The organism is Vibrio sp. PNB23_22_6 (genome assembly GCF_052877535.1).
Map to the genome: position 1 here is coordinate 230,686 of NZ_JBNFXP010000001.1, position 57,671 is coordinate 288,356.

Annotated in this window: 36 protein-coding genes and 1 pseudogene (2 of these 37 only partly in view); 6 read left to right on the forward strand and 31 right to left on the reverse strand. The window is 43.7% G+C overall.

Features of this window, described 5'->3' with window-relative positions; translation table 11 throughout:
- The 19 genes and pseudogenes from ACVA54_RS01065 to ACVA54_RS01155 form a co-directional block, all read right to left on the reverse strand.
- Positions 1–5,298: the 5' portion of a DEAD/DEAH box helicase gene (locus tag ACVA54_RS01065; RefSeq protein WP_446649327.1), read on the reverse strand. It extends 903 nt beyond the left edge of the window; only the first 5,298 of its 6,201 coding nucleotides appear in the window; the start codon lies at positions 5,296–5,298; its stop codon lies off the left edge, out of view.
- A 14-nt stretch (positions 5,299–5,312) separates the two neighbouring features.
- A complete protein-coding gene (locus tag ACVA54_RS01070) occupies positions 5,313–8,678 on the reverse strand; it encodes an STY4851/ECs_5259 family protein (RefSeq protein ID WP_446649328.1) in 3,366 nt (1,121 codons plus the stop codon).
- 103 nt (positions 8,679–8,781) lie between these two features.
- Positions 8,782–10,086: an McrC family protein gene (locus tag ACVA54_RS01075; protein ID WP_446649329.1), complete on the reverse strand. Its 1,305-nt coding sequence runs from the start codon at positions 10,084–10,086 to the stop codon at positions 8,782–8,784.
- Between the two features lie 5 nt (positions 10,087–10,091).
- Complete coding sequence (locus ACVA54_RS01080) at positions 10,092–12,743, reverse strand: AAA family ATPase (RefSeq protein ID WP_446649330.1); 2,652 nt, start codon at positions 12,741–12,743, stop codon at positions 10,092–10,094.
- A gap of 212 nt (positions 12,744–12,955) precedes the next feature.
- Positions 12,956–13,240, reverse strand: a complete 285-nt coding sequence (locus tag ACVA54_RS01085) for a ParE family toxin-like protein (protein WP_446617101.1) — start codon at positions 13,238–13,240, stop codon at positions 12,956–12,958.
- Positions 13,241–13,248: 8 nt separating this feature from the next.
- A complete protein-coding gene (locus ACVA54_RS01090) occupies positions 13,249–14,118 on the reverse strand; it encodes a viperin family antiviral radical SAM protein (protein ID WP_446649331.1) in 870 nt (289 codons plus the stop codon).
- Positions 14,119–14,181: 63 nt separating this feature from the next.
- A complete protein-coding gene (locus tag ACVA54_RS01095) occupies positions 14,182–14,880 on the reverse strand; it encodes a hypothetical protein (RefSeq protein ID WP_446617103.1) in 699 nt (232 codons plus the stop codon).
- Positions 14,871–15,227 carry a hypothetical protein gene (locus ACVA54_RS01100; protein ID WP_446617104.1) on the reverse strand — a complete coding sequence of 119 codons (357 nt, stop codon included), beginning with the start codon at positions 15,225–15,227 and terminating at the stop codon, positions 14,871–14,873. The genes ACVA54_RS01095 and ACVA54_RS01100 overlap by 10 nt, the downstream gene beginning before the upstream one ends.
- Positions 15,224–15,706, reverse strand: coding sequence for a hypothetical protein (locus ACVA54_RS01105; RefSeq protein ID WP_446649332.1), 483 nt, complete (start codon positions 15,704–15,706; stop codon positions 15,224–15,226). Before ACVA54_RS01105 ends, ACVA54_RS01100 begins: the two co-directional genes overlap by 4 nt.
- A gap of 91 nt (positions 15,707–15,797) precedes the next feature.
- A complete protein-coding gene (locus ACVA54_RS01110; RefSeq protein WP_446649361.1) occupies positions 15,798–16,370 on the reverse strand; it encodes a hypothetical protein in 573 nt (190 codons plus the stop codon).
- A 748-nt stretch (positions 16,371–17,118) separates the two neighbouring features.
- The gene (locus ACVA54_RS01115) at positions 17,119–19,149 is read right to left on the reverse strand and encodes an EH signature domain-containing protein (protein ID WP_446649333.1); all 2,031 of its coding nucleotides are present in this window, start codon (positions 19,147–19,149) and stop codon (positions 17,119–17,121) included.
- On the reverse strand, positions 19,142–19,798 hold the full coding sequence (locus ACVA54_RS01120) for an OmpA/MotB family protein (protein WP_446617109.1): 657 nt from the start codon (positions 19,796–19,798) through the stop codon (positions 19,142–19,144). Before ACVA54_RS01120 ends, ACVA54_RS01115 begins: the two co-directional genes overlap by 8 nt.
- On the reverse strand, positions 19,798–21,879 hold the full coding sequence (locus ACVA54_RS01125) for a chemotaxis protein (RefSeq protein ID WP_446649334.1): 2,082 nt from the start codon (positions 21,877–21,879) through the stop codon (positions 19,798–19,800). Before ACVA54_RS01125 ends, ACVA54_RS01120 begins: the two co-directional genes overlap by 1 nt.
- Before the next feature lie 7 nt (positions 21,880–21,886).
- Positions 21,887–22,225 (reverse strand): hypothetical protein, encoded by a 339-nt coding sequence (locus ACVA54_RS01130; RefSeq protein ID WP_029843280.1) that lies wholly within the window; start codon positions 22,223–22,225, stop codon positions 21,887–21,889.
- A 16-nt stretch (positions 22,226–22,241) separates the two neighbouring features.
- On the reverse strand, positions 22,242–23,327 hold the full coding sequence (locus tag ACVA54_RS01135) for an HNH endonuclease (RefSeq protein WP_053317271.1): 1,086 nt from the start codon (positions 23,325–23,327) through the stop codon (positions 22,242–22,244).
- Positions 23,324–24,031: an OmpA family protein gene (locus ACVA54_RS01140; RefSeq protein ID WP_446617112.1), complete on the reverse strand. Its 708-nt coding sequence runs from the start codon at positions 24,029–24,031 to the stop codon at positions 23,324–23,326. Before ACVA54_RS01140 ends, ACVA54_RS01135 begins: the two co-directional genes overlap by 4 nt.
- 2 nt (positions 24,032–24,033) lie before the next feature.
- Positions 24,034–25,785, reverse strand: a complete 1,752-nt coding sequence (locus ACVA54_RS01145) for a hypothetical protein (RefSeq protein ID WP_446649335.1) — start codon at positions 25,783–25,785, stop codon at positions 24,034–24,036.
- A gap of 90 nt (positions 25,786–25,875) precedes the next feature.
- Positions 25,876–26,154, reverse strand: a pseudogene (locus tag ACVA54_RS01150) (transposase); the annotation flags it as partial.
- Between the two features lie 357 nt (positions 26,155–26,511).
- On the reverse strand, positions 26,512–27,249 hold the full coding sequence (locus ACVA54_RS01155) for an IS110 family transposase (RefSeq protein WP_446649336.1): 738 nt from the start codon (positions 27,247–27,249) through the stop codon (positions 26,512–26,514).
- Between the two features lie 169 nt (positions 27,250–27,418).
- Here ACVA54_RS01155 and ACVA54_RS01160 point away from each other — a divergent pair, with 169 nt between their 5' ends.
- Entirely contained in the window at positions 27,419–28,183 is a 765-nt protein-coding gene (locus tag ACVA54_RS01160; RefSeq protein ID WP_446649337.1) for a hypothetical protein, read from the forward strand.
- Positions 28,184–28,916: 733 nt separating this feature from the next.
- Here the strand turns inward: ACVA54_RS01160 and ACVA54_RS01165 are convergent.
- From ACVA54_RS01165 to ACVA54_RS01175, 3 genes are all read right to left on the reverse strand, one after another.
- Positions 28,917–38,975, reverse strand: coding sequence for a hypothetical protein (locus ACVA54_RS01165; RefSeq protein ID WP_446649338.1), 10,059 nt, complete (start codon positions 38,973–38,975; stop codon positions 28,917–28,919).
- Positions 38,963–40,648 (reverse strand): hypothetical protein, encoded by a 1,686-nt coding sequence (locus tag ACVA54_RS01170; RefSeq protein WP_446649339.1) that lies wholly within the window; start codon positions 40,646–40,648, stop codon positions 38,963–38,965. Before ACVA54_RS01170 ends, ACVA54_RS01165 begins: the two co-directional genes overlap by 13 nt.
- 514 nt (positions 40,649–41,162) lie before the next feature.
- Positions 41,163–41,297: a hypothetical protein gene (locus ACVA54_RS01175; protein WP_446649340.1), complete on the reverse strand. Its 135-nt coding sequence runs from the start codon at positions 41,295–41,297 to the stop codon at positions 41,163–41,165.
- 674 nt (positions 41,298–41,971) lie between these two features.
- On the opposite strand from ACVA54_RS01175, the gene tnpA reads away from it, so the two are divergent.
- Positions 41,972–42,265 (forward strand): IS200/IS605 family transposase, encoded by a 294-nt coding sequence (tnpA, locus tag ACVA54_RS01180; RefSeq protein ID WP_446649341.1) that lies wholly within the window; start codon positions 41,972–41,974, stop codon positions 42,263–42,265.
- 745 nt (positions 42,266–43,010) lie between these two features.
- Here the strand turns inward: tnpA and yciH are convergent.
- The 4 genes from yciH to ACVA54_RS01200 form a co-directional block, all read right to left on the reverse strand.
- Complete coding sequence (yciH, locus tag ACVA54_RS01185) at positions 43,011–43,322, reverse strand: stress response translation initiation inhibitor YciH (protein ID WP_099077755.1); 312 nt, start codon at positions 43,320–43,322, stop codon at positions 43,011–43,013.
- Between the two features lie 4 nt (positions 43,323–43,326).
- Positions 43,327–43,710, reverse strand: a complete 384-nt coding sequence (locus ACVA54_RS01190; protein ID WP_099077754.1) for a DUF3319 domain-containing protein — start codon at positions 43,708–43,710, stop codon at positions 43,327–43,329.
- Between the two features lie 140 nt (positions 43,711–43,850).
- Complete coding sequence (locus ACVA54_RS01195; protein ID WP_099077753.1) at positions 43,851–44,840, reverse strand: D-alanine--D-alanine ligase; 990 nt, start codon at positions 44,838–44,840, stop codon at positions 43,851–43,853.
- Positions 44,841–45,014: 174 nt separating this feature from the next.
- Complete coding sequence (locus ACVA54_RS01200; RefSeq protein WP_446649342.1) at positions 45,015–45,584, reverse strand: SPOR domain-containing protein; 570 nt, start codon at positions 45,582–45,584, stop codon at positions 45,015–45,017.
- A gap of 226 nt (positions 45,585–45,810) precedes the next feature.
- On the opposite strand from ACVA54_RS01200, the gene ACVA54_RS01205 reads away from it, so the two are divergent.
- Positions 45,811–48,444 carry a bifunctional acetate--CoA ligase family protein/GNAT family N-acetyltransferase gene (locus ACVA54_RS01205; protein WP_099077751.1) on the forward strand — a complete coding sequence of 878 codons (2,634 nt, stop codon included), beginning with the start codon at positions 45,811–45,813 and terminating at the stop codon, positions 48,442–48,444.
- A gap of 65 nt (positions 48,445–48,509) precedes the next feature.
- Here ACVA54_RS01205 and ACVA54_RS01210 read toward each other — a convergent pair whose 3' ends face one another.
- The 3 genes from ACVA54_RS01210 to ACVA54_RS01220 form a co-directional block, all read right to left on the reverse strand.
- Positions 48,510–49,397 (reverse strand): LysR family transcriptional regulator, encoded by an 888-nt coding sequence (locus ACVA54_RS01210; protein WP_446617121.1) that lies wholly within the window; start codon positions 49,395–49,397, stop codon positions 48,510–48,512.
- Positions 49,398–49,841: 444 nt separating this feature from the next.
- Positions 49,842–50,858: a UDP-glucose 4-epimerase GalE gene (galE, locus tag ACVA54_RS01215; RefSeq protein ID WP_099077748.1), complete on the reverse strand. Its 1,017-nt coding sequence runs from the start codon at positions 50,856–50,858 to the stop codon at positions 49,842–49,844.
- A 66-nt stretch (positions 50,859–50,924) separates the two neighbouring features.
- Complete coding sequence (locus ACVA54_RS01220; protein WP_446649343.1) at positions 50,925–52,892, reverse strand: diguanylate cyclase domain-containing protein; 1,968 nt, start codon at positions 52,890–52,892, stop codon at positions 50,925–50,927.
- 178 nt (positions 52,893–53,070) lie between these two features.
- On the opposite strand from ACVA54_RS01220, the gene ACVA54_RS01225 reads away from it, so the two are divergent.
- Genes ACVA54_RS01225 through ACVA54_RS01235 form a run of 3 tightly spaced genes read left to right on the forward strand, consistent with a single transcriptional unit; the run spans position 53,071 to position 55,441 of the window.
- Positions 53,071–53,826: a 5-oxoprolinase subunit PxpA gene (locus ACVA54_RS01225; protein ID WP_099077746.1), complete on the forward strand. Its 756-nt coding sequence runs from the start codon at positions 53,071–53,073 to the stop codon at positions 53,824–53,826.
- Positions 53,826–54,509: a 5-oxoprolinase subunit B family protein gene (locus ACVA54_RS01230; RefSeq protein WP_099077745.1), complete on the forward strand. Its 684-nt coding sequence runs from the start codon at positions 53,826–53,828 to the stop codon at positions 54,507–54,509. Before ACVA54_RS01225 ends, ACVA54_RS01230 begins: the two co-directional genes overlap by 1 nt.
- On the forward strand, positions 54,506–55,441 hold the full coding sequence (locus tag ACVA54_RS01235; RefSeq protein ID WP_099077744.1) for a 5-oxoprolinase subunit C family protein: 936 nt from the start codon (positions 54,506–54,508) through the stop codon (positions 55,439–55,441). The genes ACVA54_RS01230 and ACVA54_RS01235 overlap by 4 nt, the downstream gene beginning before the upstream one ends.
- A 23-nt stretch (positions 55,442–55,464) precedes the next feature.
- On the opposite strand, the gene ACVA54_RS01240 is transcribed toward ACVA54_RS01235, so the two are convergent.
- Both ACVA54_RS01240 and ACVA54_RS01245 read right to left on the reverse strand, forming a co-directional pair.
- Entirely contained in the window at positions 55,465–56,898 is a 1,434-nt protein-coding gene (locus tag ACVA54_RS01240; RefSeq protein ID WP_099077743.1) for an FAD-dependent oxidoreductase, read from the reverse strand.
- A gap of 398 nt (positions 56,899–57,296) precedes the next feature.
- Positions 57,297–57,671, reverse strand: the final stretch of a protein-coding gene (locus ACVA54_RS01245; protein ID WP_446649344.1) for an ABC transporter permease. The gene runs 2,082 nt beyond the window's last position; only the last 375 of its 2,457 coding nucleotides appear in the window; the start codon falls outside the window, past its right edge; the stop codon is at positions 57,297–57,299.

Genomic DNA, 57,671 nt, shown 5'->3' on the forward strand with positions numbered 1-57,671 from the left:
TTGATATAACTGCCAACCTCCTAAATCGCTCAATTGACTGATAGGTAACTCAACATAGAGGTCAAAGTCATCGTCCTTGGCAAGTGTTTTTTCTATTGCGATCATTAGGGGGCGTAGCTCGCGCCTATTATGGTGATCGAATAATTCATATTCCGTAGGAAGGCTGAGATTGTTGAAAAAACCATTATTCAAATATGCAGTAACTTTATGTCGGTCTAGTAGATCAAGGACATGCTGAGTCGAATAATCAACTAAACAGCGATGACATGCCTTATCGCAGTGACAACTTGAAGCTATCTTTTTTGCCCCTTTTAATAGCTCGACAACATAGTCCGAAGCTTGAATTGAGAAACCTGCACCGCCAGCTGCATTATCAAATAGGACGATCGCTTGCACTTCACGTCCCTCATAATTCACTGGCTTAGTTGTACAGCCAATTTCATCATTATTGATACCGAGTTTCTCTGCTAACTGATTTCGCATCAATACGGCGACTGAACGAGCGATACTTCTGTCTACTAGTGGTTTCCCCAACTCATTAAATAACAATAATTCGAATACGTCTGTATAAGTACTATGTCCGAGCTTCAAAGGCCCCTTAGCAGTAAACTCCCTATCGTTACCACCACATAATACTTCGCTCGAACTAGTTAAATGTCCTTTACCTCCTCGTAAACGAGTGTGCCCCATTAATACGTCTTTCGGCGATTTATCTTCACTTTCTGGCATTGCCTCCATGCGACCACACTCAAGGCAAAGCGCATAACCTTTGTTCACAGGCCCAGCACTGTAGTAATACACATGCCCATTATGACTAGAACGATAAGATGCGCCGGGGTTCACACTCACTTCTCGCCACTCTGAACTATCTACCGTTACCCAAGGGTCATTGAAAGGTACGTGGTTCAGCCGAGAAATGTCATTGTGGGGCTCATCTCTAATATCCACTGCGAAGCTTGCGGGTTGAATATATGGATGGATATTCTCTTTCGTGTTGCCATCAGTCAAATCAAATTCATTACCACAACATTCACATTTATCAGGTCTTAAAGAAGAAGTATTGCTTGCTCCGCACTTGTCGCATCGCCATGCCCATCTCAACGCTTGAATCTCTTTGACTTGATCAACGGATGCGGGGTTATGCCAATTCAACAAGACCCCCTTAGACTGATAAACACGCCCATCAATAACAACATCATTACCCGGCGCATAATCACGAATTGCGACAGACAAATCGCGAGATGGGAAACCTTTTGCGCTGTAAAGATTGTCTTTACGGGATGTTTTGTCACTAATTTGATCTTGCTTCATCTTGATGTTGCGCTTACGCCTTTCGATCACTTTGACGTGGTCTGTATTTAAAGAAACAACATCCGTTGGGAAACCGTAGCCAGGTAAGAAGCCTTTCCGAGCTAGCTCGGACAGTAAAAACTCACCTTCTAAGCGTTGAATTTGACTTTCAACTGCAGCTTGCGCAGTCGAGAGGGAATTAGGATTATCTTCCAAGCTATTAGATTGATCTTTTAACAATTGATGCTCTACTACCCAACATTCAACAATTTGCTTCATGTGTGTAGCAGAGGCATCAAGTATTTCGATACGTGATGTCGCATCGAGAGATGTACGACGAAGCAAAGTATCAAGGCCTTCTTGGACAGACTCTAATGCACCATTCACACACCAGTCAACAAACTGCTCAGCTTGAGAAGCCGCTGAGCCATGATCAGGTTTAAAGAAGTTCCCGCAATTCAGCTTCAGCGAATTCTCTGACTTTAAGACTCGATTTAAAAATGTTGAAAGCAACAACGAATTCACATGTCGACGAACAATGTAATCACTGGATAAGGATACATTCGGAACTTTAATCTCCGTATCGAATGCCCAACGTGTATTCGAAAAGATATGTTCGCCATGTGGGGTCGACTTACATAACGTAAGAGCAATCGATTTACTCTCACCACGGCGACCAGCCCGCCCTGCACGTTGTAAATAGTTTGCAGGGTTCGGCGGAGCATTGTTCATCGCGACTACCGATATACCACCAATATCTACCCCCATCTCCATGGTTGTAGAACAGCTTAAAACGTTGATTCTCCCTGCTTTGAATTCTTTTTCATACTCTCGTAACTGACTTGCTTTGAGCTGTGCTGAATGTTCTGCAACCCTAAAGTAAGGTGTACGCTCGACAACGCGGTCAGCAATATCAGACCAAGCATTTTCTTTACGTACATTCATCAATGCAGGCTGCTCTTGCCAATCCCGAACTTTGGTTAGATCAACGGTTTCTCCACTGTCTGGATCTCGTCCAAATGGGTATGGATAACTTGGTGTAGAAATTGACTTACACAAGTGCTCGTTGCGGTCTCCAGATACATTCAAATACGGAGTAACCCCTAGCAATGGCTTATCAATAATTTTCTGGGTGTGAGGACATTGATGCTTGTCCGCTAATAAAGAAAAGCTGACTTGCTGTTCAAGCTCTAAACGATAGCCATCACCACTTGGTGTCAATACGGAAGACTGAAGAGCCATCCAAGCTTGGCGTAGAATTTCATTGATATCAGCCCGAGAATTAGCATCATCCAACTCCATATTTAGAGCTGTTGCAACCAACCTTGCTAATCTCGGTTGTCGTGAACCATTACGCCTAATTTTTGGCCATGCCTCTACATTCCAAATATGGGTAGGTTCATCTTGCCCTACTAAGAAAGCTGGAGAATATTTAGCACCGATCCAGTTGATCTGCTCTTCGGTCAACCTCACAGCTTTCACGCTTCTCACATGAAAATTCACTGCGACAGTCAAGAAGTTTACCCACTCTGCACGCGCTTCATCTGCACTGTCAAAATGCCTCAACCATTCACTTGGAGCCGAATTCGCCTTTTTATCCAGCACTGGGTACTTCATACAGACTAATCCCATGGTTTCTAGCGTATTCTGTCTTTTCGGTCGACTATTAAACTCTCTTAAAAGCAATAAACGAGCAAGTAACTTAGGATTCGCAACCATGTCCATTCGGTCATCAAAATGCTCATAGAACTTTTTGATCCACAACTGCACTTCTTTTTGTTCCGCTAAGAAGTCTTCCACTTCTAGCCAACTGACCGTAACTGGCTTTGAGGTGCTACCAACGAGGTCCGAAATTTTACCTTCAACGAACTCAATCATACCTTCATTGCCATTCTCGATTGCCATTTTGAGCATCGCTTGGTATTGCTCCAGCTCTGGACTAGAAGCCGCCCCCGCCCCGCTTTCTCGGATCGCTTTATCCAAAATCAAGTGATAAATCGTTGAACGTAAAAACTGCCTTTCAGAGTCTTGCTGTGCTTTGGCAGAAAAGCGAGCAGTACCCTGACGACTATCGGTAAATGTGAGCATTCGACGACCGTTCCAAGGGCCTTTTAATTGTTCTTTCTTACCATCTTGGCAATATTCTAATAACGTAGGGATAACCGTCGACAGCATGAACGGAGCACCATTTATAAAATGGCGATAAAACTCAAAATTCTTAATTTTCGTGTGTTGGCAACACGGACAACGGAGAGATAAAGCACCATCGCTTTTACGATACCCTTCTACTCGATGAATCAAGTGCGAACCGGGCATTTTAGCTGCTTTCACTTCTCTCTGGTTATTAATCCAATATTCACCTGTTTCTTCAAAACTTAATGGGGAGATGAGACCAAAGCGGTCATATTCATTAGAAACCTCTTCGTCATCTTCGTTAGTTAAGTCTTCTTCTCCTATGAGATCCAGAGCGAAGTCATCTATAGATGAGTCTGGTTTCGTCAAATGAAGCTGGGTATGACTCGTCTCTGAGTCAATTATTTCAGTCGCAGCCAATAAGCTTGTACCACAACCATTACAGCTGACCATTTCAAACACTGGCGAGCCGCATGAGCATTTATCTCGTCTCGACATGTAGACGATACCAAATCGCCAGTCGACAGATTCTAAAGGTGTACCTACTTTGGACGAGCAGTCAGGGTTTGAACAAGCCCAGAGGCCACCGGCCACACGATGAAAAAGATGGAGTCTAAACGGGATGAATGCATCGCCATTCGCATTCTTCGTCGAAGCACATATATCGAGCCATTGTAGAGAAACTTGTTCAGATAGAGGCTCTTCTGTTGCAGATAATAGTTTGCTTATTTCGTTAAGAGTCATTCTATTATCTGTTGCACTGAGGCGCTGTCTTAACGTTCGCAGCGGCGGTATGTTTTGTAAAACATCGTAGCGTTGTTGCTCGTTTTCAATACTCGCTACATGATCAAGACTCATCGCTTTGATCTGCTCTAATTCCATTAGAGGCTTAATTTCGCGCTTACCTTTCACCAAGTGAACCTGTGTGATATCGACACCAGCCACATCGGCCAAGAATGCCTTTAGATCATCGTCAGAATCCGCACCACCAATAGTTGCAGATGTTGCTACAAACCGGACTTGGTCTGGTGTTACGCCAAATCCATGCATCACACGTCTTAACAATAACGATAGTTCAGCAGCCTGAGAACCAATATAGGTGTGCGCTTCATCCAATACGATCCAACGTAGCTTACCCTGGGAACGGTTCAAGATATTGGCATCTTTTTGACGAACTAACATGTATTCCAACATCGTCGAGTTCGTCACCAAAATCTGAGCTGGGCTTTCCCTTAGTTCTCTGCGAGATAATTGCTCATTCGGATGTTTTTTGCGCTCTGCGGCACTGACGGACTCCGGCGTATCGCCGTTAAAGAGTGAGAACTTAACCTGATCCCCCAACTGGTGAGTCCATGCTGTCAGACGCTCTCTTTGGCTGTTAATTAGCGCATTGAGTGGATATAGAAACAGAGCCTCAACACCATCTGGTTTGCTGTTTCTGTCGACAATGTCATTAAGAATCGGAACCAAGAAACACTCTGTTTTACCCGAACCCGTGCCACTACTTACAATCACAGACTTAGGTGAGGTCTCTAATAAGTGTGACCAAGCCTCATACTGGTGAGAATATGGGTACCAACTACTATCAAATAGGTAATCTTCTTCAAGCTCTTTAGGTGGGTTTGCCATCGCCTTTACAATTGCGCGGTTTAGAAGCCCCCCTGAAAGATCTCGCATACTTTCTGTATGTGGTTTCCAGCCGAATGTTGCCTCAAAGACAGGATCGGCAAGAAAAGCTCCGTCTTTACCCGGAGGTTGGGAAAACGACTGCCACAAAAATTCACGTAACGGCTTAGATCGCAGACCAAATTGCCCTAAAGTAGCTCGTGCCGCACGTTTGGTAAGTTGGTCAACTAAAGACTCAAAATATTGCATGGTTGGGTTACCTTTTAGCTATTCACTAGGCCGAAAATCATTTGGTGTGTAAGAGCGAATGCTTGTTCAAAATAGTCGGGATCGAAGCTTTTATACTGTCTCATTGCATGCACAACTTCTGGAGTCACGCGGAGTGAAGCAGAACCACAAGTCGATAATGCGAGTAATACAGGCGCATTCATGACATTATTGCGATAGAGGTTTTTAGTGGTGAAGCAGACTCCGGATAGTTGCTCATTTACCGAGTTAATGACATTGTTCAAAATGTGATCTGCAAATGCGCAAGGCCAATGAGATTCATCATATTGATTGTTCAACGCATTTCGTAGGTCAAATAACTGCTGTTTATAGGCTGCGGGATTAAGAGATGGCTTATCTCGGCTAGAGTCAATTTTATACATCAATAGATTTTTAAGGCTTTGTAAGCCGTGATATCTGGTGACTAAGTCGTCCAATTTTGATTCTATTTGATCACAAATGATGCCTGAAAAGTCTGTTCCATACTCTTCGATACGCGAATCATAGAACGCATTAATCACCGCGATAGCATCTCGGGCTTTAAGTGAGTGCCATAAGAAAGGAAACTGCTTACTAAATTGCCAAATACGCTCGGCTTCTTTCTTATTCGCGCTTAACAACATTGCAAGCATAAACTCAGGTTTAGTGATTGCACCGCGCCATAAGTCAAATGTGGTTAATGGAACGCTATCAAAAGCCAACAGCCCTTTGATATATGCCCACTCAGGAGCATTAAACTCAACCGCTAGCTGACCACAAACGACTGAGAATTTATCTAAACGATCTTTACGTGAGCCAATCGCTGCTGCTTCTTCCAGCCTGTTGCCTGGCGACGATAAGAGTTCGAGATCTTTACTCCACATCAACGGTCGCACTCCCTGCTCTGCCTCATCGGCATAAATAAGCCAAGCTCCTGGCGCTGCATCTTCATCAGGGAAATGCCATTGTTCATCATTCTTGGCTAAAGTGATCGGAGCAAAGGTTGGGTTATCCAGTGGCACCATAGAAAGTGCCCCGATAAAGTGGTCGTTATCAATTTCAACCGTGCATAGTTCCCGGTTAGGCGTGAGCGTGTTGCCATACGCGTTAACATTAAAATTGAATATCGTATGTGCATTATCGAGTACGGAAACTTTAACGATCGCGTCTAATGAAGTTGATAAAGCAAACAGATATTCAATATCTTCTTTGAATGTCGCTAATGAAAGGCCAGCAGACAAGGCGTCGCCTTTTGGCAGAGAACGTTTAACGTATGCTGATTTAGAAAGTGCACCGTGAATATCTCTAGCTTGTAGTTTAAATTCCACATCTAGTGAATCATTTACACCATAACTGAACAACTCATAGCGATTGAGCCTATCAACTAAGATGGCGTCTGCATTGCGAACTGCTTCACCTTGAGTACCAATCAAACAGATGCCTTTCGCAGGAAATGGCAAAGTCATCGACAAAGACTTTGCTTGATCATGCCACCATAAACGGACATTAATCTGTGCAGGTGGGTGGGCTTGGCTGCTTAACATATCCAAACTACGCTTTGCTTCATTCTGGTCTTCTTGAGCATGAGATAGAACAGAACTCGGCAATACATCGAGCTGCTCATTATCCTCTAATGCTATAGAAGGCAATGGATTCGCTGAGGAAAAACCAATTTGGCCGATTTGTACCGAATGGCTTGGCTGAAAATCAATTACAAAATCATCCGGTAATAAACCCACTGTAAAGCGCTTAACGGGTTTATTATTTTCGAATAAAGCAATATCGACCTTACCAAAAGGTACAGTGCTCATGGTTTGCCATTGTTCCAAGATCGTATTACGCCAACGAAGCTGGGTGTTCGCTATAGGCGTTTGTTGACCAGCTTCATCAATAGCAACAAGACTAGGCAAGCCAATAAAGCACTTACTTGGGTTTGTTTGATAAGAAACCGATTGACCGACTAAGTTGTATTCTAGGGAATGTGTATCCTCTTGCTGCAGAGACACACAATACTCTCCAAAGTAAAACTCGGAGCTAGTTTGAGTATTAGCTTCATAAAGAATTCGATTTTTGATACTGCCGACACTGCCCAGTTCAAGATGTGATAATGGTTCAGGCACTGAAACTAAAGCGTTTGATTCCTCACACGTGACATTCCCAGCACCTTTAAACAGCCATTCATCATTGTGTTGGGTGAATACCCAAGGTTCATTCACATCTAATCCAGCACCACCCAGCACCGGGGCATACCATGTATTTCCAAGGTCATCCGTTGCTTTTAACTGTATGTCGCAGTCGACCCAATCTTCTGGAAGTGACGTTGTATAAACATCAAGTAAATAGTGCTCAGAGTCAGTACCGCGTTTAATTGCCTTTGCCAATAACAAACTCTTTTGACCGACTGCAAACAGATTTATCCGCTCAGATAGATTCACACTACCAAACAGCTGCTGTAAGAATTGAGCGTTAAGACGAGACTTGAGCGTGATATCAACTTGTGTCTTCCACTGGTACACTTCTTCAGTGCCCAGCTCGAACTCATCCAACATAGAAGCGTAATGAGGATAGGATTTACGTAAAGAACGCAAAACCTTAATTGAATTTGGTAAACGGCGTTGAACTTCGACAGCAAGGCCAAGCGCGTTACCTAATAAGGTCCGAGCAGCCTCAGGCTCCATATTCAACGGTAAACTCTGTGACCAATTCGCGTCGACCGTATTCAAGTAATGTAGCGGATCACTCTGATCTTCTAAGCCATGCTTATCAACCAAAGAGTAAATAGACTCAGCGACTTGCGCGACAATACTATAAACCGTTTCATCACGATAAGATGCAGCAATGTAATGCGCATGTGCTTTCGCAATTGAGGCTGCACTTAAACGAGAATTAGCAAACTGGCCATAATCTTGGATAACTTGTTCGAAGTAATGGGCGAGCTTGCTATGAGGGTCTTGGATTAGCGTTTGCGGTAAACCACCTTCGACAGCAACAGTGCCAAGTAACATGCGTCCCTTCGTGTTGCTTAAAACCTTTCTTCCCCAAAAGTTTAAGCCCTTTACAACTATCTCACTTCTTTGTGTCGGCGAAATTGCGTTGGCTGGTAAATCTAAAGATTCCAACACCGGTTCCCAAGCCCATACTCCACCTTGAAATGAAGTGCGCCACCACTCTGCTGCATACAATACAAAACATCCTGACCACTCTCTTACTGGTTTATTCGAATAGGTGTGGATTCCATTACTCGCAACACTAGCAATCAACGACTGTTTGAGTGATTCAAACTCCTCAGCCGTGACTTTGTAACTATAAAGAGGTTGAGCGTTTGGCTTGTTCAATTCTCTCTGGTTGAGAAATGAAGTAAGAATGTGTTTGTATGTTTGCATAATAAGCCTTGACGTAGTGTTATATCCTTTGGTGAAACCGCTTAAAATCTATTTTTATATTAAGTAATTTACGTTATTTAAAAGATGAGTGATGTTTGTAAGCTTACGAAATTGAGCCATCGTACGAAAAAGTCTCAGGCCAAATGAGACGACTTTTTCCCTGTAAATCAGAAATAAACGGCACGACCCAAAGCTTTAAGGAGTTACTAAAATTAAAGCAGTGTGCTATCGGCTTAGTAAAATCCTCATGTGCAGGGTAGATCAAGAATAGGTCCCCTTGCCCACCTAAATACTTTTGCCCATAGGCGAACATTTGGTACAAATCAGCTTGCGAAATACCATAATGATATTCTTCCAGGTCAATGAGTTTCCATTTGGTATCGAGCACAATTTTAGAACCACCCGGCGAGGTGATTAGCAAATCGGGCTTAAGCTGAAACTGACTTCGTTCGTTGTGTTTCACTAAATACTCAGAGCAAGCTTGGGATGTAAGTTCCACTCCATCAGGCAGCTCACTTCTCAAAACCGAAACTACGTAGCTTTCAAATACCGCTTCCATTGGGAACAACAAAGATATAGCGCCATGCTCTCCTTTCATGCTCAGAGGGGAAAACCCCTCTAGGATTAATTTCGCCCATGCTAGAGGAACGTGGTAATCACGCATACCACGGTCCAATTTGACTGCATTTAAATCTTGTTTAACGAATATGCTCTCTGGTACGTCATGAAAGGCAAACTGCAATTCTCTTAATAGTTTTTGATTGGATGCTAACATGGCATAGCGTGTGAGTTTATGTAGAGCCGTCTTTATTAAACGGTTAACCGGACGGTTAATCAGATACTCATCGTATTCAACGTAGAACTTATGCTTATTGACCAGATTGTGTTTTACCTGTTGAGCAGTCAGCAGCTTACCCTTTTTATAATTGAGGTTTTCAACCTGCGTGACATAGTCACTTTTTAGCCCCTTCTTCACTAAAGAATTTACGGCTTGTAAGAACTGGTTGATAAACACCTCTAGCAGAGGCATTTTCTTGCTCGCAATATTCGCTTGGTTGGTCGACACATGACGGAAAGAACCCAAATGTTGAAGCATCATCAAGAGCATTTCCCGTGATTCTTCTACTGATAGTTTTGAGTTCTTTTGTTTTCTACCAACCTTAGGTAGCACTTCGATATGTTCGCCAGTGGGTGTAAACAAAACACCCACATAGTTTTTTACCTGAATCAACTCATAGCCATAACGCTTGGTTAAGTTCAGGCATTTCCCTATACTTCCCTCTTCAGAACCTAAACAAACCTCTTTAAGATAGTTATAGGCATTCTCAGATATTCGAGAAGTCTTAAGTACAGTCTGATCGACTTCTTGTGACGTTAAATAGCCGTATTCAAAAACCGTCGTATGCATAGCAGTTACTCGGCTGAACTAACCAACGTCGTATAAATACCAATATATGACTCAGGTTTGATCCAGACATCTGCCTCTTTATCAGCTAGCGTATATTTGGTGATGGACTGACCATATTGTTCCAACTCGTGGTTGTTGCCAAATAAATCGTTTAACTGCTGAGTGTTCTGAACTTGTTCCGATACGAACTGAAGCTCTTGAGGCTTTGCCTGGTTGTCCGCCAAAACCAAACGAATCTTGCTCCAATCTTCGAAGAAGTACTCCTCAAGTAGTGGAATGATCTTATTCTGAAAAACGGAAACTAATGCAGAAAACGCCAGATCTTCTTCACCAGCTTCAATCAGTTCTTTTACAGGTATAAAGAATGCGTGACCAAGCGTATGCTCTCGATCGTACAGTATTTCTATACGCTGATTTAGCCTCTCAAGCAAACGTCTTAAGTCAATGCCTTTAACATAGATACCAGCTAAAACTTCAGGCCTTGGCATCATTTCGACAAAGTCAAAGCGACGTCTAAGGGCGGTATCCATCATAGCCAAAGAGCGATCTGCGGTGTTCATCGTACCAATAATGAATAAGTTGTTTGGTACAGAAAATGGTTTATTTGAATAAGGTAAATCTAAAGAAATACTCTCTTCATTACCACGACGTTTAGAATCTTCAATCAGAGTTATGAGTTCACCAAAAATCTTCGAGATATTGCCACGATTTATTTCGTCGATGACTAGAACGTAGTTACTTTTTTGTTGCTTATTCAATTCACCATTAAATGCATGTATATCAACTCCATTAACTTGAAGATGGTTTAAAACATCATTAACTGATAAACGCGATAACGGATAACAGGTCGGCAGGCTAAACTGCTTATTACCATTCAGTGATTTGAAATCTACAGAAAAGTCTTTCGCCAACCACTTTATTGCTCTTTGATGGCAGAAGTCACTACGAGTTGGTACACCTTCCTCAATATACTGATATTCGTCAGTAACTACACCTACAGCCTCGACGGACGTTATACTATCGATGCAAAGTACCAAGTCGCCTTTCGCCATTTCATTGGTAAAATAGATCAAAGAATTTTGGTTATTCGAACCTAGATTGGAGAAATACTCATTTCTCTCCTCAAGAGAAAGATCACCTGTTTCAGCCCAGCCTATTGCTCCAATGTTATGTTCAAAACAATAAGTTTTCGCTTCGTTTTTATGTGTACCTTCAATCGACAACTTCCAGACTCTGCCCGTACTCTTAATTTCGGAACTCACTTGCTTCTCTGATACAGAGGCATCATCACATATCGATTTAAAGACACCATCTTTTACGGTATAGGCTATTTGTTTGTCTTCCGTAGTTTCTGCTGTTAGCCCCTCAACAAACTCTTCATATCCATAACTCTGGTGAAAAGTCACAAATCGAATGCGTTTTTCATTAACTAAACGATCATACTTTTCCTTAAGTTCCTTAGGGTCACTCCACTTAAAACTTGGCTCGGCGGCACGAACTGAAGCTTCGATCGTATGGTAAGTTTTACCTGTACCTGGAGGACCATAGAGGATTTGGTTTAACGACGACGGTTTAGGCATTGTATAGCTATCTTTTAATTCAGCAATTTCATAATCATCACTTCCAAAATCAATATCGTCATCACCCAAATAGCTCATAGGCCAATGTGCCTTACGAGTAATTGGATACTGCTTAGCAAATTGCGCCAACTTCTTCGATTTTCGTGTACGTAGATATAAGTCAGTGGAAACTTCTGAGCACTCATAACCATCGCGGTGCTCGTAGCGAAGCTCAAAGTTGATTTTCTTTTGGGTAGGTTCGAACGTCGCAAAGACTTCTTCTGCTCGCTGTACACCCTTTTCCTTTCGACCAATTCGAATCATTGCCCCTGTGGGCATCGCCGTAGTGAAGACGTCTAGCTTATTGTCATGAGCTTCCTGAATTAAGGCACAAAATGCATCTGCAACCTCTTGCGGCCAAAGCTGAGAACAGCTATTAAACAAGTCAATATGAGCAAATTGATCAAAGATAGCTCTCTGATGAATTTCTTTACGCATTTGCTCTGCTTTTTGCCAACACTCCTGACCGAAATCGAGTAAGTTTTGATCACCTTTTTCTTTAATAAGATACTGATACATATCAGGAAAAGATACTTTACTACGGTTTCCTGTCAGTACCTCTAGCATTGGTTTAGAAAAAGTGTTGATCAAAACTGGTTGCTCTTGATTTTGATATAGAAACGCTATCTTCCATTTCACCAAAGGTGCAAAATCAATGTTATCGATTGTTTTCAAGTCACCGTCATAAGCCGCTTGTGCGACTTGAATTAATACATCTTTGACATAACTAAATACTTCAGATTCGTTATTTCCGTAACGGGTACGCCATGTATAAACCTCTCCATGACCAATACCACTTTGCTCTTTCCCCTCTCTATTACGTTTATAAATTCCAAATTTTGCGGAGGTATTCCCTTGAATAGAGCCAAGCTCTCTGGTTTTCGTCTCTAACCAATAGGTAAACGTATCTTGATCATCCGTTGACACATATTGTTCTATCTTTAGTTTTTTCAGCTCTTCAATTGGCCAACGCTTTAAGAACGCATCCCACAATTCTTTTTGCTTTTTCATTCTGTTTTGTTTGTTTTCAGTGGTCATTTTTGTTCTCGTTTTATCGTTCGTTTTCACTAGCCTACTGTCACAGGAGCCACAAACTTTATGCCTACGAAGTATCCTCAATACTAAATCGTAGGCATAACATAAATTACTTTACATTACGAAGTTCGTTTTAAAACAAGCATGGCCCAAATAATTGCATCAGATCTCATAATGGGAAGCTCGTTGAATACCTTTAACTCACTTCTTATGTGTTAATGGTGGTTAACCCAATTATCAAACTCGTTGTGGCTCATGCAGTAGTACGGGCCAACAGTCGAGCACCTGCGCTTTACTAACAAACGGTATCGCCTGTTTATCCTATAACTTAGCCATCTTTTATTTCGCTGTATCACCTTAGGTCTTGCACCTCGACGAATCTGATCTGCGTATATTCTTGTCACTAACGACTTTGCCATGTCCATTACTGCTGGTGACGCCTTAGAAGCGATAATTTTTATCTTTGAGCCACCGTTCACATTCACATATTTGGAGATCATAGCGTCACCTACTTGTAACGTTGCGCGAACTTAGCAGCATCAAACCCCGTCTCCGCTAAAGCAGTTTCTATTGGAGTACTAATCAGTGGACGACTCTTAAAATAGCCATCTGAACCATTACCGTTCTGAAAAAATGCGCCATCAGGGCTGAGCATTAAGTAGGAGTTAGTCATTGAGTCGTTATTCTCAACTGACATCAAATGAGACACCGATTGGTGACGTTCAACGAAAGCATCAAACTGCTGATCACTAATGGTTTGGATGGAATCAAATACTGGTAAAACTCGCAAAACTTTCCACTTGTTAGGCTGAATAGCTTCCATTAAAGCGTTGAAGTCTTCCTCTGTATTAAATTGATTGACGACTGTATTGATTTTTAACTCAGTCTGAGGGGAAACAGTTTTAACTTGTTGAAAGATTGACTGTAAGCGTTCTGGAGGCAACACCTTTCCTGATGCGGTCGCACGCCCTATTTGTTTCTGAACATCCAGGCCACAGGCATCGTAGCTAACCCCTATCATCTGAAGTTTATGGGAATGCTGTGTAATAAATTCGTCAGTAATTAAATGACCATTGGTAATGATTGAAGTGTCAAAGCCCAACTCTATTGCGTAGTCCAGCGCATCGATAAAACGTTGCTTTAACAGCAATGGCTCACCACCGGCAAAATTCAGGCGAACGCGTTGATAACCGAGTTGTTGCTGAATTGAGTTTGGGGAAAGAAAGTAATCAGCCAGTCTATTTAGCACTAACTTCATGTCATCCAGGTTTCGATGAAGTTCGTTGGGTTTCGCCCATTTGGCGTAACAGTAATGACAGTCGTAATTACATTTTTCAGTGATGTGATAATTGATTACAAGTTGTTTTGCTTTGTTCATAACACTACTCCTTTTGGTCAGTAGGAGTAGTGTTGATTTGTGCACTGCACAAAAAAGCGTTTTTTAGTCAGGCAGGATATTTAATAGAGAATTAAAAGATTGTGCTTCCTGAAAGTCTTGGCGAACCCGCATAACCAAAGTGGCTAATAGGTGATCATCGGCCAGTAATGCCGCATCTAATTGGTCAGCGATACTCACAGCACCAGCAAGATCGTCTTCCAATAAGCAAAGAAGCAGTGACTCTTTATGAGAAAGTGCTAAACGCTGGGAACGAAGTAAATGGTAGAGCAACCCAGTATTCAGCATAGCGATATCCATTTGCGGTAGTCGTTGCTCTACAAACGGGCTGATTAGTCGAGTATCACGCAAGACGAACTTTGCATCACTAAGCTGGTGAAGGAATAGTTGAGCCTCACTGGTTAACTTTGAGTTGCTATCTACAGATTGCGCTTTGAGCAAAACTTCTTCGCACAGTTTGGCAGCTTCAGTTCTGGTTGATGCTTTTTCAAAGATATCTTTCACATGCTTAGTATCATTGAAAAAAGCATCCAACATTAAGGCATTAAACAAACAATCTACTGCTTGTGATTTGAGCAGCTTTTTACCTCGCATACCCAAATCGGAATCAGAAAATCCGTCATCGACCACTGCCGATGACGGAATCGTACCATTGCGTAAATAACTGTTAGCTTTAGAACGGAGCTGTTTACCGTCAACACCAAACAACTGTTGCACCGCCTGATTGGTATTGACTAACGGCATACAGTGTCTTCCAACAGTTTTGTTTCTGAGTAATAACTGTCTTCAATTGACGCAATCACTTCAGCCGAGCGATAAACCGATTGAGAACCATACCCGTAACGACAGGTATTATTCGCGTGCATTACCGCTCCCAGGCAGTAGCCAGCACGAAAACTCTCTTCTTTTGACGTTGTGAGGTAAGCACCAAAGCGTGGGTCATCTTTCTTTTTATATAACTCTATATATTCCTGACATGACGATACCAAAAATGCCACATCTCCCGGCTTCGCTGAAGAGTGCTCAAAGGCATAACTCGTTTGCCCTACCGATAATAAAAGGAGACCTGTTAAAAAATAGATACGTTTCATTCTACGGCTCCTTCTTTACCGACTGCTATCACTTGCTTGCCAGGATATTTATTCATTCGCTTATAGCTATACAACAGTGTCATTGACATCAGTACATAGCTGACAAAATCCATCAATGGCATTGTTTCTAAATCATCAAATTCCAATTCGGAAAATTGTACTGCGACAATCCCCAGTAGAACGAAAACTAAAAGCAGATACGCCTGATGTACCCAAGGGGTAATGACTTTACGAATAAACGGCGCTTCGGTGCGGCGGCATAGTTTTATATAGTGGTAAGCAAACATTACCAATAAAACGATAAATAGTGTTTCTACCAAATCCAGTTCTGATAACGAATATGAATACTCAAATACCACTATTGGCAAAAGCGCAAAGAACACTAATCCCAATACAAACATAGCCAACAGCCAAAGCCACTTAACCGTAAACTTTAACCACTTCCAAATTGACGAACCTAAATTTTTATTATCTTGCATATCCCTATCCAACATTGTATTAAAATAATCTGTTTTACCAGAGCGGGTAAGTTTAACTACAACCCATAAGAAGAGCTGCTATTTCTCCCTATTAAGCAGCCAATCGTTGTTCTCTTTTGGAACCTTTTGCCGTTGTGAAATCCATAACCAACATCAGCCTCAAGACTTTATAAAAAGCAAACAAAAACGCGATTGGCAGTAGCACAATTTGCAATATATAAAACACAATCAAGTCTAATAACGATGATATGGAATTTTCTACACTGCCGGTAATACCAGCGACTTTATCCTCAACGTCAGTAAAACTCCCTTTTGTTTCATTAAAGGTCTTTTTTGCCTTTTCAAACCAGCTATCAGACTCGTCAATATCGTTCTCTATAGCAATAGCTGCATTACTTGCGATAACCGTTTGCGTCTCAACTAATGCTGCCTGTGCGCTATTCTTCTGATCGCTAAAATAGTAAACATCCAGTGCGTAGTTACATATGAATACCATTGAGAGAGAAAAACGAATAAAGAACAGAATACAGATGGTTTTAAAACTGACATCGCGATACTTAGCGAAAGGCTTGTACCAAAGCGCCGCGAGATATCCAGCAACAACAGCTCCTATCGTCTGGATAATTTTTTTCAGCTGCACGAGCAATGGCAAACAGAAAGTCATTTACGCCCTTGAGAAATTCGAAGTTTGATTTTTGCATAGTTCTAACCAACAGATATTTATTCTCGCTCGCCTTAGACTATCTACTGGCCAGCGTTTGCTTCGAAAGTGCCAACCTAAACGAGCATTTTCCTCATCATACTATAAAAAGCCTTTATAAAATGACGAGTTAGGCAGATATAAACATATTTTCATTGGTTTTTTATAACTTCGAAACAAACCAACAATGTCTTCTTCCGAATTCTACAAAAGCTAATTAAATGGGTCGAAAACATAGTTCAATAGATTATCGAGATCATCGCTGGTTTGAACCTTTAACCTAATTGCGATGTCACCTCTCGACAAGCCTGGGCTCGCATAGGTATTGCTGTGTCTACCTTTATCTTCCGGGTAGATTGCTTTCTCCATCTTTAATTGTTCTAAGGCATCGGAGTTATAAGGCAGCCAAACCAGTGCATATTCGCTAGAATTTGGTTGATCAATCTGAACAACGATCCCAAAGCCAGATGTAACGTTCCACGCGAGCGCTTTTTAGTCTGCCGCGTCGGTGCACCTAGTTTTTCGTTTAGAGCTTCGATGGTTTTATTTTTCATTAACTTACCTTTCATCGCATTGATCGGACTGATAGTATAACCTCAATCAATATAAATCGATTTTGGTAAGCTTGTGAAAGTCAACCGAGACTATCGTTGTAATCACTATCATCATCGAACTACGACTTTTAACTACCGTTGATTAGAACAATCACTACTTATGCGAACGATTCAAAAATTTCATCGAGTCGGTCAATCACTTTAGTCTTAAATTGAATGACCTTTTTTCTTTTTTTGCGAGACTCAAGAACTTTCAACATTAAGATTAAGTCGCCAACATTATGCTCAATAACGAAAAACTTACTTTCTAAATCAACAAGAAGGAGTCCTCTTAAATCAGATATATTTAAAGTTGAATCCAGTTTGTATTGTCCTTTGGTTATGTTGTGACGGTACATGTTGCGGTACATTTTTAGTCGCTCTTGGTAATAATCTGCGTCATATTCAACTTCAATATTGAATTTTTTAACCAACGCTTGAGCATTAACATGCCCTTTAACGGCTGCTTTTGCTAACCAATGCTCCCCGTGACGGCGTAACCCCACATCACTGCTTCTTAGTAACATTTGACCTAGTTGAGACATCGCTTCAGGGTTGCCTTGATTTGCAGACTTCTTAATATAAAGCTCATACTCCTCATCATTGCTCAATTGTTTCGCAATATGAGCCTTCGACAAATGTACATTGCTTTTCTGCTCTATACCTGACCGTTTACCATATTTAGAAGTGTTAAATTCCGTCTTCCAAAATTGCTCTAACCACAACTCAAGTTTTCTCGCTCTTTCATCCAAATAACTTTGTTCCGGCTTAGGCAAACCGCGTTTTTGGTTATAACTATTCACCGCCGGTGGTAGCCCTTTGAAGAATGGGATATCGTCATTCGGTAACAACTTGAATTTAGTCCGCAAAAGTTTTTCACAGAAGTACTGCCAGGAAGTCAGATGGTCATGAACGTCTAGTTGCGTCATATCCCTAATTGCTTGAATGGTTAGGTTTGCGGACTCAAACAACCTCTTTGCATGCCATTCCGTATTTTTGAAGAAGCGAGTTTCACTCAGTTCTCCTCTCAAAAACTCAACAGCAATAACTTTGTCTAACTCAAAAATTAGGACTTCATATTGATAAACCGACTCCTTCGACAGCCTCTCAACTTGATCAGAAGGCTGATACCCTTGATTAACGAGGTAATCAAATGTTAATTCGGGAAGTAATGCTCTTATCCGATTAAATCGGGAGCTATAGTTTGACCAAAACATCGTTCGACTATGGATTTGCCTCATCTCATGGTCTTCAAAGGAGCAGCTTTCTTTCGCCTGCTCGGATGTAAGCAGCTTAGATATACTACGTAACTCGTAATAACTAGATATATTGAACTTCTTTTTTAGAATGCTTTTACTTTCTTCAGGTAATGAGTACCAATAAGTGTCATCTCCTGTCGGTAAACATTTCTCTTCTAAGATCTGCTCAACATGATCACCATAGTCAAAATTTTCAAAGTGACTAATTGCGGTATTGCAGAAAGCCAATTTATCCTTGTTGGTTTTTAGATTAGTGAAGCAGCGATGTAACCATCTGTCTGTATCATAAGTAAGCTGTTGAGGTACAACCTTGATAAGTTGTACTGGTAAATGACGCTCATACGAGTTGGCTTTAGGCAGACGCAGGTACTTTACGTACTCCTTGGGAGTTCTCTTCGTTTCAAAACAGTACTGCACCATAGATTGATAGCTTTTGCTTCTTATCGCTTGCAACCAATCTATTTTTTCTCTCTCTAATTCAGCCAGCTCAGAAACACCTCGCACAATGTCCATGCTTTCAATTAGATCAGGAATTATAGATGTCGGTTTCCCGTCTAACGCTAACGCCACTTTGAAAAATGCAATATCACCCAATGTAGCGTTGGTGCACATCGCATACCAAATTGCTCTACATGCATTATTAACTTCACCCGCATCTAGCTCATCCCATTGCTTCTGATTATCAATAGTATCGAGCCATTCCAAAATTGAAATTTGATCACTCTTGCCCTGATCAACAAACTGGATAATTTGTTTGATCGTCTTCGGAGGGAAACTAGGTAGGCTTCCCTCAAGTTCGCCCATATCAAAGAAATCATCAAACGACATTCTATCTAGGCTATTAGCTCCTAGAACCACAGGCTGATTAAAAGTAAACCCTTTGCTACTCAACGGACTTTACCTCAGAAAAATAGCCCAAGAATTGGTCATCTTTAAACTGGAATCTGAACTTTACTTTACGGTCTGACGGATCTGTTTGTTCTTGGTTTGCTTCGATAGGACCTCGACCCGAAATGACAGCTTTTTCAAAGAATGGACGCTTATGCTTAAAAGTCATGTCATTAATGTATTCTGCAACGCTATTCGCCCTTAATACACTCAGCTCCATATTACGATTAAAGGCACCTTCGGAGCTTGAGTGGCCTTCAATTACAATACGGCTAACTTCATCCGCCGTTCGATCTGACTGAAAGATCACATTTGAGTAAATCGGCACAAACTGATCAAGAAACTCCTTACCCGATGTCTTTAATCGATATTCGTTTCGGTCAAACAGAATGGAATCGAGGATAGATATATCACCCGTTTCGGGGTTTGCTTGCACTTCTATTCCTGCACTTTCTAACGCATCGTTAATGCCCTTAATGATGACAATACGCGTGTTCTGGCTGTTTTCATGGACTTCAGAGATCTGAACCAGTGCACTAATCAAAAGCAAGGCAAATATCATCAACAGAACAGACATTAGGTCACCTACCGATAACCAAACTCCAGACTCCTCTGCATCAGCTGTTTGTATTGCCGTTCGTAAATTACGCATTAAGCTTCAGCTCCTGATGCAGCTCTTTCGTCAGCTTCAAATTCTCTGCGCTGAACTTGAGAGTTGATTAAGTAGCCAGCGGCCTGCGATAACTTATTGTGGATAGAGCTAGCTGCCGCGTCAAAGTCATTAAAGAAGGTCTCAAAACTTTGATTTGCCCGTGTGAAGTAATCATCCATAGCCTTAGGTAGGTTCTCAGTTACATCATTGAACGCTGCAGAAGCTTTCGAGTATTCCAACTTAAGTTGGCCAATCTCGCGACCCATCGTCTGTGCTGCGTCTTGCAACTCGGCCATTCTTGCAGAATCACTTAACCCTACTGCTTTCACTACTTGTTCAATTGTCTTTGCAGACTTCTGTAAATTCTCATGTTGCAGCGTTAGTTCTTTAAGAAGGTTATGACGGGTTTGATACTCACTCTCAAACACATCACGGAAGTTATTAACAACACCATTCAAACCATCTCGCTGTTTACCTAGGCTGTCTTCTAAAAGGTTATTCTGTTGCGTAAAGTAATCCGACAAATTTTCTTGGTATTGCTTTCTAAACGCTTCTAGCTCAGTTTGAACCGTGTTCGACATGTTGAGCACTTTAGTATCAATGTCACCAAGGCCAGAAATAAGCTCAGTTTTTGCGTTCAACATCAAGTCACTTGCGTCTGAACCGACTTTCTCAAGAACATTTGTCTGCTTGTCAAAGACGGTTTGTGACTCAACTAAAAGCGTTGTAATACGTTGCTCTACATTCTCAAATAGAGCCTTCTCCGCATTTTGACGTTCCGTCAATGCATTATCCATATTGTCCTTAATACCTTCGAACGCAGATGCTGCTCTTTGCGCACTATGCTCGAACGCAGAGCGTTGCTTCTCCATCCCGTCCGTTGCACTATCAAGCATTGTTTGAACTTCTTGAGCAATCGATGTCATCGCTCCTTGAGTATCGTCTTTGAAGCTACTCAGAATTTCTTTTAGTGATTCCGCAAAACTTTGTAGCTTAACCATGGTTTCTTGTTGGAACTTATCAATCGTTTCAACAGTTTCAGCAGTGCGTGTTATTACTTTCTCAACATTGCTGTTTAGCTGTTCGGATACTTCGTTATTTTTCGCTACAGCGTCTGCTGTTTTCTCAAGTTCAATTACGACTGGCTGGACTAGCTCTTTTTTCATTTGATCGACCAACAGTTCAACTAATTCTTTCTGATTTTGTTCTTTTATGTCTTTCAGTGACGCGAGCTCACTCTTTATACCTTCAATGGTTGGAACTAGCTGCTGTTCAATCGAGCTAGTCACAGCTGTTGAGACTGTTTGTCCGATCAATTCACCATTCAACGTTTGCCCAAGTTCTGAAAGCTCACCGACAACTGCACGCATGCTGCTGGCAAGCTCTTCCATTCCTTGCGCGGATTTCAACTGAGCTTGTAGGGCTTCTTGCTGATTCTCATTCGAAATATTTTTTAGATACATAACAGCACTCGCTTCCATGTAGTGCTGGGAAATGGTGCTTGTGAAAGCTCGCTGTGCTTTTGCAATTTTGCTTGATGATACCTTCATCACCGCCATAAAAATCGCCGATAGAGATAGACCTGCCAAAGATGTATAAAAGGCGGTTTTCATCCCTTCGAGTAACTGTGCAGCGGACGCAAGAAGCGCCTTTGATTCACCGGCCATTGTAAATTCACTTAGGCCTAAAGTAATACCTAAGAAGGTTCCTGTAATACCAATACTTGTCAGCAATGCCGGTACTAACTTATACCTGTTGGTATCATAATGTGGCAGCATTTGAGAGACGGGAGATTTAGAAAGCCATTTGCCATTCTTTTGCTCAATCAAATACCTATCATTTTCGACTTCGTATACTAAGTGGTCAGTGACCCAAACAAGTTCTTCTGACGTCAGCGCATCCGCTTTTAGTGTTGCACTTGAGTTTCTATTGGAGATACTAGAAATCAGCTCTAAACGGCGTATCTCTTTGTTTGTTGTCAGCCATTCCCTAACAAAAAAGAATAGGAAACACCCGATAGTTGCAGCAATGATCATCGTCGTCACTGGGTCGCTGAATAAGTTTGTTAGTAATTGAGGCATTTTTAGTCTACTGTCTGATTAGTTGGGATAGTTCGTTTGGTGTAAAGAGCTCTTCAGCTAGTCTTTGCGGTAGGTGCTCAGCATCATGCCTAAGAACACCATTTAAAGGTATTGGAGATGTTAATCTGACGCTAAACATCGGCTCACCATGCTCTTCGGAATCAGTGGCGACAACTAAGAAAACGTCTTCAGGAAATTCTCTCAGAAGAGTGGCTTGCAAAGATGATTTAGTAGCACGAAAAGACTTTGTGGCGCCAAAGTCTGTACCGAATTCATCTCGAGCTAGTTTCCAAGCATGGTTAATACAGATGATACGTTCAAGTAACTCGTCAATACGTAGTTTCATTATCTATCCCGCTTTATTACCAACGTAAGTTATGTGCTTGAGTTCGATAGTCAGCCAAAAACTCACTAATCGTTAGGACGTGCCAGCCTTCTTGGATCGCGTCATCAATATCATTTTGTGAGATAGCAATACCAAACTTATGAGCAGGCCAAGCCAATTCAATTTTTGCAACAATGTCGCCAAAGCCATCGCCCACGTAGTAACCAACTTCTGGTAACTTCGTCCCAAAGTCTTTACAAGCATGAAGTACACCATGAACGCCAGGGTCAGCATATTCAAATAACCTTTTCCAACTACCGATATCCTCAAGTAATCCCTGTTCATTTCTGAGCTTATTAATGAGCTGCCTTTCCGAATGGCTTACCGCCATACGGGAGTGCATAGGCTGTTTACTGTGGCAATCGATGCATAAAGCTTTTAGGTTTTTCGGCCGATTATCAGATTTCACCCCACTGATATGATGAACATGTAGAAGGTGTCGATGTGCTCTAAGCTTCACGTTGCATTGCTCACAAGTAAAATCCTTTTCGACACGATAGTGAGAAGATACCTTAGTCCAATCTTCGCTATAACCTGTTTCTGCGGTCTCAGCTTGGCGTGATGGCATATGTGGGAAAAACGAACTGTATGTAGAAAAGAATTCCCCCATATCAAAGGTTCTTACGATTGAACTGATATCTGTAGTGGTGTTGCAACCTTTATAGTTGAGCTTACGTAAACAGTTCTGACAGACTTTCAACCTGGCTTTAGTTTCCCCATAGCCTGAGTCAACAATAAATTCACCGGAAGTATTGTTAGTGACAACATAGCGCTCAAAACGGCCGCTAGCTCTCATTGACTGAAGTGTTTTACAGTCTGAGACGTGGAATCGAGCACTTGAACCGTTCGCTTTGATATAAAGGGTTACGTGACGCCCTTTATAACTTAGAAGGCCAGATTCAAGCTCAACATCCTTAAGCTCAACGTCCTTACCCTGTTCTAACTCTGCAGAAATCTTATCGATATGACTTTCTTGAAGATCCAAGGTGAACGCACCTTTTTTTTCCGGCTCCATCACTTCTATCGCGTGCATTAAAGAGCTAAGGTTAAGCGTTAACTTCATCCCTCCCCCAAGATCTTTAAGATCTGCTCTTCTGCATTCGTAATTACGCGGAAAGAAACCCGACGGGATCGCTTCTCATCTTCAACACCATCATGCACAACTGCTTTGGAAGATGAATAACCTACCGCCGCAACGTTATTTTTTACCCACCCGTAATGTTCGCGACTTACGTCTTCGAGATTCATTACGTAACCAAGAACGGCACGAGTTCTTGATTGTGATAATCGCATGTTATTGAAATAAGCCTCGTAGTCACTTGAGTCATGATTCCAACGGCTCGAAGTATGACCTTCAATTTTTATTTCTTGAATAATTGGCTTGTACTGCTCAAGAACTTTAAGGTAACGAGGGAAAAAATCGTCCAAGATGATCTGAAACTGCTCAGTTAAATTCGCTTCACCATTTGCAAATAGTACTTCCGGAGCAGTAAAGTTAACGCTCAGCGTATCTCTGTCGATTTCAGCTCCCCACTTATCCAGGTCTTTAGCGAACTCTTCCAGCAATGAAATATAAATAGCTTGCTGTGTTTTTTGATATGTTTCAGCTACTTCTTTTATTTTGTCGCGTTCTAACATTGCATCACGCATTAGAGCAACCGATATAAACAAAAACACCATCATCAAACCAGCCATAAGGTCTGAAACCGACATCCAGTGTTCGCCACTGTCACCCGTTGTTTTAGCTTTTCCGAATAACTTTTCCATGACTAGACTGCAATTTTACTATTAACAACATTAGACATTTCACGCGTTAGCTTTTGATAATCACGAGTAAACTGTTGCGTGATCGTCGCAAGTGCTTCGCCCATTTCATTCATTGTTCGGTTAATTTCCTGCTGCATTTGCAGGTCTAGGACTTCCACTTGTTTTTCAACTGCTCTACCAGTCTTTCCTACAGACTGCGTTACTTGATCTTCCAAGCTATCAAAAGTTCTTCGTATAGCTTGCGCCTGCACTTGGAATATATCTTCTAAGGTAGTTTCCAAACGGTCATGAAGTTTGGTAATTGCTGACGTTGTTTCTGTCTGAATTTCTTTCGTGCTGCTTAGCAGCTCTTGATTTGCTTCTTTCAACACATTACCCGTTTCACGCGCATCATCCTTAATGTCGGCAACGAGCACGCGTAACTGGCTGTTAAGCTCGACAATTGAATCTTCCAATTGTTGCTTAACTTGCTCGGCGTTGTCTGTCAGATATGTGGCACTATTCTGCAATGCACCCGATGCTGTAGTCACGTTGTCAGTAATATCATTTGATGCTTCTGCCAAGCGTCCTCCAATTTCTACCGCTCTTGTTTCAAGCTCAGTAGAAACTTTTTTCGCGCCATCTTCTAAATTGGTACGCATGGTCTCCACACTTTGGTGGGCGGTAGAACTGAAGTTATCGATAATTTTTTGAGACTCTACAAGCATCGATTCATAATGAGTAGAAGCAGCTTTTACGGACTCTCCTATCACGGACATAGTTGTATCCATCTGCTCTTTTATTTGAGGCATTGCTTCTACTGCTTTGTCCCTCAAATCTTTAAATGCCTCAAGTCTGTGTTCAAGCTCAGTAACTTGCCCATGACCTAACTCCATAACTTGATGAAGTTTTTCCATTGTTGCAGGGATAGATTCAGCACGCTCATTGATGCTAGCAACTGATTTTTCCGTCGAAGAAATTGCATCAACTCCTAGTTGGTATTTGTTTGACATATCTTCTAACTGATTTTTGTAATTTTCTTGCCAATCAACCAGCTTTTTCACCGACTCATCTAAACGCTTAAAGTTTTCACCAAACTGTTCAGTTAGCTTGTCATTGAATTCAACAATTACTTCTTTAAGCGCATTAATAACTTGCTCTGTCGCTGATTTAGATAGTAGCTCGCCAAACTCATCCATCTTTTGCCACAATTTATGTTGAAACTGTTCGCTGTTCTCTGCCGCTCTTTCCAGATGTCTACCTAATGACTTTTGTCCATCATTGATGTCTGTGCGAAGGTTCTTAATCTGAGAGGTCAACGATGAATCTTCATCACCTTTGATTGCTGATAACAGCTCATTAGATGCATTTAGCTGAGCAGACATAACAGAATAGATTTCTTCTGGCCCAACACTCTTGACAGCGGATTCATCTTTTTGCGGAATTGCACCAAGAATCGCCTTGTAAACTATGGACGCAGCCATACCGACCAAACTAGTCAAAAAGGCCGTCTTTAACCCCGCAAGTAATGACTCAATGCTTCCATCAATATCCGACGGGTTGAACTCCATCAAACCAACAACAATACCCGCAAAAGTACCAAGAATACCGAGAGAGGTAAGAATGTTGGTGGTACTTGCAGTGAACCTGGGGGCCTTGCCTAGAAATGCAAGAACACTCGACAATGCTAGAAGCAGTAAGATCACGTATATGAAGGCATCTGAAATAGAACCAGCCGTATAGGACGCTATGAACGTTGCAAATAATTCTGTCATCTTTTAGTAAATTTGTTGTATATAAACTTACAATACTAGGACAAAAGCATGACACAATCTATGACTTTCATAGAATATGAATTTAATACAGCTTATACAGGTGTAGTGCGGATAAACTAGCGGGATGTTAGCAAGCTTAAATACTGAGTCTAGGAAACCTTGCAGCGCTCTTAATGGCATAGAGAAAACGCGTTTCACCATAAGGCTAAGTCACTGAATCGGCGAGGTCTACCACGCTTGCCTTGTTTGTTTTGCTTCCACTCGGCTATCGCTTCCTCATCAATCCAAAAGGTCAGAGAACCTCGGTTGATTGATTAAGGCTTTATTGTACTGCTTCCAGTTAGTTGTTTTGTAACGAGGTTTAGGCATGAGGCTACGACGATTGATGGGTGTAGCCGATCAGATCGTAGATTCTTGATTTAGTTCCATCGATTTAAGCAACATAAATGGACGCGCCTCAGGATGCAATGGCTAATTGAATGGTACGGTCGCTAACATATATCCGACGTCTTTCTAGGTCGATAGATAATAGACCTGCGCCATGATGTAATCCGCTCCTCACTGTCTATTCAAAGCCTTGGTTTCGATAAACCTGTTGCTTAATCAGAGTGTAATAAGGATGGTTCACCGTTTCTTCATCAGCTACTGCAAACTCAGTTAAGATTCAAAAGACTATATTTCTCTAATTACAGTGACTTAAAAGCACGATTGATATCGTATTCACAGTCAGTTGATAAAATACGCCAGCCCACACGACCGAGCTTGTTTGCCAAAGCGACTATAGTTTTCGCTTTGCCACGACGTGCAACCAGACTTCTGAGCCAAGCACCCATAGGATCCCATGCTGTTTGTTCTACACCGTACAACTGCTCGTGCACCGTGAACAAGCAAGGTTCTCAAGTCGTGATTGCCATTCTTTGACAACGCTCCGAGGCTACTTTTCCCACCCGAACTATTTTGTTTGGGAACTAAACCACACCACGCTGAGAATTGCCGACCATTTTGAAACTGTTTGCCAGAGCCTACTTCGCTAATAATTGCGGCAGTCAAAATCGGTCCAAACCCGGGGATATTCTTAATTGACTCATACCTTGGATGTTGTTGGCTTAGTCTGGTGATACTCTGAGTAACTTCATCAATTTCGTCACTGATAATGATAAAGTCACAGTAAAGTATTTGCAGTAAGCTTCTCATTACATGAGACAACTCATTCTCAGCATCTTCAATCGCTAACGGCAAATGACTCCGCAGAGCTTTAATAGACAAAGGGAAAACCACTCCGTATTCAGCGGCGAGTCCTCTTATCTGATTAGCAAGTGCTGTTCTATCTGGTAGTTGGCGAATAGTATCGAGGAGTTTATCTCGCTTAACTTTGCGGTTAGATAAAATCCGCCCGTCAGTACCCAACACACATATTTGGAAGAGGTTTTTAGCTATATCGATGCCGACAACTTTAATAGACATGCTCTTACTCCTATTCTTACTGGTTGCCCCATTAGTTTGGTACAACGACGCTAGAAGGGAGGTGTGTCCATCACATCAAAGCCGCAAGTGTCCTAAACAGTGGAACTGAGTTTGCTATAGTAAAAACAGCCCCTCGTAGCCTTGACCAAATCTAACATGGAATTCTTATATGGGAAAGTTGAATAAAAATGCCAACCAAAACAATATGAATAATATAAATGACAGGCTGTCACGGATTGAGGAAGATATTGAAAAGCTGTCTTTTTATCAATTTTATCACACTATCGACATTGATGAAAAATCTCTTGAAGACCTCGTGTCCCTTAAAACGGTGATCACTCGATATATAAAGGCCACTAGTGACGGTTGGGTGAGTGTGTTAATAAACGGGACGCGCACCTCCTTGCCTAGCGGTTTGCGTGTTTCTCTGACAAAAAACACTGGTGGGCGCGATTATGGAGTTATTCTCGAGGGGGTGTTGTCAGGTAAGAAGTTCGATGTCAGCTCAGGGTATTTTGATAAGAGTTATGCCCGTGGAGACTCCTTAACTGCCAGCGTCGTATTAAGGGCGACTGGTCCGGTGACGGTCGACGGCGTGTCTTATAACAGAGAGCTGCGCTTATCTTACAAATTAAATGGTGCTAGCAAGACTGCAGGTCCTTTTCTGGTCAAAACCGACCCCACAAACCCGATCCCGACTGGAATACATACACTAGAACTTCCTGATTTCCCCCATTCTTTGGGGGCTGGTTATGGTGCCTATGGAACCGTTTGGTTTCGTATCGGGAATGTAGGTGACAGATATGTGCATCCAGGCCGTGTATCTGCTGGGTGTCTGACCTGTGTTCCATCAACCTGGAACGAAATTTACCAGATAATGCACATATGTCGATCCAATGGGACAACGGATGTAGGTGTGTTGGACTTTTCTTGAATTAAACGGTCAACATTATTAGCATTAGGCCCCTGCGGGGCCTCTGCTAAGGCTTTTAGTTTGGTGTAATGATCAGAGAGTGGCCTTAATTGCTAGGCCTAGCTGGTCTTCAATATTCGCGAAGGAGATCACACCAGCCCGTTCAGGTTGGAATCCATACCTAAAAGGAAAGTCGTGGTATTGCTATCGATACCGATCCAAGCTTCTGCTCCAGCCACAGAAGGGAATTGCCATAGAAGCGCGCGGCTAGGAAAAACATAAGATAGCGTACAAAACGTATAGCAATGAAACTTATCACGTCTCTGGTGCTGCTGGTTTTTAAACTAACTGGAGTTATGGACCTTGGAGATGTAGCTAAAAAAAACCAACATTCACTAAAGTACTGTCCGTATCTCGCTTGAATTGGTCAACGGACTCTTTGTCGGCAATCCGGTTCATGCAATTATCGCGCTTTGAGCAGTTTAACAATGTGCCGCTGACTTCTCTCTATACCTGAGTAACCTATACACAGTATTCTCAGCCAAATCGGTGACCATTGCGGACTAGTTATTTGCAACGGATTTGTTCCCCCAAAGGCATCAAAAGAGCTGTGGACAGAACTCAAAAGTTGTTGCTGTTCAGCGTACAATTGCCGTTGGTAATCAAGCTGCGGATCAACCTAGCCATCATCATAAGAGATACCCAAAACTGTACAGTAAGTACCCCAAATCTAGCCATGAGACGTCTCCTTAAGCTATATATTCCCCAGCCCCTGAGATTCAAGGGGGAATAAGATTTTTTCGATACGCAGCAGTTGTTTCTCTGTTTTTAGAAAGCGCGAGAATATAGTCATCTTGAGCTCAATACGTCCACGATTAGCCGCTTGCGGGTTTCGCTTGAGCCAGGCGTTTACACTTGTGTTGACAGCATCTGCGATAGGCATCAGGTCAGGTCCAGTCTGGATTGCACTAGATCGCGCAATCGGTTCAGGCTGGAAGATGCTGACTTCAGGATGCTTGCTTTTCAACGCGTCAAGCACGCCGGATTCATACGACCACATCAGATCGATTGTTGGCCAAAGTTCCGAGTCTGCGCCCAGATTCAGGGTGAACAAGTTATCGAAGATATGGTTACGCATAAAGTTGAAAATTGCATCTCTTAGGTTTTTACCATTGATCATCACGGCTTCGACTCGAATACTCGGCGTGTAGCGGTCGCCAGTGCGAATTTCACTGCTGGTGTATACAAATTTACTATTGGTCGGCAGATCCGACATACCACTAAGGCTCTGGTTACGTTGCACCCAGACGCGGGGCCAAGCATTTTCACACAGCATTAGATTAAGGCCACCAATCGTAATCCTGTTGCCCTGATAACGCAGCTCAGGATCATATTTGCTTTTCACTCTGGCGAGCCCACCGCTCCGGTTATCTGAATGACCGTAGGTGCTCTTGTCCGGACGGATTCTCTTGAGGTTGAAGGTCAAATTGCCCGAGTCCCAATTGCCAATTTTATCCAGAATAGTTGTGGAAAAAAGTTCTGAGTCAACAGAACGTTGGTCATTCTTAGTCCTAAGCACATAATGCTGCTGAACTGTCTTAAAATTATCAGAAGTAAAAGTTGAGATACCTTGAGGCGATGCAAAAAGTGATTGGAATGTTTCAGCCCAATAAACCAGCGCCTCAAGCCATAGGTCAGCTTCCACACCGTCGTCCCCGATTGCTGCCCCCCGTTTACCCGAAAGTTCATTATACTCATTGAGGATAGATAGAATGCTGCGCTGATTCATGTCCAGAGCTGCGACCATATCCTCCGGCCTTGCGTTATAGTCTATGTCAAGATATATATCGTCCTGAGCCACTTGGTCATTACGCTCAACGTCAACGATCAGTGACCAGTTCTTAATCTTAAGATTATCATCTAGCCCGTTATCCTGCCCTGGCGCTTCCTGCAAAGATACGACAGGGGGTTTGACCAGACTCTTGAACAACACTGGAATATTGGCGGGTTGGTTGATCGGAGCCAAAGTGACCTTTCGGGGCTCGAACAGTTTGAACCAGCGGGTGTTATCAGGGTCAATTGTCCCGACATCACCAGATCCAAAATTCACCCGTACATATTCAATGTAGAAAAAGAGCGGACTTTCCACTAGACGGGACGTTCCAGCGTTTGCTACATCGAATTGAATGCACAAGCGTCCACTATCGCCGTTGCGACGTAAGGCTGCAGGCAAGAAGTTACCCTCCTGAATTGCCTGCTCACCATCGCCTCGGCTTTCAGCGCACTGTCTGACAGTGCCATAGAGGAGTATGCTATCTTCTGCGATATCCAGCCTGTCATAGACTAGCGGGACAATCATAATGGTGTCTAGCCCATAATATCGACTTATCCTCCGCTTCAAGCTATTTGACAGGTTATCTCTAAGTACCTCTTTCACTTCAAGTATCTCTGTTGCATCCTCTAAGCTGTCATAGATGGGCGCATGGTTTAACGCTAATATATCCGCCATTGCGGCTCGAGCTCTCGCCAACCGCTCGATCAACCTGACCGTTGCTGTGTTTTCAATGAAAGGGGCAAGTTGGTCGGGAGCATTGTAAAGGTCAATCTCATGCAACAACCCGCCAAATGCCGTGTCCATATCAAAGTTGCTAATGGTGACTTTTTCTAACTGGTCACTGGGCTGAGGTGCTCGTTTTTGCTTGAACCAATCCCAGAAAGATGCGCCAACCTCGGACTGGGCCTGGGTTGCAAGTGGCTCGAATGCAGCATAAGCCGCTATCTCGCCGCTCGTTGGCCGCATTGGAGTAAGTTCAAGCATCTTGGCGTCGAGAATATAGATAAGGGTCTCACCTCGCGCATCCTCGCTATAAGCTGCGACAATCTTCTGGCTCGTGCGATCGCCGAGTTGGGAGGTAAAGGCCTTGACCTGCTCAGCTAGCCGCTCCTCCTTCGAACGTACACTATCTTCCGGTTCATCAGCGAGCGGTAATTGAACACGTTTTTCAAACACCTCGCTCCTCTTGAGATTCGATATTTCAATTTCGTTCAGTAAGCTCTCATGCACATCACGCTTGTCACGAGAGGTAACGAGTTCGGCACTGTAGAGTGCGTAACCTGCGCTTGGAGCATTTCCGGTCAGAGTGAATAAAAGTTCCACACTATCTGTAAAGTTCGTGTTTCCTGAGCATACCGCCTGATAGCACCGTTTGAGGAATCGATAGATTTTCCGACGATCAGATTTAGAAAGACGTTTGGCCTTTCCGCCTATAAAGCCGAGTGTCGAGATCAAGTCATAATGGGTGCCCTTATCACGCACCTGCTGCATGCAACGCATAATGACAGCCGCCCGGTTGGCTAAATTCTCCTGCACCTCATCAACTGACAGACTCAGGGAGGTCTGATCTTTTGGTGCGTTTAATTGGTTGCCATCAAAGGAAAGCTTATAAACCAGCTTCTTATTCACCACGTCATGCGAGGACTTCATGCCTGCCAAAGCTCCGGGGGCAATTAGCGGGTCATAATAACGTGCTTTCAATGTCACAGTTTTTTCACCGCCTGGAGCGTTATACCCCATGATGTCACGGAACTGGGTTTTCACCCTCATGTCAGTACCAATTGCTCCATATATGAAATGGTGGTCGGCGTCGCCGAAGAGCTCGCGACTGCGAGCGTAACTCGACTTAACGTGTCGCGCGGCCGAAACCGACCAGGAATAAACCCAGTCGTGCACTTGGCCATTAGGCTCAGCGTCATCATCAAGAATGGGAGTAACAGGTAGGTCCCGCTCTGCCGGATTCGCCTTGTAATGCTCGCTGTCTTCAATGGACACGACTAGCAAATTATAACGCGCAGAGAGATTCACCTCCTCTACACCGGCGTTTTGAAGGAATTGCTCAGCAGCATTGCTATACAGGAAGCGTTCAAAAGAGGCTGGATTTCTCATAACATCCAGTGCACCGATATCCTCAAGGCGCTCGCGCAAGGCCTCTGCACGTGAGACACGTAGGCTAGGTTCGTAGAGCGATTGGAACAGGTTTTCGGGGTTCGGCCGCTTGACCTCCAGTTCCAGCACTCCGGGGGTTCCAAGGGCAACAATCTTCTCACCCACTTCACGCAGCATCAGTGGTGCCTCGACAGAAGTATTCCCCGTTGACACATCCGCGACGAGCGCTTGGACGTAAAGCGGTAAGGGGCTCTCTTGGCGTGTTTCCGACATCATGAGCATGACCGTGAGTTCCCTCGTATCGGGCTCTTTATAGCCTTTTAGATATAACATATAACCACCACTGTTGGTTTCAGCAGCATCCGCGAGAATGGAAAAGGCTGCTTGACGCTCTCGCTGTTGGAAGCCTGCCCGAACCGGTATGGTAGGCTGCTCAAGCATGTTTATAGTGATCTTGGTCGGGTTAGGATCTCTGGACAAGTTGGTTCGCAAAATGAAAGACTGACTCAGGTCAAATGGGATCTCCTCAAAGGCTTCCTTGCTATTACCCGCACTCCGCAGGAAGTTAAAGCTCATCTCCGCTTTGCCGAAATCAATATTTTCTAGCATCATCAGACCCAGCGTGCGCCGACTGTCCTCAGGCATTCGGTCGATTTGATATAGGTCTGACGCACCTTCAACGGGCACAAGAGGAACTCTGACCAAGACAACCTGCTTGAAGGGTATGGCGGTAATGCCCGAAGCCTTTTTGTGTTCTCCTTGTCGATACTCGTCTAGCCGGTAAGAGGCACCTGTTTTCAAAGTCTCGGGTAAAATTTGCAGGCTAAGTTCATCGCCTTGCCGGAGGTTAACCAGCATATGTTTGGTAAGTGGTAAGCCCTCGTATGGTCCCTTAAGGAAGGGGGATTTGTGTCCGGCTGTTACTCGGCCGAAATTGATAGGGACATTGCGTAGATCCCGTATTGCATCTGCGGCGTTCGCGTCAGTATCGAAAATGACTCGCGACTGGTCGAAGAACAGGATAAGACCTTTCGGCAACGCATCAGGATCAATCTCAATCTCAATGGATCGTGCAGAAGGCAGAGGCAAAGTAGGCTGTGCCGGATCGGCAAAATCCACGCCATCAAGATCCATCGCGTCTGTTGGAACCCTGTTACCAGAGAAAAATTGTCGGTTTACGCGCATCGAAACCTCTGAGCCCAATTTCAGCATCTGGTGTTTTAGGTCTACGGGAGTCATTCCTCCTGACATATCAAGATCTGGCAGTTTCTCGCTTAGAAGCGCCCAAACGGAGCGCAAAATGGACTCAAGATACTCTTCTAGCAGGTAATCTTCCAGAAGTTGTGACGTTTCAAAATCCAGAACCGGGAGTGCGCCAACTGTTTCGTCGTCCTCTCGGACCTGAATACGGCGGCCATCAAATAGTTTGTCTAGGCGTTTGACAAAGTCGCCTGGAACCAACCGATTGGCGAAATCATTAATTGGCGTTTCCGCATCATCTGCTTCGATACGATATGCCGTCATGTTGTGAGGTGTAAAGAAGACAGTTGCGCCCCGCGGTTCTTGTTCAAATTCGTCGGGCAAGTCATCAGGACCGAGATAGTCAAAACGAAAAGCGGTATTAAGGTGTACTTTGACTCGGACGGCCGACCATTCGCCGCGGTCATCGCGCAGCCTGAGGGCCGCTACCGCTTCGGCACAGTCCCTGACTTTTGCTTTGCTAACTTTGCCCGCAGACAGATGGTCGCTGCCATCAGACAAAAGTTCACTTATCTTCAGTGCGTTGAAAGACCAGTCAATCACGAAGCCAAGAAGATCCTTGAAGTGTCCCGTGTCTGGGCCATTCGATTCCATCGTTTCACGGTAAGGAAGGTTTAGGACTGGCACGGCGACAACATCGCCATCATCGTTGCGAGCATAATCAAACAGTGGCAGCACTTCGATTAGTTTCTGGGGGCAATCTGGTGGGCTCTGATCAAGGTGGAACATCACCGGCATCGCAGGAGTTAGATCTTCAAATTCGAGCTCATTTAGTGTGTGTAGGCCTTGAATGCCGCCTGCTGTGACGAAATATTTATCATAGGGAACATTGGTGTTCGGGCGAGCCAACACGTAGGTTTTGCGGAATTCCTGTTTAAAGCGCAGTTGAATCGCGACCTCAATTTTTCTGCCGAATACTTTTATACGGAACAGAACCCAGCGGATCGAGACTGAGATTAAGGCTCGTGCATAAGCTGTGGTACCTCTGAGCGTCTCGAAGGACACGCCGTAACCGATCAGTGCCCGCGCATTAGTGCTAAAGCGGGTAACCGCAAAATCGATAACCCCCCAGATTTCCGCAAGGATTCCGACCTCTGCCCAGTATTTGTGATAGTGGCTCGGCAGAGCCACGCGTATAGCTTCAATTGTATTCGGGTTGACGTTTGCACTTTTGAGTTCGATCGTGCTGAACTTGCCCCAAGTACCTGAGAGGATCCCATAGACACTGACGTGCACGCCGCCGCGAAACATCGGCCATTCGTCAAGGCTACGGCCAATACCGAACTTGCCCGAAAGCGTTATGCTTGTGACCGGTGTATAAACTGGCAGAGCGGTACTTGCCCCACTGATTTGCTTACGCAGCAAAGGCACATCCCGAAACGCTGAACCACTGATTTTGCCATAGGCAACGCCGGCGCTTCCGGTGAAAATGCCGAATTCCGCGGCTCCCGCGTTCGAATAGTCAGTAAGATCAGAAAGATTAAGGCCTATATTGATCAGATAGCCGCCATGGGTATCCATCTTCATCACCACCCACGGAAGTTGGATCGTAACGGCTCCAACACTGAAGCGCCTAATCTTTTCGGCAAACTTCAGCGTGGCAGTGTAGACACCTAGCCGGGGTGTCATTTGCTGGTACAGAATAGATAGACTGAGCAGATTTTTGACGCGGCCCTCACCGCCATACAACCCCGGGGGATTGTAGACTGAATAGGCCTCTACAATGCCGTCAGCAAAGGTGGCCCCTGCACCAATAAACCACTCATAGTCTGGGTTGTAAGTAAGGTAGCCGTCTATTTCCCTGCGGTATGCGCGTGATTTCTCTTCCCACTTTTTCTCATCATCGCCTAGGTCTAGGGTAATGACTTTCTCGATATTCGAAATTACTTGTTCGGCTGAGTCCACAGGCCCATCATATTTGTAGTTTTGTGAGACAAACAGGCTCAATTTGTCGAGAAAGGCGACTTTCTCTGCGGAAAAGCCAGCGAGCCACCCCATGGATTCATAATAGGACCGATTTCCCCCCCCGTCATCGACTTGGTTAGGTGCTGGAGTCAACAAGATGCCAGACTTAACATTCTCTGGCGGCAGTTTGAAACCATTGATGTCCATTCTGAAATCGGTGAGTGCGATGAAGCGATTGTTGCCGTCATCGCCTTCAAACATATCAAAATAGCCCGCAGTGAAGGTGACTGGGCCCAAAGACATGTCAAGTCGACGTCCACCGTTATCCGGGAAACGCAGGCCAACTGCAAAGCCGGGCACGTCGCCGGGATTCCAGCCCACAAGCAGCTCCGCCACGAGAGAGGCGTCAAACCCAATCAGGCGTCCCAGGCTTCCAAGATCTAGCCTGAACTGTAAGCCGAACTTGATCTTGTCTCCCTTATTACCGCCAAAATTAGAATAGCCAATTTCAGGAAGACTTAGCCCTTTAAAGAGGTGAAACTTTTCGAATTTGAGCGGGAAATTTGCTAACAGTCCGCTAGACCTTAGTTTCGGGAAGCTTGCATCGATCACAATGCCATCGAAATTCAAGTCATTGGGCCAGAATTTGGAGGAATCAACCGCAGTCCATGAGCTACCAACTTTCTTGAAAAGCCCTGAGAAATCCAGAGACAGTCCGTTCATATTGATTGACTCAAAGTTGATAATATCTGAGATACCGGGGAGGCTGAGCTTTTTGAATTTGGCATCCGCATCGATGATGATCTTGCTCGAAACCCTACGTTTTCCGCCGCTCAGACTTTCGCTTTTGAGTGTTCTGAACTCCAGATAGTTGATCGTAAGCTCTTTGAAAAACTTTCCGTCATTCTCATCTTCAGTGCGCTTAATAAGGTGGATTGGACGATCATGTATAAAGCTGTATTGGTTGATCTTTTTACCAGTTGGTGTGGTCAGGGATCCATAGCGTCCCCGGATCCACAGAGTTTTGTCACCCGTCGTGGGCTGACTTTGTGGTACAGCTCCTCCATTCCTAAGGGTCGATTCTTCGCCGAACCATTTGGCAAGCTTTACTTTGAGGAGGCAGTCAAACCCCTTAACTTCCGAGTTACCAAATAGCACTTTTAGCTCATGTACTTTAAAAGAGAAGTCATGCTCCGGTGGACTATCATCATTGTAATCCACAAGACCGAAGAAGCTACTGGGCCTCATTAAGGGTTGGCCGTTTGCCTGTTCAATCTTATTTTGGTTAAAGCCAATATGATGTGCACGGAAGCGGTCCAATTTCATGCCTGACGCCAGACCAGCAAGACCCTCGGGCATATTATCCAAATCGACTTGTGGATAGATCAACAAAGTTCCGACCCAATTTGGAGCGTCAATAATGCGACGAATGAAGCGATAATAATCCACCTTGTCCAGGACACCATTGCGGGTGGATGGCGTTGCGCTCTCGTCAATTTCACGAATCCATTTACTGATTGTCGCTTCTGTAGATTTAACTTTGTCTGAAGGGAAGCGGTTTTCCTGACTATAGTTATCCCATGTTTCCCTGTTGTTGAGGAGATTACGCAAGGTCCCTTTTTTATATTTCACGATTAGGATTGGTTCCCGCGCTGCATCAACAGTGAGGGAAGAAGCTGATGCTACACCGCTCGCCAGATCGAGTGAGAAGCCCCAATCGGATATTTGGATCGCCTCATTCAGGTCAAACAATTCGGGCTCGATTATCCCGCTTGATATGTCGGCATATTTCGCGGGGACGACGAGAAAGAATTGGTTCTGACGCATCAAGTTACGGAATCCTGGCTCCTTGAACTTAATCGAGAAATTCTTTTCTTCCTGTCTAACATTGATACTTTTGGCGAGAACCATTTCCTCCCCACTAGGTTTCCTGTTCAGTTCGAAGCCTTGTGGTGTTACAGAGATGCCTTGGGCACCACGTAAACGTGCGATATGTTTTGTTTCTTTAGTGCGCTGCTGTAAGCGATAGCGTGCGAGTGTCTCATTCTGCAATACCAAAGGGTCTTCGATCCTAGGGGACTTAGAGGTACCCCGGAGCACGATTTGGGATCGTGTATCCGTATCCGCGCCGTTTACAAACATCATTTTGCGCGCAGCAAACGCGATCTCGTACTCATTATCCAATTGATAGTCGAGCACTTTAGAGGTGCTGGCTATCGAAAGATTCTGGTCGAAAGTGAATTGCACCATCTCATCGGCTTGAGAGGAGACCCGCCAATTTTGTTCGGTGGCGGCCCGATGCTGGCTGATTAACTGCCCATTTGAGGAAATCGGCACGACATGCGCCCAAATGGTCGGTACTGAAGCTGTGAGCAGTGCACCAGTTTTGAAGTTCTCGATTTCTTCGGGGTCAAGCTCAAGGTCCTCACTGAAATCAAGGACCGAGCGACGCATAAAAGCGGGCTGCTCATTCGCCGAGGCGGTGGACACAGTGCCATCATCCGTCGCCTCACCAAGAAAATGAAGCGCAGCCGCTGGCGCCCCTTTCTCTTCAATATTGACAACATCGGTGTTCGATATGCCAAGTTTGATGCGCCGTTCCTGCACGGGTACACTTTTTATAACACCCTCAATCACGGGCGCGATCGGGAACACGCCTTCCGGCATCATAACGCTGCCAATGCCATAAACACCCGATGAAGGTACGACCACATCCAGATTTCGGCGGTCATGGAAAAGTTGCTCAGGAGCCCTGACAAAGCGCAAGGATTGACCAGGTTTCCCGACCTGAAGATGGATACTATTCCCAAGCGTGTCATGCTGGTTGACCGGCAAATCGATGTGCGACTTCTCTGAGCCGACTGCTTTAATCAAGTCAATCCTCGAGCGTTTCTGAATCTCACGACTGGAAGCACATAGCTCCCATGAAACATCGTCGTACGGAAACAGATCCAGCTCGCCGCAGACAATAAAACCAAGGCGCGATTTTTCATTTTGTAGAGCCTGAACTTTATCCCGAACGAATATCTGGAACAAGTCGCGGCGTGACCGGAGGCCAAATATGTCAGAGCCGGAATTACCATCCACAAAATCGCCACGAAAAAGGGCCTGGGAAAATTTACTGTCTGCAAACAGTTCAACTTTGGTAATCCCTTCAAAGCGAAACACACCTCGACGAAGATCAAGAGAGAAATCAATGGACTTCGAACGTCTCTCACTGTTACGGTAGACCACATGCTGTTCGGCAAGTCTAATCATAACTCCCTTGAAGACCAGACTTGGCTCTGGTGACGCTGTGACGGTGATAAGACTGTCGCGATATGTATTTATCCGGCAAGTCGCAAGATGATTTATGATGGTACTGTCGGCAGTCTGCTTCCAGTCCGCGCTTCTCATCAGCCAGAGCGCGGGGACTTTATTCCACAACAGAAAGGCATATCTACCGCTTTCACGATTCACATGGCTAAAGGCAGCATCTATTTCACGTGCAAGGGTTTCGCTGTCTTTGTCGATTTTGAGAAGCTGAAGGAAGAAACTCTTATCTCCCGTACTTGCCGATTGCTGCAATGCTGCTCTAAGGCCTGAAATCCGGTCTTCCTCTGGATCAACTGCAGGAACATAAACCGTGAGGAGGTTCGGGTCTTGGGGGCGTTCGGTTTCCAGAACAAAACCACGCGAAGAGGCAAAACGAGTTAACGCGACCATGACAATTCATCTCCCGGAGCTAGTGGAAAAGCGAGTCCTTCAAGAGACTGAACTCCATGCATTTGGATTTCTACCAAGCTTCCCGCCCGGCGACGTTTTAAAGAAAATTCAGAGAGTGCGCGCTCTATGAGTACAGACTCATTGTACGGTGGGGGCTGAGTTGTTCCAGTCTCAGCGGAGCGAGCCTGCATGACTTCTTCAGAAAGCCTGAACTTTTCGTCAAGGATGCTGAGTAGGGAAACGCCTGTGCGGATCCAACGGAGCTCGCCGTTCAAATAAATTGGAATCTGTGTGAAGGGACGGATATTGGACGGAATGACTAGATCATGAAAAAAGTCTTCCGCATCGCCCTCAGGTGTTTCCGTCTGAACATCCAACCATCCTTGTACGAGTTCCTTAACGCATATATAAAAATCTGAATGCCTTGTACCTTCGGTTATGCAGGCAAATTTTTCGTCAGGACCTTTGCTAGACTCAAAGGCATAGTGCTGCTGCACAAAATCTCTGAGAGCCACATTCTTAAACAGTAGCAGGATGTTGCCTCTTCTCACGGTGTTAGATGAACGCTTATTAATATTCAGGTCTTCAGTATCATGAATGAGAATTGTCCGTTTGTAATTCGATGTGAAAAGTAGGCCAAAAGGAAAGCTTGATTCAGAGTTGTTTACAACCCGATCAAGCGGCGCCCAATAATCAAGCCCTCTAGTGATACCGCTTGGAGCGACAGGCTTAACATAGATTTCGCCGTTGTCTGGTCTATTTTTCCAACCTTCTCCAAGCGGTGTAATTGGGTCAAGGCCAGCTAAGATTTCACTACTCCCTTCTTCTCCACTAGCATTTATAGGAAGTACCACACTAAGCCACTTCATGCAGGACAATGCACCGGGCACCAAAGCGCTAATCCTATCACCACCGGTAACTCCCACACCGTAGTTCCGGCTATAGCTTTGAACACAAATTCTTTTCCCAGGGTCTAGGCGCTCAATATTGTGGGGGATGACATTATCACCGAGCCGCCGCTGATAAACTCCAAGCTCATCGGTCATGATCCTGCGCCGAGTTTGTACCAATGTGCCAAGGCGGCGTTTCATCTGTCGAAGGTCTGCGAGCGGGATACTTGCCTTCTGCACCCTGTCCCATTTTCGGCCGTCAGACTCCTTTAGCATGCTCTCGATCTCACGGATTGCATAATCTTCAAAGCAGGTGGCGCCTACCTCTTCATTGCAGTCGCATTTCTTAAGCCAATCGATGGCCTGCTTTTTGTGATCATTTTTTCCACTGATGGCACTTGGAGTGAGAAAGCTAGCCTGGATATGATAGAGGCCTGTTTCACGTTTTTTGATGCTGATCTCGGATTTGTTAAAGCACTGGGCAATCCCTTTCTTGGCTTTATAATCCTCCTGCATAGATTGGGGCCAAAACCGAGTTGAACCATCTTCAGAGCCCGTTAAAACTCTCACATCACCAAAATCAACGCCAACGCTACTAGCGTCAAAGACATCAGCGTCCATCGTGGTACCGACCAAACCGTCGATCACAACCTCATGCCGAACGACGCGGCTATCACTGAAACCGCATCCAGAGAGAGCCAGTAATGAGAAAGTCCAAATATATGTAGCCCAAGCGTGACGTAACGACGAGGTTTTACGTCCAAGCCTAGATTCAATGAGCATTCCGTTTCCTCAATGAGTGCAGATGTAAATGTAGGAACTCAGTACTTGCATATAACGTGACTCTTAAGTTACCGACCTTACGACGGTACTAACTTTGTTTGGCACGAAATCTGAGTTAAATATGACACCTATTACTTATAGTTCAAATTTTATTAGAATAAAAAATTGTCAAGGAAAAAATGAGGTAATTTGGGAGAATAACTGTTCATCTGATATTTGAGGCTACTGTTCGGAACCTAATATTTTAGGCGCATTACATGGCGTTCAATCCTGCTTGACACTTACAGTGTCTATTAGCTCTGTAATTGATATTGGGTAGTTTACTTCGCTTGATTCTACAGTTTATTATCGGATAGAAAATGTACCGAAGACTTTAGTAAGATTTACCGGCCCCAAAGTTCACTGCCACGCTTTGGGCGGATAGGCGACACCCGTTGCCGAGTGCCGCCCTCCTGAGAACCCAGCGTGCAACTTTCACTGCACTGGGCTCAAGCCTCCACAAAGGCGTACTACTTTACCCACCTGCCATTGAGGCAGATTTTACAATACATACTTGACGCTTTAATACATGCAGTTCAGTGGCTTCTCTGTTAAAAGATTCACCTTGAATGCAGTAAGAAGACGCACTAACTTCTAAAGAAGTCATCATATGCTTTTCTTCTTAAATAAAGTTCTTCAAATTTTCTTGCAACGGGAGACCAACTGGAAGTGGGCTCACTTTCGTGCCAAACATGAGTCTGTATCTGCATCATTACAATGCAGCATTCGCTTTCTCCAGTATCCTCTACCTGCATAACTATCGGCTATCTTCACAGAAAGCTTTCCAATAAGGAGCGATACAGGCTTACCGTGTTCCGTATGTCGCGTAATGTCAGGTTAGATGCCCGCTCTAGTGCGGAGAGCTTAATGACCACGAAAGAGCACTGCCCAACTTCTTTCCCGCTCTCATTGCCTTTTGGCCACAGCGTATTAACCACTTCCGCTGCTTCTCATGTGACGCACCTTAGATGGATCCACATACGTTCATCATACTGACTCCCTAGCACTAACCCGACTTGTGGTTGTTAGGAGGAAGCTCCTCTCACGATTGACTTCCCGCCCAGTTGTTACTGGACTTCGTTACATTGTCTGGCTCGCTACTTTATTCAGAGCCATAGGGTCATCTGGTGATACAGATGGTTCAAGCTTTTCGTGGTGAACAACGCTTCATACGACTTCACGTCGCACGGGCAGCTTTGAGCTACGCTGCCCTATCAATACTGTTTCGCTAATGGTTTACTTAACGTTCAGATAGCACTTCTTTAAAAGCAAACATTCCATTTAATGCTGAAACAGTTGCGATCTCTCTTGACGTGTTCTGATGAAGATCATCTGCATATGATGATGCTCATCCCACCCAAGTACAGTGTTTCAGACATCATGGGTAAACTAAAAAGCCAATCGTCGCACCACATGCGAAAAGCCTTCAGTTGGCTAGGTAAGGTTTACTGGAAAGAGAGCATTGTCTGGTCGCCAGGTTACTTTGTCAGTAGCGTAGGTGTGAATGAACAAGTCATAGCGAATTACGTAAGACATCAGGGCGAAAAGGATTCTGGTGAACTCCGCATGGAGTTGTAACAGTAAGTACCTCGTGCATGAACGGGGGTATCTACATTTTGACGCTGCGCGGCGCAAGGGTCTCAGTTCTATACCATCATTGTCGCGATAGCGAATAACCCCAAGCTGGATGAGAGTAGTTGGCTTTAAGCGGCGACGATGCAAGCGGTGAAAGAACTCATCATTATTGGTTCAGAAAAGGGGTTTCAAGAAACGATTGTCCATTGTCTTCGACAGTGGAAAGACAGGCCTACCTCACAAAATTAATAGAACAATCGAGTGAGGTAGAAGCTGACATTGGGTGAGTCTAGTAAGGATTTGTACATGTACATCGAGTACAAAAAAGACGCTATTTACAATAAAACAAGTCATGTACATGTACATAAATTTGAAAAAAACCTCTAGAACCCACTCTAACCTGCTGTTTTAATTAGAAAACACAAAGATCAACCAACCATGTACAAGATATACTTCGTAGATAAGTTAAATATGATGTACACGTATGCGTATTTATTACCTGGTTAGGCTCCTATCCCTCTCAGATTTAAAAATTAAGGGGGTTCTGTGTATACCATTAAACATAATCGCTATTTACCATAAAATAGCTAATATGGATCTATCAATCTGCGATTGCTTGCTCTGCTATTAGCTTTTATCAGTTGTTGTGGTTGTCATCATTGTTTGATCGACTTGTTCTGGGTTTAGTGACCGGCATAAAAAAACGCTCACTATGAGCGCTTTTTTCAATTCTGTTGGTTAATGTAATTCAGCCGCCAGCTAACTTAACCGTCATGCCTTTCTTTTCAAGATGAGCTTTGATCTTATCTCGAGCGTCACCTTGGATTTCGATGTTGCCATCTTTCACTGCGCCACCGCAGCCACAAACTTTCTTAAGTTCTGCTGCAAGTAACTTTAAAGGAGCATCATCCAGATCCAAGCCTGATACAATGCAAACGCCTTTGCCTTTACGGCCTTTAGTTTGGCGTTGAATTCGAACAATGCCGTCGCCCTTAGGACGCTCGACTTTATCTTCTTCTGGTTTGATTCGACCAGTTTCTGTTGAATATACGAGAGTCATACTTCTATTTCTTTAGTTGTTGAGCTTGCATTGCTTTTTGCTTTGCAACCAAATAAGCCTCAATATGGCGTTGAATCGCGGTTTTACCACCTTTAATCAACTTGCCATTGAACATACAGTACCAAGCATTGGGTTCTCCTGTATCATTCTTTATTGTATAGCCGTTAAATACATCAGTTTGTGTGTTGCCATTACTTTGCAGGCGCTGACCAAGAGTCGAAAACTCTTTGGGGTCAATAATTGATGCCGTGTCACACCACCAATCAATGCTTTTTTTTACCGCCGTTAAACTACCTTGTAAAACGTGGTTTTTGATTTTGACTTTCCAAATGCTGCCATCAGGGCCTCCAGATTGGAGAGTAAAACCTCTGTAGTTTGAAATTGCCATGACACTGAATTGTCTTTTCTATTTGTTTATCCAATCATAATAACAACTGAACAATATCTAAATAATAACGAATATTTGTTCGGTAGAATAAAGTTCTGTTGCTATTATTTTTAACACAAAACGTATGACGGTAACGTTAGCTAGATTGCACTATTGATACAATCTTCTAAGAATTCATGGAACTTATGGCCATTATTTTGCAGCATTTTGGGGAACATAGAGATCGGCGTCATCCCTGGGAAGGTGTTGACTTCATTAAGGAAAATTTCACCTTCTTCGGTTAAGAAGAAATCAATACGTGATAAATGACGTAAATTCATTTGTTTAAATACCGTCTCCGATGCCTTGCGAATGTTTTCGATCTGTTCGTCGGTTAAGTTTTTCGCTTCCACTTCGGTTAATGAATGGCTAGTACTGCTGTACTTCTCATCATAGGAGTAGAATGCACCATCAGGGGCAATAACCTCTCCCGGTTTGGTAATATTCAATTGGCCATTCATTTCATAAGCTGCGATTTCTAATTCTCGCGGCTTAACTGACTTTTCAACCAGTACTTGATCGGAATATCCAAACGCATCATTCACCGCTTGAGACACTGCCTCTCTTTGGGTGACGCTGTAACAACCAACGGATGACCCTTGTCGTGCCGCTTTGACAAATACTTTACCCCATTTATCAAATGCTTGTAGCGCTTGCTCGTGCGCTGCTTCGTCATTACGAGTAAGGAATAAGTAAGGCGTATTTGCAATGCCGATCGCGTCATACCAAAGCTTCGACGTGATTTTATTGAAACTGTTGCTGCTTGCTTCAGGCCCACACCCTAGGTAAGGAATGCCTGCAATTTCAAACATGGATTGAATATCGCCTGTTTCACCAGGGAAGCCATGGATGCAAGGTACAATGAAGTCGACACTTAGGCTTGTATCATTGGAGCACAGTTGTTTGGTATTGAGGTCTAGATATACCAATTCATCTTGGTTGGTAACCCAACCTTCCGTTTTGATTTCTACGCGTGTGACTTTTACGTTTTCAATTAAATTTAACTGCTGCTCAACAAAGTTCGCAGATAATAGTGAAATCTCATGCTCAGATGAGCCGCCGCCGCATAGTAAGAGAATATTTTTAGTCATGAATCAATCTTTCCGTGATCTACAAAAGATACTATCCAATATGATAAACCTTTAAGTAGTTACGTACAGTTATTTTACTGTGAGGAATACTGTTCGAGCAGGATTTGAGCAAAGTAAAAAGGGAGCGATTTGCTCCCTTGTTATACTCAAGTAACCGCGAGATGCTTGGGTGTATTAGTTCAATTTGTTTAGTGTTGGATAAGCCGAATTTTTAATGGAATCGATGCTCTTAACAAAAGGTTTTAGCTGTTTAAACTGGGCTGGTAGTGTCGAAATTGCCTGTTTTGCTTCAGCACTGGTGGCGTAATCACCATAAAGTACCGAGAACCACTTGGTTCCATTTACCACTTTGTAGTTTTCCCAAATTGGTTGTTTACCTTGTGGCAGTTTACTTGCCAATTGGTCCACTTTCGCTTGCCTACCTACAGCACCAACTTGAATTGTATATCCAAAGCGTTGAACTGCCGCTTGTTGTTCGTTCGGTGGAATGATCTTAACCGGCTTTGCCTGCTCTTGAGGGCTAAGCTTTACGACCTTTTTCTCTTCAGGTTTCGCTGTTATTTTATCGACAGTTGGCTCAACGTCTTGTTCTACTACAGCGTTTTCAGATGACATTACTGGTTTAGCTATTGTCTGAGATTGGTAATCTTCTCGGTAGGATTCTGAAGTAACTTCTGTAATATAGGTTTCAGATGCACAAGCAGAAAGTAGTGTTGCCAAACCAATGATTGCGATTTTTTTCATGAAGTAACAAACGCTCTGAATAAATATGACGTCGAATCATGCCGATAGCAGTCTACTTTATCAAGCACCAAACACAATAATCTGCAATTTTGATGTGATGAGTAACACAATCTCTACCAGCCTGGTTTAGATTTGCGCAAATGTAAGGTCGAACCACATTTAAAGCGTAACTTATTCGTTTATGCTGAAAAGATGATATGTCATCAGTCACCGCGAAGGAATCGCCATGAACAAATTACAAAAACTCTTTAAACCGAATTCTGTTGCAGTGATTGGCGCTTCCCCAAAGGAGCTACGTGCTGGGCAAATTGTCATGCGTAATCTGTTGCAAAGTGGATTTGCTGGTGCGATTATGCCAGTCACACCAAAGTATAAATCCGTTTCTGGTGTTATCGCCTATCCAGATGTAGCCTCCCTTCCCTACACCCCTGATATTGCAATCCTCTGTACTAACGTGTTACGCAATAAGCAGCTTTTGAAAGAGCTCGACGAGCGCGGTACTGAGTTCGCTATTGTTATCTCTGACGATATCGAACACCTCGATATGACAGGTTTGCGCATTCGAGTTCTTGGCCCAAACAGCTTGGGCATCATTTTGCCATGGCATCGGTTTAATTGTTCGTTCTCGCCTGTTGCTGCTAAACCAGGAAAAATCGCTTTTATTTCTCAATCTTCTGCGGTGTGTACAACCGTTCTTGACTGGGCAAATGATAAGAATATTGGCTTTTCAGCATTTATTTCTATCGGCGAAGGCCAAGACATCGAGTTTGCTGAGTTACTCGATTATTTAAGTATGGATGCCAATACGGAAGCCATTTTGCTCTATGTTGAGACCATTCGAGATGCTCGTCGTTTTATGTCTGCAGCACGAGCCGCCTCGCGTAACCGACGCATTCTGGTATTAAAGGCCGGACATTCTCCACAAGCTCACGCCCTTGGTCTCCAAGGTGCCGATACTTTGGATATCATCTATGACTCAGCGATTAGAAGAACGGGAATGCTGAGAGTAAGCAATACCCACGAGCTGTTTGCCGCTGTAGAGACGCTCACACACTCGGTTCCACTTCGTGGAGAGCGTCTAGCGATCATCACAAATGGAGGCGGCCCTGCAGTTATGGCCGTCGATACACTTTTTGAGCGAGGAGGGAAACTAGCAACATTAGATGACGCAACAGTAGATCAAATAAAATCGGCTCTTCCAGAGAAGTGGCGTGGTGTTAATCCTATCGACCTCTCTGGAGATGCGACCAAAGCCCGCTACATAGAAACGATTACCGCACTAATGAACAACGACTGTGCAGACGCCATTTTGATCATGCATAGCCCTTCCGCCGTTTCTGATGCAACTGAGACCGCAAAAGCAGTAATTGAAGCGATTAAAGCTCATCCAAGACACCGGCACTTCAATATATTGACCAATTGGTCAGGAGAACAAACCTCACGAGAAGCGCGGTTGGCCTTTACTCATGCTGGCATTCCGACATATCGAACGCCTGAAAGTGCAGTGGTCGCTTATATGCACCTTGTGGAATATCGAAGAAACCAAAAGCAGCTGATGCAAACGCCAACGACGGCAGAACCGTTGCACTCCGGCAGTGTCGATTTAGCAAGACAGTGGGTAGAAGAACAATTACTGGATAAAAACACAGTATCGTTAGACACTCATCAAAATAGTCCTTTATTTGAGCAATTTGGCTTTAACATATTACCGACGTGGATTGCTTCTGAGGTATCTGAAGCTGTTCACATGGCGGAGAACATTGGCTACCCAGTCGCGGTAAAATTACGCTCACCTGATATTCCGCACAAGTCAGATGTGCATGGCGTGGCATTGAACTTACGTAATAGCCAAGAGGTGTCGAGTGCAGCACAAGCGATATTGGATACTGCAAAACTTAGCTATCCGTTAGCTAACGTACAAGGCTTACTGGTTCAAGGGATGGCAAAGCTTGGCAGCTCGGAAGAGCTGAGGGTTAGTATTAAAGTCGATAAGGTGTTTGGCCCCGTTATTTTACTTGGGCAAGGCGGTTCGGATTGGAATATTACCCAGGACGCGGTTGCAGCATTACCGCCACTCAATATGGCGCTTGCGCGTTACTTAATCGTTATTGCCTTAAAGTCCGGTAAAATTCGGCTGCAGAAGCACAAAGATACGCTTGATATTACCGCGCTTTCAAAGTTTCTCGTGCGGTTTTCTCAAATGGCGGTTGAACTACCTGAAATACAATCGCTGGATATTCATCCAGTACTTGTTTCTGGTAGTGAGCTTACCATCATCGATGCCGATGTTACGCTATCAAAATATGAGGGGGATGCTCAACAAAGGCTAGCCATTCGTCCATTCCCTGCTGAATTCGTTGAAACAGTGACTTTGCGTGATGGTCAACCTATCCTATTGCGTCCTATTCTGCCCGAAGACGAACCAACCCATGCGCAGTTTATCAACAGCGTGTCGAAAGAAGATCTATACAACCGCTTTTTCTCTGATGTTGGGGAATTTAATCACGAAGCTTTAGCAAATTTAACTCAAATTGATTACGACCGAGAAATGGCATTTGTTGCAGTGGCATTTGATGAGAGCGGGCCTTTGATTATTGGCGTTGCCCGAGCCCTGATTACACCAGATAACAGTGATGCTGAATTTGCAATCTTGGTTCGATCTGACTTAAAAGGAAAAGGCCTTGGCAAACTGCTTATGCAAAAAATCATCAGCTATTGCAAGATCAAAGGGACTAAGCAAATGTCAGGAATGACAATGCCAACCAACCGAGGAATGTTATCACTGGCACAAAGCTTAGGTTTTGAACTTGATGTTCAGTTTGGTGATGGTACCGCTGATATGGTTCTTACCCTCAACTAAGCGGATTTTACAAAGGATGCGGCTCGGCATCCTTTATTTCTTTTACCACTCAACATGTGACATTGTCACTTTAATTTCCAATTCTTTTTCAAATATTGTACGCACCATGACTTCGCCTCCCCCATGGTGTTCCTCCGCCATGCCAAAATGATGTCCATCGAATGATCTTCAGAGCCCTCTATGCGCTTTAATGCACCTGAATCAATCAAGGGCTGTGAAACTTGACAAGGTACAGTACCGATGCCTAATCCTGAAGTCAGTGCCTCTACCTTAGCTGGGAAGTTAGTAACTGTGAGTCGTGGCTGTTTTTGAGTGATATTTATTGAAAGCGCAGGTTGCTCTCTCGCAGTATCTGCTATGGCGATAATCCGATACTTTTCTCGTGCGTCTGCATTGAATGGACCATTGCGCTTATGTACATAATGATCACTTGCTGCTACCCACTCCATTGTCATTTTGCCAATTTTCTCAGCTTTCACATCGTGAGGGAGTGAGTCGAGCGTAGGACAAATGAGTAAGTCCGCTCGACCAGTATTCAATGACTCCCAACTGCCTGCAAGGATCTCTTCTTGTAACCTTATTCGTGTGGTACTGACCTCTGCTAGCGCATTCACCATAGGAAAGAAGTTTGCAATTGGAATGATACCGTCGAAAGCGATGGTAATGTCCAGTTCCCATCCATTCGCAAGCAATGTCGCATCACCGACCAACTTTTCGCTGGCCTGTAAGATTGCCCTACCTCGCTCAAGAATCAACTGGCCTACTTGTGTAAAATGCGCCTTATGACCAGAGCGATCAAATATCATGATGTCAAGGTCTTGCTCAAGTTTTTGAATTTGATAACTGAGTGATGATGGTGCTCGATCTAGCTCATTCGCCGCAGCAGCAAAACTGCCTCTTCGGTCAATTGCATCAAGTATATGAAGTGCTTCTAAAGTGATGGGGCTTTGCATATTGGTTCACTCCGTGACTTAGTATCCGTCACAGTATAAAGACTCTAGTTTCATGATGTAACGGTGCAATTTAGGCCGTTTTTTAGGCATAGGTACGTATCTTTTGCGCTACAAAACAAAAAAGCCAGCTTAATGCTGACTTTTAACAAAAGTTTTCATTTCAAAAATGTTAAGAAAAGAATGAAAAATGAAAACTTACTGTTTTGCCATCTCTTTTTTCACCATTACTGCCGCAGCAACGATAAAAGCGATGATTAGACCAAGCTCCATGAAAGGCTCCGTTAGATTAAAGCAAATTTACGAACAAAATTAAGACGATAATTATTTTATCATTTATATTCGCACTTGCTACCTTTTAACCAGAAATTCACGAATTTATTCGATTTAGATCAAAAAAGGCGCATCGGAGCGCCTTTTTGTTGCAAATTTGTAGTTCGGGTTATTTTAAGCGTCTGGATAACCTTGCGGGTTATTGGATTGCCAACGCCAAGTATCACTCGTCATTTCGTCTAGCGAACGTTCGGCTTTCCACTCAAGCTCATTCATCGCTTTTGAAGGGTCCGCCCAACATTCTGCGATATCACCAGGTCGACGCGCTACCAGTTGATAAGGGACCTCTTTACCACACGCTTTTTCGAAGGCTTTTACCATTTCCAGTACGCTGTAACCGTTACCAGTACCAAGATTGTAAATATGAAGGCCTGCTTTTTTACCCACTTTGTCTAGAGCCGCGACGTGCCCATCTGACAGATCCATTACGTGGATGTAGTCACGGACCCCTGTTCCATCTACGGTTGGGTAATCACTACCAAATACCGACAGGAACTCACGGCGACCAACGGCCACTTGCGAGATAAATGGCATCAAGTTATTTGGAATGCCTTGTGGGTCTTCACCAAGCTCACCAGTTGGGTGGGAACCAACTGGGTTAAAGTAACGTAATAGCGTAATGCTCCAATCCGGGTTCGCTTTTTGAAAATCGGTAAGACACTCTTCAACCATCAGTTTGCTTCGGCCATATGGGTTTGTCGCGCTGGTTGGGAAGTTTTCTGTGATTGGAACTGATGCAGGATCGCCATAAACCGTTGCAGAAGAACTAAATACTATGGATTTAACGCCCGCTTCGCGCATTGCATCGACAAGAACTAATGTACCGTTTACATTGTTATCATAATACTCTAGTGGTTTCGCCACTGACTCCCCAACGGCTTTTAAACCGGCAAAGTGAATCACCGCTTCAATATTATGCTTTTTTAGTGCGTCTACAAGTGCCGATTTATCACGGATGTCTGCTTGAATAAATTCAGGCTTTGTGCCGCAGACTTTTTCTATACGTTTTAGAACACTCGCTTTGCTGTTGTACAAATTATCGAGAATCACTGGCGTCATGCCAGCTTCAATCATTTGAATACAAGTGTGGCTGCCGATATAGCCCATACCACCCGTAACAAGTACTTTCATTTAATTATTCCTTCTGACGCGAATCTAAATAGTCTAAAGCTTTAACTAATATTTTTAAACTCTCATTTATGATTCTTGTCTCATAAAAATGGCTTGACCTTTTCCTGCTTTTTTCGCTTGGTACATCGCGGTATCCGCACTCTTCAGAATTTGCAGTGCATCTCGCTCTTTAACGCCAACAAGCTTAACGCCAATGCTCACCCCGACTTTCAGCTGCTCGTTTTTATATTCGATGGGTTCACACACCTTGGCGATCAGTTTCTTTGTAACACGAGTTACTACTTTTTGATCTGTAGGATTAACGATCATAGCAAACTCATCACCAGACAGACGGGCAATTAGGTCATTGTGTCGAGTGACAGAAGTCATACGTTCAGCGACTTGTCTAAGTACTTCATCGCCAGCGTCATGTCCATGGGTATCATTAATGCCTTTAAAGCCATCTAAGTCGAGATAAAGTACAGCAAACTCGTCACGTAAATATGACGATTGTTGCAATAACTTATCCAGTTCAATATGAAACTTTGAGCGGTTCGCAAGCCCGGTGAGTTCGTCGTGATGGGCTAAATGTTCTAATCGTTCCATTTCTTTTACGCTAGAGAGATCGGTTAAGATAATGACCATGTCATACACATGAGGGTCTTCTCCTTTTACGATACGATTCACTTTAGCGAACATCGGGATCAAGCGGCCATTATGATCTTTTTCAATCACTTCCCCTTGCCAGGTTCCATAGTTATGAATTGACTCAATAATGCTTGGCATCATGGTGTGAAGCTTACGCCAACGAATGGACTTAAGAAACGGCTGACCAATTAACTGTTCCGCATCAAGTCCGACAAACCGGGTTACGGCCGGATTCACCATTGTGATTATCCCTTGACCGTTAAGAACGACGAGACCATCTTGGCTATTCTCAAACACTCGTCCTGCTACACGCTCACGATTTATTGCCTCTTCAATTTCCGTGATGTCTTGAATAGCAAAAAGCAAATAACCGTGATCGGTTAACCGACGGCTCGTTAAGCTCAATTGCTGTTCTTTTTTCTCACTTTGAATCGGAACGTCATCGTACTCTAAACCGTGTGCCAAAATTTGGTTCAATTTGATCGCCGTTTTAATTTTGATTAAATCGCTGATATTGTATTTGGTTAGATTATGAGCGCTTATCTTAAATATGGTATGTGTGGCGACATTGCAGTGGACGATTCGCCCTTCATTGTCGGTCACAATCAATGCATATTGAACGGCATCAATCACCGCGTCAGAAAATGTTTTCTGTTGTTCTAATGCATCTAATCGTTTTTGAAGTTGCGTTTCTCTCATTTGGCGGCAATTTGTCATGGTATTGAACGACGCAATCAATCGCCCAACTTCATCTTTCGAACCCCGTTCCTTTGGACCACGCATATGATGTCCATCAGCAAAATCTTGCATTGCACGGTCAAGCGCCACAAGTGGGCGTAGGACTTTTCTTTCTATGGTGATGTAAAATAGAACGACGACAACGATCAATATGATCAATATGTTCAAAAACAGCTCGCCATTTTGAACAATCGAATCTTTTAGATCTAAGATTGAGTGATCAGACAAAGTGATACGCACGGTCCCTATCCGCTGCCCTTGATACACGATAGGTTCATAAATATTGAGGTAACGAGCTGATAATGCGTTAAGAAGCGTGTCGAAGCGGCTGATGTCACGAATGTTGTGCGCTGGAGGAAATGCCCCGTTGAGATCGAAAATGGCAAAAGGCTGATCATGTTGATCATATAACTTAACGAGCGATACGTTGGGATCATTCAACAGACCGACCAATAGCGAATAGACTTGTTGCTTGTTCTTTTCGGCTAGCGCAGCTTTAATTGAGTGTGAAACATCACTAATGAGTAGTTTCTTCTGCTCAGACATTTCCTTCTTTGCAGACTGGTAAGCGATGTTTAACGTATAAGCGTGTGTTGTAACAAAGATGGCCGCAATGGATATAAGAATTGTTATGCAAACTATCGCACTAATAAGCCAATAGACTAACATGACATGATACGAAATGAAGCTAAAATTCCCAGAAATTAGTGTGTTACCGTATGAATTATTGGATAATTAGGTTGATATCAATGTGCAGACTGAAAATTAGAACCCATCTTCACAAACAGCGAACTTTGTCACGGAATACAAACCATTTTTCCTGCATTTTTAACCAATAATTAAGCGTATGACATTGAATAAACAGCAACTCACACTAAATTGCGATATGGGCGAAAGTTTTGGCAGCTGGACTATGGGAGCTGATGAGAACGTCATGCCTCATGTCGATATGGCCAATATTGCCTGTGGTTTTCATGCCTCTGATCCTAATGTCATGCATAACACGATTGCTTTGGCGAATCAGTTCGACGTCGATATCGGCGCACATCCCGGCTACCCAGATCTGCAAGGTTTTGGGCGACGCAGTCTCAATCTGAATAATGATGAAATTACTAATATGATCATTTACCAAGTTGGGGCTCTACAAGCTTTGTGCCGTGCTCAATACACCGATATTAGTTACATCAAACCTCATGGCGCGCTATACAACGACATGATGGCAAATGATAAAGTGCTCCTCGCGGTCGTTAAGGCTGCGGCACAATTTAAAGTGCCATTGATGATTCTTGCCTCACAAGAAAATGAGAGATACTTAGAGATTGCAGACGATTTTGATGTCCCTCTTCTGTTCGAGGCATTTGCTGACCGCTTGTATCAAGATGATGGAATGCTAACACCACGCACGCACCCAAATGCTGTTCTTAACAGTGAGCATGCGATACTTGAGCAAGTGAAAATGTTAGCTGGTTCAGGAAGAGTTAAAACGACCTCTGGCCGTTATATATTGCTTGAGGCCGATACGATTTGTGTTCATGGGGATAACGAAGAATCCATCGCGTTAATCCAAAAGATTCGCCAGAGTCTCTATACTGGAGGAAGTTAATGAAACAAGGGCTGTTTTTTATCTCACCAATATCGGAATGTAATATATTGATTCGTTTTGATAGCAGTGTATCCGTCGAGCATGTGGGTGAAGTAGCCCACCAAATCGTCGAAAAATTCAGTGCCATTATTATGAATGTGGTCCCTTCGTATCGGACCATATTGATTGACTATCTGCCTTTTAGAATTCAAGAATCCCATCTTTTAAATCAACTCCAGCACATGCTTAATGAGTTCAATGTCCAATCTTTGGATAATAAACAGCCCAATACGATTTCTATACCGGTCTATTATTCTGAACAAACCGCACTGGACCTAAATCGTTTTATAAGTAAAGGCCTATCACTTGAAGCATTGATTGAAGCCCATACAAAGCCCGTTTATACCGTGTCTGCAATTGGTTTTTCACCGGGCTTCGCTTATCTATCCGATGTTATCAACGAACTGCATATGCCAAGGTTAAAAACGCCAAGAACACATTTACCCGCCGGTAGCGTTGGCATCGCGGATTCTAAAACCGCAGTTTATCCGTCAGACAGTCCTGGCGGATGGAACATTATTGGTCGTAGCCCAATGAATCTATTTTCTGATTGCCCGCCATTCATCCCTTTTGAGGTTGGTGACAACGTCACATTTAGACCAATATCTAGGCAAGAATTTATTCATTTGGGAGGAAAATTATGAGCCAGCCGGCACTATTGGTTGAAAAACCGGGTACATTATCTTTAATCCAAGATTTTGGACGCTTCGGTCTTGCACATATTGGTATAACGCAAGGCGGCCCAGTCGATGACTATGCATACAGTTGGTCTAATCACTTATTAAATAACCCTGTAAACTGCTCGGTCATTGAGATTACTCTAGGTAACGCGAGTTTTAAGGCGCTTGAAGATTGCCATCTCGCCATATGCGGCGGTGATTTGAATGCCACGATAGATGACACCCCTATTCCAAACTGGTCTGATTTTTGTTTGAGACAAGGCCAAACGCTGCGTTTTGGTCTCGCTAAAAATGGCTTGCGCGCCTACCTCGCCGTAAGAGGCGGGTTTCACGTTACAAAGCATTTGGGAAGTACCGCAACGGTTGCACGAGAATCGCTAGGAGGATTAGATCAAAAAGGCAGTGCATTGAAAACAGGTGATGTGTTGCCTTTTGCCTCTCACTCGCTGCCGACAACCAAACCAAGGCAAATGACATTTCGTTTTAAGCCGGATTACAACTTACCAATGAAACTGCGGGTCATTGAAAGTTACCAGTGTGACGATTTTTCTCAAGAGGCTAAGCAGGCGTTTTATGATGGCTCATTTACCATTTCCTCAAACTCGGATCGCATGGGATATCGGCTTAAAGGTCCGTCGGTAGTGCCTCCCTATGAGAGGATGTTATCAGAAGGCATAGCACTTGGTTCAATACAGCTACCTAGTGATGGAAACCCCATCATCTTACTCAATGATCACCAGACTATCGGCGGCTACCCTAAGCTAGGGTGCGTCGCAAGGATCGATTTACCAAGGCTAGCGCAGGCAAAGCCTGGCCAAATGGTAAGCTTTATCAAAGGGGATAGAGAAGGCTTGCAAGACGTGTGGTGCCAATGGGCTCAGTTTTTTGGCTACTGAGCCCCGCCTCTGTAGGTTGAATACTACATTCCGTAGCGTTCAGCCAGCGCCTTCGGGTAACCTCGCTGTTGAGTTAACGTAATCGCGAACTCCTCAACTTCCTTTGCGCTCCAATGAACCGCAATCGGGTGCTGCCTTTCAATATGTACACTAGGTTCAATATCAAACCAACGCTGAGCAATTTTTTGCGCTGCAAGTAGCGTTGAGGACGCTTTCACCACTTCAATACGAGCGTAATGATTGTCTTCAAAGGTCACATCTGCCGCCCTTAACACGGGGTCAGTACCAGGAATTTGTTGTGCGCCAAACAACGCTTTGCCTCCCTTTACGGCCGTTTGATAACCCGGAACAAATTGAGACATATGTTGGATAGCGTTATCGGTTCTTTCTTCCAAGATCTCTTCTCGCCAACCTTGACGGATCTTAGTCAGTAATCGAGTTGGCAACGCCGGTTGCGCTGACTCACCCGTACTACCGACTAAACCGTCCTCAAACAAAGTAATGCCTTTGGTCATACCATGTAACTGAAAATAACCGTCTCCATAGGGTGTTAGCTGCGCCATCCCTTTATCAGTGCCTCGGGGGCCATGGAAAATTACTTCTGGCCATTGTTGGGTACAATCATGCCATTGGGTGACGTATGCAGCTTTGAATTCGACCAATCGATCTCGTTTTGCACCAATCGAGTTATCAACGGTCCCCGTTTCAAAGCCACAGGCATTCACTAAATAATCACAACAAATTGTTTGTTCAACGCCTTTATTATCAAACATTAATTCCCAGTGTTTGCCTTGCCAATCGGTATGTTTCAGCTCTGCTTCAGTGTATACCTGTACATTTGGTAGTTGCGCTAAAGTCAAATTGGCTATTGCAGCTAAACGAAATACACTCCAACCATACTCCTGAACAACGACAACCGGGTATTTCAACGCGTCCAGATTAGCGTGCTGTGCAAATGGTATGCACCATTCGTCTAAGCTGTTAGGGCTCTCTGGTTGAGTTCGCTTCGCCAACTCCATCAAATCATCTTTCGAGTAAAGCTTATAATATTGCTCTGGCTCACCAAGTACTTGGTTAGCTTTATCTTTTAATACGAGGGCCTGGTAAGCGCTCTTGATACTTTTGAGACGAGGAATCAGTGCTTCAGGATCACCACCATCTGAATGCGGCACCGCAATGACCGTTGGTCGAATGTTTAATGAATGCGGATATAACCGAATCGTATCAATAGATTGATTGAGTAAATCTAAACACTGCTGCTCGGAGATTTCACGATACAAGTTGCCACCAGCATGTAGATGGCAGATGGGAGGACCATTAACTAACGACACGCCTTTTTCGATTACGGATACTTGAAAGCCTAGCTCTGCAAAGTGAATGGCTGCGGTTGCACCTGCAACCCCCCCCCCTACAACGGCGATGTGATTATGTTTACAATTTGGAAACTCAGACTTCATGGCTTCACTGACAATATTTAAGGAGATGGGTCATTCCCTGCTCATCCAAAGAGACGTAATTCTACGGGAATGATCGAGTCATAATCGTGGATTCTACTCGGGATTGGGAGTGATTAAAATCCCAAAAACTTCATGGGTTTGCGTTTGCAATAAATGTACGCATAAAATTGCATTCAAGAGCAAAATAATTCGAAAAAAATACTTGACGAGACGATTGGGAAAACGAATTTTTACTCTAATGTGAATAACAAATTTGCGCCATGCCACATGGAATAAAGCCTCCGGAAACGCACCCCATTTTAGCCATTTTAGTTATCCCAAAAGTTATCCACTGTTTTTGTGGATAACTGGAATAAAATCGTCGTGACGTGCTTGTTGAATTTCTAACCGACGATGAATTAAGTGCTTACCGGCGTTAGCAATCTTTTTATTAAACTCATAACAACCAGAGCCAATACAACGAAGGTAGCCAAAGGCAAAGCTATCCACAATTCAGGGTGAATCTGTGCATTAAGATCAAAGCCATAGTGCATCACTGCAGCCACACAGGTTTCGGCTGCAATCACAGCAACGCCACTTGCAACTAAAGCCATGATACCGTATTCCACCCACAGCGTTGTATTGATACGCTTCTTACTTGCTCCCAATGTTCGGTACAGTCGAATCTCCTGTTGTCGCTGAGATAAGCTCAAATGCAATAAAGTAAAGATGAGCAGGAGGCCTGCAGCCACCCCTAATAAAGCTAAAATGGTAATTGCAGACACAATTTGTTG

Bases quoted from the DNA above. Each gene is read 5' to 3' on its own strand.
- ACVA54_RS01110 (WP_446649361.1), bottom strand. From the start codon at position 16,370: ATGACTTTCTGTTTGCCATTGCTCGTGCAGCTGAAAAAAATTATCCAG.
- ACVA54_RS01100 (WP_446617104.1), bottom strand. From the start codon at position 15,227: ATGAAACGTATCTATTTTTTAACAGGTCTCCTTTTATTATCGGTAGGG.
- ACVA54_RS01210 (WP_446617121.1), bottom strand. From the start codon at position 49,397: ATGCAAAGCCCCATCACTTTAGAAGCACTTCATATACTTGATGCAATT.
- ACVA54_RS01080 (WP_446649330.1), bottom strand. From the start codon at position 12,743: ATGACCACTGAAAACAAACAAAACAGAATGAAAAAGCAAAAAGAATTG.
- ACVA54_RS01220 (WP_446649343.1), bottom strand. From the start codon at position 52,892: ATGTTAGTCTATTGGCTTATTAGTGCGATAGTTTGCATAACAATTCTT.
- galE (WP_099077748.1), bottom strand. From the start codon at position 50,858: ATGAAAGTACTTGTTACGGGTGGTATGGGCTATATCGGCAGCCACACT.
- ACVA54_RS01140 (WP_446617112.1), bottom strand. From the start codon at position 24,031: ATGGAAAAGTTATTCGGAAAAGCTAAAACAACGGGTGACAGTGGCGAA.
- ACVA54_RS01195 (WP_099077753.1), bottom strand. From the start codon at position 44,840: ATGACTAAAAATATTCTCTTACTATGCGGCGGCGGCTCATCTGAGCAT.
- tnpA (WP_446649341.1), top strand. From the start codon at position 41,972: ATGCTGAAACAGTTGCGATCTCTCTTGACGTGTTCTGATGAAGATCAT.
- ACVA54_RS01200 (WP_446649342.1), bottom strand. From the start codon at position 45,584: ATGAAAAAAATCGCAATCATTGGTTTGGCAACACTACTTTCTGCTTGT.
- ACVA54_RS01155 (WP_446649336.1), bottom strand. From the start codon at position 27,249: ATGTCTATTAAAGTTGTCGGCATCGATATAGCTAAAAACCTCTTCCAA.
- ACVA54_RS01170 (WP_446649339.1), bottom strand. From the start codon at position 40,648: ATGCTCATTGAATCTAGGCTTGGACGTAAAACCTCGTCGTTACGTCAC.
- ACVA54_RS01230 (WP_099077745.1), top strand. From the start codon at position 53,826: ATGAAACAAGGGCTGTTTTTTATCTCACCAATATCGGAATGTAATATA.
- ACVA54_RS01165 (WP_446649338.1), bottom strand. From the start codon at position 38,975: ATGGTCGCGTTAACTCGTTTTGCCTCTTCGCGTGGTTTTGTTCTGGAA.
- ACVA54_RS01130 (WP_029843280.1), bottom strand. From the start codon at position 22,225: ATGAAACTACGTATTGACGAGTTACTTGAACGTATCATCTGTATTAAC.
- ACVA54_RS01240 (WP_099077743.1), bottom strand. From the start codon at position 56,898: ATGAAGTCTGAGTTTCCAAATTGTAAACATAATCACATCGCCGTTGTA.
- ACVA54_RS01085 (WP_446617101.1), bottom strand. From the start codon at position 13,240: ATGATCTCCAAATATGTGAATGTGAACGGTGGCTCAAAGATAAAAATT.
- ACVA54_RS01145 (WP_446649335.1), bottom strand. From the start codon at position 25,785: ATGACAGAATTATTTGCAACGTTCATAGCGTCCTATACGGCTGGTTCT.
- ACVA54_RS01205 (WP_099077751.1), top strand. From the start codon at position 45,811: ATGAACAAATTACAAAAACTCTTTAAACCGAATTCTGTTGCAGTGATT.
- ACVA54_RS01175 (WP_446649340.1), bottom strand. From the start codon at position 41,297: ATGATGACTTCTTTAGAAGTTAGTGCGTCTTCTTACTGCATTCAAGGT.
- ACVA54_RS01105 (WP_446649332.1), bottom strand. From the start codon at position 15,706: ATGCAAGATAATAAAAATTTAGGTTCGTCAATTTGGAAGTGGTTAAAG.
- ACVA54_RS01160 (WP_446649337.1), top strand. From the start codon at position 27,419: ATGGGAAAGTTGAATAAAAATGCCAACCAAAACAATATGAATAATATA.
- ACVA54_RS01070 (WP_446649328.1), bottom strand. From the start codon at position 8,678: ATGCAAACATACAAACACATTCTTACTTCATTTCTCAACCAGAGAGAA.
- ACVA54_RS01235 (WP_099077744.1), top strand. From the start codon at position 54,506: ATGAGCCAGCCGGCACTATTGGTTGAAAAACCGGGTACATTATCTTTA.
- ACVA54_RS01090 (WP_446649331.1), bottom strand. From the start codon at position 14,118: ATGAACAAAGCAAAACAACTTGTAATCAATTATCACATCACTGAAAAA.
- ACVA54_RS01120 (WP_446617109.1), bottom strand. From the start codon at position 19,798: ATGCGTAATTTACGAACGGCAATACAAACAGCTGATGCAGAGGAGTCT.
- ACVA54_RS01190 (WP_099077754.1), bottom strand. From the start codon at position 43,710: ATGGCAATTTCAAACTACAGAGGTTTTACTCTCCAATCTGGAGGCCCT.
- ACVA54_RS01125 (WP_446649334.1), bottom strand. From the start codon at position 21,879: ATGCCTCAATTACTAACAAACTTATTCAGCGACCCAGTGACGACGATG.
- ACVA54_RS01225 (WP_099077746.1), top strand. From the start codon at position 53,071: ATGACATTGAATAAACAGCAACTCACACTAAATTGCGATATGGGCGAA.
- ACVA54_RS01095 (WP_446617103.1), bottom strand. From the start codon at position 14,880: ATGCCGTTAGTCAATACCAATCAGGCGGTGCAACAGTTGTTTGGTGTT.
- ACVA54_RS01135 (WP_053317271.1), bottom strand. From the start codon at position 23,327: ATGAAGTTAACGCTTAACCTTAGCTCTTTAATGCACGCGATAGAAGTG.
- ACVA54_RS01075 (WP_446649329.1), bottom strand. From the start codon at position 10,086: ATGCATACGACGGTTTTTGAATACGGCTATTTAACGTCACAAGAAGTC.
- yciH (WP_099077755.1), bottom strand. From the start codon at position 43,322: ATGACTCTCGTATATTCAACAGAAACTGGTCGAATCAAACCAGAAGAA.